The following is a 57,671-nucleotide window of genomic DNA, read 5'->3' as shown; positions in this document are numbered from 1 at the left end:
GAAATTATTGATAAAGACCTTTTGACATCGAATCCTGATGAAGTAATAGATAATCCAGATATTGATATTATTGTGGAAGTAATGGGGGGCACAGGTCTTGCCAAAGAATATGTTCTTAGAGCTCTGAATAAAAAAAAGAACATTGTAACGGCGAATAAAGACCTAATGGCCATGGCTGGAGAAGAACTTTTTGAAAGCGCTGCGAAAAATGATGTGGATTTGATGTTCGAGGCTAGTGTTGCAGGTGGGATTCCGATTATTTATCCATTGAAGAATGCACTGGCAAGTAATAAAATTAGCAAAGTGATGGGAATCATAAATGGTACAACCAATTTCATTTTAACTAAGATGTATGAAGATGGAAGCGATTTTTCGGATGTACTTACGTTAGCGCAGGAAAAGGGATACGCTGAGGCAGATCCTACAGCAGATATCGAGGGTCTGGATGCAGCGCGTAAAATTGCCATCTTAGCATCTATCGCTTTTAATACCAGGGTTACCTTGGATGATGTATATGTTGAAGGGATAACAAAAATTTCTTCAAGGGATATAGAATATGCTAAAGAACTAAACTGTACCATCAAGTTAGTGGGGTTAGCCCAAGAAACAAATGGAAAAGTTGAGGCTCGGGTACATCCTGTCCTACTGCCCCTTTATCATCCTTTGGCGAAAGTTAACGACGTCTACAACGCAGTTTATGTAGAGGGGGATGCCGTTGGGGATGTGATGTTCCAAGGACTTGGGGCTGGAGAAATGCCTACGGCCAGTGCTGTGGTTGGAGATATCCTTCAAGTAGGTAAAAATATTGTTAAACATGTAACGCCAAGAGATAATTGCTCTTGCTATCAAAAAAAGGAAATTCTGGGTATTGAAGATACCTTTGATCGGTATTTTATCCGCATGACCGTAGCCGACAAACCGGGAGTCTTGGCAAAAATTGCTGGCCTCTTTGGTGAAAATGGTGTTTCGATCGATTCTGTAATTCAGAAGAAGTACTGTGAAGGAAAAGCAGATCTAGTCCTGATTACTGAAAAAGTACAGGACTGTAATTTAAAAAAAGCGATTGAACAAATAAAGGGCTTGGAACCAGTTCACGCTCTTGAGAACTTAATCAGAGTAGAGAAGGAGAATTGACGGGGGGACTTATGGGTATTGTTGTCCAAAAATTCGGGGGTACTTCGGTAGCCAATCCCGAATGTATCAAAAGAGTAGCTAAAAAGGCGATTCGCTGTAAAGAAGAGGGTAACCAAGTTGTGTTAGTCGTATCAGCGATGGGTAGAAGCACGAATCAAATGGTGGCGCTAGCGAGGGAAATTAGTGACAATCCTTCTCCGCGGGAGATGGATATGCTCCTATCGACTGGAGAGCAAGTGACAATTTCCTTAATGACGATGGCGATAGAGGAAATGGGACACAAGGCAATCTCCTTTACAGGAGGACAAGCAGGTATTGAAACTGACGAGTTCTTTGGCAAAGGTAAAATAAAGAACATTGATACTAAAAACATGAAACAAAGACTCGATGAAGGCAATATCTTGGTTGTTGCTGGCTTCCAAGGCATGACGCATAGCGGTGAAATAATTACCTTGGGTCGAGGTGGCTCCGATACTACTGCTGTAGCTTTGGCTGCAGCGCTACATGCCGATGTCTGTGAGATATATACAGATGTGGATGGAGTATTTACGACGGATCCACGCGTGGTGCCCAATGCTCGCAAATTGGAGTATATTTCATATGACGAAATGTTAGAAATGGCGAGCTTAGGTGCGGCTGTGCTTCAGCCTCGTTCCGTAGAATATGCCAAGCAGTATAATGTGAAGATTCATGTGCGTTCGAGTTTTAACGATAGTGTGGGAACCATTGTTAGGGAGGTTTCAGAAATGGAAAAAAGTGTAATTGTTAATGGAGTAGCATTTGATACTAGAGTAGCCAAAATTACCATCGTTGGTGTACCTGATATCCCTGGTGTTGCTATGAATATATTCAATCGTTTGGCTAAGGAAAATATTAATGTGGATATGATTGTTCAGAGCAACCATAAGGATGATACTAACGATATTTCGTTCACTGTTTCAACTAGTGAATCGAAGGCTGCACTGGCGGTTATGGAAGACCTGAATACAGAGCTGAAGGCTCATGGGATAGCGTTTGATGATACCGTATCGAAGGTGAGCATTGTAGGTGCTGGCATGCAGTCCAATCCAGGTGTTGCGGCGCGTATGTTTGAGGCTTTAGCAGACGTTGATATTAATATCCAGATGATTTCAACATCAGAAATCAAGGTATCATGCATTGTTGCTAGAGAAGAGGTACAAGAAGCCGTCAAGTCTTTACACGATAAGTTCGGCCTTGAAAGGAAATAATCATGAAGCGAATCATTGTCGGTATTACTGGTGCAAGTGGCTCTTGCTATGCTAAAAAGCTGATAGAATATCTGCTTAAATCAGGTATTGAGGTCCATTTGGTCATCACGAATGCAGGCAGAGAAGTAGCCAACTATGAGTTGGGCTGGTCGCTGAGTGGAAACCCAAAGCAAGACCAGCAATATCTAGATGATTTGTTTCAAACAACTGCCATTCACTTGTATGACGAAGCTCATATCGGAGCTAGTATTGCTAGTGGCTCTGTTCGTATGGATGGTATGGTGGTTATACCGGCCAGCATGGGCACGGTAAGTGGTATTGCAACTGGTAGAAGTATAAACCTTCTTGAACGAAGTGCTGATGTGATACTTAAGGAAAAAAGAAATTTGATTATGGTTCCTCGAGAGACACCATTTAGTGAAATACATTTGAATAACCTTTTGACACTTGCAAGGATGGGTGTTGATATCATTCCTGCTATGCCGGCCTTCTATAATCATCCGGAGAGTATTGATGATTTGGTAGATAATCTGGTTGGAAGAGTTTTGGACCATTTGGGGGTTGAACAAGATGTATACCGACGATGGGAGGGATAATATGATAAGAAAAGCAATTATACCTGCGGCCGGACTGGGGACAAGATTTCTACCTGCTACTAAGGCAGTGCCCAAAGAAATGATTCCTGTAGTTGATAAACCATCGATTCAATATATCGTAGAAGAGGCAGCCGCGTCGGGTATTCAGGATATTCTAATTATTACCGGAAGAAATAAGCAGAGCATTGAAGATCATTTTGATAAAGCGTATGAGTTAGAAGATATACTGGAAAAGCGCAACAAAAAAGATGAATTGGATACAGTGTGTAAACCGGCAGGACTGTGTAATGTTCATTTCATTCGTCAACAAGAAGCCAAAGGTCTTGGACATGCTGTTTTGTGTGCCAAGAGCTTTGTTGGTGATGAGCCATTTGCCATCTTGCTGGGTGATGATTTAATTACAGGAAGCAAACCCTGTCTAAAACAAATGATAGATGAAAAAAATAAATTGGGTGGTAATATTCTAGCTACGATGAAGGTAAGTGATGCTGATGTTGAAAAGTATGGAATAGTAGATGGAAAACGCTACCACGATCGCATTATAAAAGTAAGTGATATGGTTGAAAAACCGAGCTTTGAAGAAGCGCCTAGTAATCAGGCAATTATCGGGCGGTATATTTTGGATTCGGAGATATTTTCAATTTTGGAGAAGACTGTGCCTGGGAAGGGCGGAGAAATCCAACTGACTGATGCCATAAAGGTACTGATGGAAACGCAAGATGTATATGCGTATGAATTTATTGGCAAGAGATATGACACGGGTGACAAACTGGGATATCTGAAAGCGACCGTTGAGTTTGCCTTAAATCGCGAGGAATTCCGTGACGAATTTTACAACTATTTAGAGCAGCTTATGGGTGAAACACCATAGGAGGATATGTAATTGAATAAGAATAGTCATGAGGTTATAAACACGAATATTTTCTGGAAGATAGCATTCATTTTAATCATGGGAACCGTGGCAATTGCCCCTTATTTTAGAGGCTTATTTTTTGTAAGCGAACAGATGGTTGCTTTGATGGTATTAAGTGCGGCTTTCTTTGTTACGTGGTTATGGAAGACGACACAAAGAGAGTATAGTGTTCTACCAACCTGGATGAATCGCCTGGTACTGCTATTTCTATTGTCGTATATTGTTCCCTTTCTACTAGGGGCGGCAGACCATGAATTAGCATTTATAGAGTTTTCAAAGACGATTATGTTTTTTATTGTATTTTGGTCTGTCAGCAATCTTTCTTTTAATAAAAAGAAGGTAGACATAGTAATCCGAAGTCTTTATTTTTCGGGCGCATTGGTAGGAATAATTGCCCTGGCTGGAGCGATGGGCTTTATAACAATAAAAGATGGATTTAGTGGATACAGGCTATTTACATCGTTACAGTACCCCAATACTGCGGCGGCATTGTTTTTGGCTATTTTTGTATTGGGACTTTATCTATTAGAAAAAGACAGATTGCCATATCTATATGTTCTGGTGCAAATGTTTACCATGCTAGCTTTTTTCGCGACCTTATCAAGGGGCGCATTTTTGGTCTGGCTAGTTGTAATTGCCCTATTTTATCTATTTGTTCCAGCTTCAAAACGTATGTCTTTCTTGACTACCATGCTGATTTCTTCTGTGCCGGCCTATCTGATTCATGGAAAATTTCTGTTGGCTTGTGCGGATAAGAATTCAGACATAGCCTTTCTTTTGATCCTTATAGCTGTTGCCATAACGCTAGCACTTACCTGGTTTCGAAATAAGGTTATTGAAACCGATTGGTTCAAAAAAAGAAACAGGAAAGTCATTATTGCAATTGAAACAGTGCTAGTAGTGCTATTTATGTTCCAAGCTGTTTTTGGATTTTCAGTGATTGGTGATAAGCAAGAAAATACTGAAGTTGCCGAACCAAGCGTGACTTCGGAAACGATAGCGTCAACAGATAAAAATGATATTTCAACCATAAACCGGGATATCTCCCTTGACACGTATAGTGCATGGAGCCGTTTGTTTTGGATGCGGGAAGCGATTGAGGGAATTTTCATGGAGCACCCCATTTTTGGACATGGGGGAGGTGCCTGGGAAGCGTCATATAAGTCATTTCAGACTTATGATTATAGTACTACTCAAGTACACAGTAGTTGGATTCAAATTTTGGTAGAAACAGGATTAATAGGTTTCCTATCTTTTGCAGGAATATGGGTCTTACTCATTCTGTATGGATTTAGCATTTGGCGAAAGGGAAACGATGAACAGAAATTGCTTCAGGCCTCTTTAGTTATTTCAGCATTGGCCTTGGGTGGTCATGCTCTTATTGATTTTGACTTTTCCTTATCCTGTACGTTACTGTTTTTGTTTGCATTATTTGGTGTGAGTAATAGTCTGCATCAAATTGATCAGAAAAGTCTAGGTCGTGTTCTTTCACCCAAGCAAGCAAGCAAGTGGAGAATACCGATAATTGCCCTAACTTTGGTGGTAACTTTGGGTATTGGCTATATAGGTTTATCCTACAAGCTTTCAAGAAGTGAAGAAATTAAAGCAATTGAAGCCATTCGGGAAGAAAAGTACGATGAAGGACTTGAGCACTTTTTATCGAGTACTAGATATTGGCCTTTAAATAAAGATGCGTTGATCGATATCTCAACATTTTATCTGCAACAAAAGGATTATGATGGTGCATTAGAGTATTTGAAAAAAGCGCAGAAGGTATCGCCGTATGATTCCAAGGTATATGAAGAAGAGGTAAAAATTTCATGGCAGATGAAAGACTATACTGGTGCGATGGAAAATGCAAATCGAGCAGTTGAGCTTGCTCCCTGGAACAATAAATATAGGACGGTTCAATCTGACTTATTTCTCATGACCAGTTTGCGAATTCTGCAAAGTAGTGCTACTGCGGATGAAGTGAATGATTCTGTGGTCAAAGAATATTTAGAAGCGGCCATAGAGTATCCAAAGCAATATGAAGAGATGCGGACTATTCGGCGCAATTTGATGGATACGACCGTGCTCAAGATTGACCCGGTGATAGAATCACCGAATATCCTCAGTAATGCTGGAGCAGCAGCCTATATTTTGGGAGATTTTGAAAAAGCTACTAGAATTCTAGAAAGTGCAATCGATAGGGATTTAACGGCAATGTCAACATACTTTTGGCTAGCCTTAGCCAATGATAAGTTGGGTAACCTAGACGAGGTTCAGAAGTATTTAGACTTGATGGATGAGGAAGAATGGGATAATAACTTTAACAAGAAAACATTTTCACAGTTTCGAAAAGTTCCGGAATTATGGGAATTAGCGCAGAACGAATAGTTCTGCGCTTTAGAAATTGAAAAATCAGGTATTTATTGTATTGACAGCGCTATCTTATATTCGTATAATGTTAGATGTGTCAAAACGAAGGGGAGTAGCTCAATTGGTAGAGTGGCGGACTCCAAATCCGTAGGTTGCGGGTTCAATTCCTGTCTCCCCTGCCAAACCTAGAATCTTGTTATCAAGGTTTTAGGTTTTTTTTATGTAATTATTTGATTAGAAGCGCAAAATCATGTAGGAACCATGCTTTCAACTATTTGTGGGAACTGAGAAATAAAAGCCTATTATCTTAGCCTTTTTTTTAGTACAATGGTATAGAAGATAGTTTTGATTAAAGGAGGGTCTTATGTTCGATCAGAATAATTATAGAGAAAATATTTCCTGGGGAATTATGGAATGTCTAAAACAAAGAAATTTGATAGGGCACCTCACTGCTCCTTTGATATTTGGCATTTCTGGAGGAATCGGAATCGGTTACAACTTGTGTGATCCTAGAGAAACGGATGTGGTTCTAACCGTTGGCTTTCGAAATGGATGGAACCATAAGAGCCTGTTTATCGATAAAGCGACAGAAAGGTTGGGCATCGAGGCAGATATTCTTTCAACGAGTAGTACTTCAAAAGCGGAACTATGGCTGGATGAAGCTTTGAAACAAGGACCCTGCTTGATTTGGATTGATGCTTATTATATTAACTATCTAAAAGTGAAACAGATTTGCGCTGGTTGCTATGGTAGAGTGGTTCAGGTTGTAGCTAAAAAAGATGGAAACTATATTCTAAACGACAGTGGATTTCAATTTTCTTTAACTCCTGAACAACTGAGCATGGCACGCATGGCCATAAAGAATTTAAAAAATAGAATTTGGGTTTTGGATAACAGGCAGCCGGTTGATGTTGGCAAAGCAATACGGACGGGCATCAAGGACTGTGTTGAGAACATGGGCTCTAATTCTAGAAGCTATGCGATTCCAACTTTAAAAAAATGGTCCAAGAGTTTAATTGATAATAAATCTGATACAGGTTGGATTACTATGTTTAGCAATCGAGACAAGCATTATCTTCTAGATTGTCTGATTCAATGTTTTCTAAATATTAATATTTTTAGCGATGGTGGAGGATATAGATATATATATTCAAAATTCTTGTCTGAGTCGTCACAGATACTCAACAACAGACATTTGGAGCAGATCAGCAAAGACTATTTTCGATTAGGAGGTCTATGGGCTGAGTTTTCATACTTGGCACTAAGCGACCAATACGACAGTCTTGCAAATCTGAGAAAACTGATGAAGACTAGACTGACAGATATCGGCAAGAAAGGAATCCATATCGACGATGCAATTGATTTTAATCAGAAGTTTCGTTTGGTAATGAATGATGCCAAAAAAGAACTGGAAGCAGTTAATTTAGATACTATTTTAGGTCAAATGAGTGAAAGTATGTATGTTATCTATGAGCGTGAGAAGGAAGCTATGGAAATGCTTGAGACGGTTTATCAGGATGAATTGACTAGTTTGTGATTGACAATCTAAGGATTTTGCCGTATTCTGACATTAGTATATACGACTATACTGAATTAGGGGGTAAAGATATGGAGAAAATTGCAATCGTAACGGGAGCTGGTAATGGCATTGGAGCAGCTACCGCTAAGAAATTTGCTAGTGAGGGCATTAAAGTAGCTGTCGTGGATATCGCAGAAGCGCAAGCTCAGAAAGTAGCAGATGAGATTAAGAAGGCTGGTGGGGAGGCTATCGCAGTTCGTTGTGATGTATCCAAAAAGGCTGATGTAGAATCTTGTATTGAACAGGTAGAAAAGGAATTTGGCGTACCTACGATTCTTATTAATAATGCAGGTATCGGCGGCCCGTTCCATCGCGTGGATGAAGTCACTGAAGAAGAATTTGATCTTGTTTTTGGTGTAAATATTAAGAGCGTATATTTGTTTACACATAATCTGCTTCCCAAAATGAAAGAATTAGGGTTTGGTAGAATTGTGAACACAGCCTCTATTCAAGGAATGTATGGATCACCGGGCTCATCATCTTACGTTGCTACGAAACACGCTGTTATTGGCTATACGAGGACAATCGCTGCTGAATGGGGTAAATATGGTATAACCTGTAATGCTGTATGTCCAGGCTATGTACAAACGGCCATGGGTGCACAGGATGATGCGGTAGATGATTACACCAAGAAAGTTATGAGTATGACTCCAACCCATACCATAGCAAAACCAGAAGAATTGGCTGAAATGATGTTCTTTTTAATCGAACAAGCTTATATGAACGGGTCAGTCAATGTGATGGATGGTGGTATAACTTGTCATGTTGGAATTATGGATGTATAGATAATTATTTGCTAAAGTTGCCTACGTTCACTAGTAGGTTGCTCTTAGAAGAATATTTTAAAAAAATGATATCGCCATTCATGGCTGTATCATTTTTTTTATATGGCTGAGTGTACAGTATCCCTTGGAAAATCTAAATAGTATATAATACTTATTGATATTTTGTAAAATAGATTTATGTTATAATTATTCTATTATGGTGATTTGCTTCATTGTTGTGATTTAACGAAGCCGTTGGTAGTTAGACTGTTGAATAGAAATGGCTGAATCAATTTTAGCAGATAAAGAGTTATCCGAGTGCGCAGGGTAGCCATAGCCAAACTGTATTGGAAATACAGATAAACGATACTAGGAAAAGGTGGAATATACTATGACCAGAATGGGCAAACATAAGGGCTTTACACTGATAGAATTAATTGTTGTTATCGTTATAGTGGGCATACTAGCTTCCGTTACAGTTCCAAGGCTATTTGGATTTACTGAACGTGCTAAAATCTCTGTTGACCAGTCTACTGTTGGGCTTTTAAATACCCTGACACCAATATATCGGATTAGTAATGAATCATCGGATCCTTTTGAGGATGAAACCAAAAGCAACACAGAATTGATAAACATATTGGTAGAAGATGGTTATTTGAGTTCCTTTGTAGAACCACAAAGTAAAGATGCTACCTTTGCCTGGATGCTTGATGACGAAAGGTGGTATTTACTGTTTCCGGATTCATTTTATGTTATTTCTTCAGAGGACGGGTTAAGTGTATCGAATGGCCTTCTTGGTGCTTGGAATGGAAGCCAAACGTATTCTGGGAGTTCAAAGGATATCGTTATTCCTAATTCACTAGATGGGGTTGTCTTAAAAATGATCGGGCAAAATGCTTTTAAAGACAAAGGACTTGTGGCAGTATCTTTTCAGGAAGGAAGTCAGGTTGTCCAAATTCACGCCCATGCCTTCCAAGATAATAATATCGCGAGTGTTACGATTCCTGATTCGGTAGAGAGGATCGATTTGTGGTCATTTAAGGATAATAATTTGACCGAGATTAAACTTCCATCGAGTCTTCAAAAGATAGAGCAAAAGGCGTTTGCTGGGAATGACTTAAATAAAATTACGATTGGTTCAGAAGTAAGTGATATTGGGACAGAAGCATTAGGTGAGCATACGGATGAATTCAAGCAAGTGTATTCCTCGCAAGGTGCTGGAACGTATATTTGGAATGGAGAGAGTTGGATTAAGCAAGGAAACTGATGGTATTTTTGTAGAAAGGAATACATGATTTATTGATTACAATAAATCTGATGGAAGACATATTTTGTGATAATTAGATGAGTTAAAAAAAGTGGTGAACAGAATTCTGTTCACCACTTTTTAGGTTTGGAAATTAGTGATTGGATGCTTCTTCATCGAGGTGCTTTTTATCTTCCACGATTTTCGAAACCAAATTATTGGGTACAATATCGTAGCTATCAAAATCCATGGTGAAAGCTCCCTTACCTTGTGTTAGAGATTTAAGATCGATTGCATATTTACACATTTCAGAAAGAGGGGCTAACGCCGAGATAGTTTGTTTGCTACCTTTGGCTTCCATACCTAGTATTTTACCACGCTTGGTGTTGAGGTCCCCCATGATATCTCCCATGTATGTTTCTGGAACTGTTACTGCAACCTTAACGATAGGTTCTAATAGTACGGGGGAAGCCTTGGCGACTGCTGCTCTAAGGGCCAGAGAACCAGCCATTTTAAAAGCCATCTCCGAAGAATCCACTGAGTGGTATGAACCATCTGTTAAAGTAACTTTGATTCTGGTCATAGGATATCCAGCTAAGACGCCATGCTCCATAGCTTCACGGACACCTTTTTCAACAGCAGGGATATAGTTTCGGGGAACAGAACCACCAAATATGGTTTCTTCAAATTCAAAATCGCCATCAAAGAGGGGCTCAATATTGATGTATACATGTCCATATTGGCCATGACCACCCGATTGTTTTTTATGTTTCCCTTCCACTTTTTGAACTGATTGAGTGATGGTCTCGCGATAAGGAATGATTGGATCGCTTAAAACAACTTCGACACCAAACTTTCTTTCCAGCCGAGAAACCATTACATCGATATGCATGTTTCCCATACCATTTACAGTAGTTTCATGGGTTTCTTTGTTTCGGATGATAGCAAGAGAGGGATCTTCTTCTAGCAACTTTTCAAAAGCATTTCCCAATTTATCTTCATCATCTTTACTTTTAGGCTGAATTGCTTTGGCATAATTTGGTGATGGGAAGGCGATTTTCTCAAGATTTACAATATTATCTTTAGTGCAAAGAGTGTCTCCTGTTACGGTGCTAGTTAGTTTAGTTAGGCAGACAATATCGCCAGCTCTAGCTTCGTCAATTTCCTGCAGGTCTTTGCCAAGAGCAGTATAGAGATGAGGAACTTTTTCTTCATTCTCCTTATCAGAATTGTATAGTAGCATATCTTTTTTTAGGGTTCCGGATACGATTCGAATGAATGAAATTTTACCGATGAAGTTATCAGAAATGGTTTTGAATACAATGCCTGCAAATCCATCTGTTGATAGTCCATATTCAACGGATGTAGTTTTAGCTGATTCAACAGGTGAGGGGAAATAGTCCACAATTTTATTCAGTAGAGGAGCAGTTGCAATATTCTGTGTTGCAGAACCACATAGAATAGGAACAACTTCACCTTTTTTGGAAGCTTTTTGCAATCCTTCCAATAGGTCCTCCGTAGACAGTTCTTCACCGTCTAGATAGCGCATCAAAAGCTCATCGTCTCCTTCGGCAGCTGCCTCAACTAGCTCCAGATGATGCTTTTTAATACTTTCTTGGTATTCCAAGGGGATATCCAATTCTTTCCAGCTATGACTTGGACGATCCCATTTAACTGCCCTCATAGTAAGCAGGTCGACAATGCCTTCAAAATCGTCACCACTTCCGATGGGGAATTGTAGGGGCACAAGTCTTCTTTTGGTAAATTTATGCCTCAAGTCCGCTAAGGTTCTATAGAAGTCCGCGTTATCTCTGTCCATTTTGTTGATATATACTATACGAGGTAGATTATAATTATCTGCCTCTTCCCAAATCATCTCAGTTCGAATTTCGACACCGGAAACGGCACATACATTGAAAATTAGAGCATCAACTGCTCGCAAAGCACATTGGATTTCTCCAGCAAAATCGGCATACCCTGGTGTGTCAATTAAATTAATTTTGCATTCTTTCCATTCTATGGGAGCCATGGCAAGAAATACAGTCATATTCCTCTTAGTCTCTTCCGGAAGGTAATCAAGCACGGTATTGCCTTCATCTACCTTTCCCAGTCGATTGGTCATCTCAACGTTGTAAAGGAGTGCTTCGGCCAGGGATGTCTTACCCGCCCCGCCATGGGAAACTAAGCCTACATTTCTAATTTTTTCTGATTGAAATACTTTCATGTGCATCCTCCTTGGACTTTTGGAATTTATAGTTCGTAATACTGCATAGTTCACTCTTTATATAAATTAAATATTCGTTGTCAAAATCCTCTAATAAATTTGGATTGAGTTCTAAAATATAATAGAAATGTATCTTATGAAGTGCAAGAAATTACTAATTAATAATGGACCATAAATAATGGAAAAAGTACTAGACATAGAACCAAGCCTGTACTAAGATGTACGTGGAGATTGTATTCAAGGAGGTAGAGTATGAAGGAGTATAACCCTTATGACCAGATGCTACACACTTTAGATGTAGCTGCTGAACTTTTGGGGATTGAAGAAAGTGACTATAACTTCCTTCGTTATCCAGAACGCGAACTGAAAGTATCCATACCAATTACTATGGATAATGGAACGGTAAAAGTCTTTGAAGGATTCCGTGTACAACATTCTAGTGTACGTGGACCTTGTAAAGGTGGTATCCGCTATCATCAGAACGTCGACTTGGATGAAGTGAAGGCCTTAGCTGCTTGGATGTCCCTGAAATGTGCAGTTGTAAATATCCCTTATGGTGGTGGTAAAGGCGGAGTTCAAGTTGACCCCAGCACTTTATCAGAGAATGAGCTGAGACGCTTAACAAGAAGATACACTGCAGGCATTTTGCCTTTGATTGGACCAGAAAAAGATATCCCAGCTCCAGACGTAAATACCAATGGACAAATTATGGCTTGGATAATGGACACATACAGCATGTTCAAGGGCTATTCAGTTCCCGGTGTTGTAACTGGTAAGCCGTTAGCTGTAGGAGGATCATTAGGAAGACCTGAAGCTACGGGCCGTGGTGTTATGTTTGCAGCTAGAGAGATTCTTAAGAAGCAAGGTAAAGAGCTAAAAGGTACGAGAGTAGCTGTTCAAGGTTATGGAAATGTTGGCCGGACTGCTGCACGTCTGATGTGCGACGAAGGTTGTAAAATTGTTGCAATTGGCGATGTATCTGCTTCTTTTTACTGTGCAGATGGATTCGACATTGATGCAGTAAATGATTACTGGAATGCCCATGATTGCCTATTGAAAGGCTATGAAGCACCAGGTGTTGTAGAAATCAAGCATAATGAACTGCTAACTTGTGACTGTGAAGTCCTTGTTCCAGCAGCATTAGAGAATCAGATTACTGCAGAAGTTGCTAAAAACATGAAAGCAACGATTATTGTAGAAGGTGCTAATGGACCGACTGCAAGTGAAGCCGATACGATATTGGAAGAAAAGAATATCACCGTAGTTCCAGATATTCTTGCCAATGCAGGTGGCGTGGTTGTTTCCTATTTTGAGTGGGTTCAAAACATCCAGTCTTTAATGTGGGACGAAGATGAAGTAAACCGCAATCTTGAGAAGATTATGATTCGCAGCTTTAATGAAGTTTGGGAATCTGCGAAACAAAAAAATTGCACTTTGAGAACGGGTGCCTATATGGTAGCCATGAATCGTCTAGTTGAAGCAAGACGCATCCGTGGAGTATTCCCGTAAAGAGATCAAGCTAGAAGAATAAGGTTGCCTGTAGTATAATGAATTGCTACAGGCAATTTTTTTTTGGAGGAAACATGAAAGTAGAGGATTTCGACTACGAACTGCCACACGATAGGATTGCACAGACTCCGGTTGAACCCCGGGATTCATCGCGGCTTATGGTAATCAATAAAGAAAATAAAAGTATTGAACATAAGGTCTTTCGAGATATTGAAGACTATTTACACCAGGGTGATGTATTGGTTTTAAACAATACCAAAGTTATTCCAGCCCGCATTTTTGGCAAGAAAAGTACCGGTGCGAACATAGAGATCATGTTATTAAAAAATTTGGGCAATGATGAGTGGGAAGCGTTAGCAAGACCTGGGAAGAGAGTGAAAAAGGGCGTAGAACTGACCTTTGGAGATCGTCTTAGCTGTGTATGTACTGGGATTGATGAGGCTAGTGGGTCCCGCTTTATAAAATTCAAATATGATGGTGTTTTTGAAGAAATTTTGGATGAAATTGGTTTGATGCCACTGCCACCATATATTACGGAGAAACTTGAAAATAAGGAACGGTATCAGACCGTTTATGCGAAATACGATGGCTCTGCCGCGGCACCAACAGCAGGACTACATTTTACAAAAAGCCTAATGAAACGTTTACAAGATAAGGGCGTGATACTGTGTGAAGTAGTTTTGCACGTAGGTTTAGGTACTTTTAGACCTGTAAAAGTAGATACCATCGAGGACCATAAGATGCATACTGAATATTATGAGGTTCCTCAGAAAACGGCAGATATTTTGCAAAAAGCAAAAGACGAAAAGAGACGAGTTATTGCGGTCGGAACGACTAGTGTTCGAACCCTAGAGTCTCTAATGCGTGATGAAGGGAAGATTAAAGCTCATAAAGGAGATACAGATATATTTATCTATCCAGGTTATGAGTATAAATTGGTAGATGCGATAATTACAAATTTCCATTTACCAAAATCTACCTTGATTATGTTGGTTAGTGCTTTTGCGGGACGTGAATTGGTAATGAAAGCATACCAGGAAGCTGTCGAGAAAGAGTACCGCTTTTTTAGTTTTGGCGATGCGATGTTTATTGAATAATGGAGGAAAGAAAGTGAGTTTTGGCTATAAGGTAGAAAAGAAAAGCAAAAATACTCGGGCTCGTTTGGGTAAAATAAGCACTGTACATGGTGAGATTGAAACACCCGTATTTATGCCAGTGGGGACGCAGGCAACAGTGAAAACCATGACTCCAAAAGATTTGGAGGAGGTAAATGCGTCAATCATACTATCCAATACCTACCATCTTTATCTTCGCCCTGGCAATCAACTGATTAAGCAAGCTGGGGGGTTACATACGTTTATGCATTGGGATAAACCAATTCTGACGGATTCTGGTGGCTTTCAAGTATTCAGCTTAAATGCTATTAATAAAGTTGAAGAGGATGGAGTTCATTTCCGCTCCCATATCGACGGCTCCAAGCATTTCATCGACCCAGAGAAGTCCATGCAAATCCAAATGGATTTGGGCTCAGATATTGCAATGGCATTCGACCAGTGTGCTCCTTATCCATGCAGTTATGAAGAGACAAAGGGAGCTTTGGACCGTACAACCCGTTGGGCTAAGCGTTGCTTAGACTTTCACAGTCATGAATACCAAGCTCTTTTTGGTATCGTCCAAGGTGGTATGTATAAGGATTTGCGCACCCAAAGTGCCCATGAAATATGTTCCATGGATTTTCCTGGCTTTGCCATTGGTGGATTAAGCGTAGGAGAACCAAAGGAAATGTATTTTGATTTGTTGGATCACACAATTGACCTTTTACCTGAAGACAAACCTAGATATGTGATGGGCGTGGGGACACCAGACTATCTTCTTAGAGGTGCCTTGATGGGTGTGGACATGTGTGATTGTGTTTTACCAACGCGCATAGCCAGAAATGGTGGCGCAATGACTAGTGAAGGCTATTTTTCTATTCGCAAAGCCAAATTTAGAGATGATTTTTCACCTCTTGACCACGAATGCGATTGTTATACTTGCCGTAATTTTAGTCGGGCCTATTTGAGACATTTAGTGAAAGCGGAGGAAATAACGGGATTCCACTTGTTGAGCATTCATAATTTGCATTTCCTAATCAATATGATGAAAGGTTTACGGGAATCTATCAAGGAAGAACGGGAAATAGAGTACACAGAAAACTTCTTGCGAAAGTATTATAAGGAAGACATAAAAAAATAGCGGGCTATACAAGTTGAAGAAAAAGTAACATGAATGGATATTTTGTGTTAAAATAGTCTAGAAAGTAACCTTGAAAGGTGGTGGGACAATGGATCAAACAATGGGATTGGTAGTGTACATCGCGTTCTTTATAGGATTAATCTATCTGATGATCATCAGACCTCAGAAAAAAGAGAAAGCTAGAAAAGAAGCATTGATGACTTCCTTGCAGAAGGGTGCAGATATTGTAACTTATTCGGGGATACACGGAACGGTTACCAGTATCGACAGCAATAAAGGAATAATTGTAGTTAATGTTGCCAAAGGCGTAGAGATTACAATGGAAAAAGCTGCTGTAGCACGAGTATTGGAAACGAAAGAAGCTGAATAATCAAAGCTCTTCCCATCGGGGAAGAGTTTTATTCTGAAAAAGCAATAACTAAGGAGAAAAGAATGTCAAATAACAGAAGTGCCGTATCAGTTGCTCTGATTACGACTATTATTATCCTCTGTGGCATCTTCTTGACCAAACCATTACTTCAACATATCGGTTTGGGATTGGACCTTCAAGGTGGAGTACACGTAGTATTGGAAGCGGTACCTGATGAAGGTGAAGAAGTAAGCACGGATGAAATGAAACAGCTGCAAGCTGTTATGCGGGAGCGTATTGATGAACTTGGCGTTAGTGAGCCAATCATTCAGCTGTCCGGTAATGACCGCTTGGTAGTAGAGTTGGCAGGTATTGATAATCCTGAAAAGGCAGTTGAAATTATTGGTAAAACTGCAAAATTGGAATTTGTAACCATTGATGGTGATGTTATCGTAACGGGTGACATGCTTAAAGAGGCGAAAGCCGTCATCAACAGCAAAAGTCAACCTGAGATAAATATTGAATTTGATAGCGAAGGAGCAGCCCTATTCGCTGAGGCAACTAGTCAGTTAGTGTCTCTATACCCTAGTAATGACGAGAGACGTGTGATTGCTATTGTATTAGATGATGAGGTGCTTACCGTACCACATGTCAATACGGCAATTACCAATGGGGTAGCTTCAATTAGTGGAGGCTTTGCAGAATTTGAAGATGCAGCAGATTTGGCTTCATTACTTCGTGCAGGTGCACTACCTGTGGGCACACAAATCGTAGAGAAAAGAACAGTAGGACCTTCTTTGGGATCTGATTCACTGGAAAGCTCTACAACGGCCATTATTATTGGTTTATCCTTGTTGGCTTTGTTTATGCTAGTTGTGTATCGTTTACCAGGACTCATGGCTGACATAACCTTGATTGTTTTTGGCTTGCTACTACTGTTAGGTTTGGTAGCAGTGGGGGCAGTTCTAACCTTACCTGGACTAGCCGGTATACTGTTGACGGTAGCGATGGCAGCTGATGCTAATATCATTATCTTTGAAAGAATCAAGGATGAAATCCGCAATGGTAAAAGTCTTCGGGCTTCAGTTGAAGCTGGTTTCCGTAGAGCCTTTTGGACAATCTTTGACTCTAACTTAACTACGATTATTGGAGCGGCAGTATTGTTCCAGTTCGGAACAGGCTCAATTCGTGGCTTTGCGCTGACTCTGACCTTGGGTATTGTTGCCAATATGATTACAGCACTTCTGCTGACACGGTTTGTATTGCGCTTGGTCGTAAAGATTCCTTCCTTGCAGAATATCGCCTATTATGGTGTAAGTAGGAAAGGAGTTGAGAAAATTGACTAATATCAAATTTATTGAGAACAGAAAGAAATGGTATATTTTCTCAGCCGTAATCATCATAGTTGGACTTATTTCAATGATGATTCAAGGACTGAATTATGGTATTGATTTCACTGGTGGTAACATGCTGGATTTGTCTTTTAACGAGACAACCAATGTTGACGATCTCAGATCCTATTTGGATACTCAGGGATTTCGTTATAATATCCAAGAAGCTGGAGAAAATAAATACATATTGCGAACGGAAGAACTTGATGAAACCGCTTCTATTGATTTGATTGATAATCTCACAGAAGAATTTGGCGAAGTTACAGTAGACAGAAATGAAAAGGTAAGTGCGAGCATTGGTGAAGAACTCACAAGGAATGCCTTGCTGGCTTTGGGAATAGCGGCAATACTGATGATTATATATATCACCATTCGGTTTGAGTTTTTCTTTGGCATCGCAGCAGTGTTGGCCTTAGTCCACGATGTTCTAATCACTGTAGGTATTTTTTCCATTCTACAAATTGAAGTGAATAGTGCCTTTGTAGCGGCCCTATTGACGATTATTGGTTATTCAATCAACGATAGTATTGTAATCTTTGACAGAATTCGAGAGAATTTGAATAAGAGAATGAAGAGAACAGATGAGCAGATTGTAGATCTAAGTATCAACCAAACACTGTTCCGTTCAATCAGTACGTCTGTTGCGGTAATCATAGTGTTGCTTAGCCTATTCTTGGTGGGTGGTTCAACCATTCATGATTTCGTATTAGCGATGTTAATTGGCACGGTATTTGGAGGTTATTCATCTATCTTCATTGCAAGTCCATTGTGGATTGATATGGCTGGCCATAAAAAGATAAGAAAATAGTGTTATTCGGTAGTTTCAGGCAGGTGCTAATGCACTTGCCTGTTTTTTTTGTGGACAGTACATAAGTAATTGACATATACCCAAAATAGTCTATACTAATAAGTAGATAAGGGTATATACCCATAAAAAGGAGATGAGATTATGCCAGCTAGAGATGGAAGTGGTCCTAGAGGGATGGGCAGTATGACTGGACGAGGTTTGGGTTATTGTAATACTGCAAGACCTACTTACGGTGTAGGCCGAGGCCAAAGAATGGGATTTGGACGTGGTTATCGCCAAAGCGGTTATAGCGCTCTGAGTTTGGAAGAAGAAAGGTCTTGGTTGAAGAGCCGTTTGGATGCAATTGACAATGAAGTAGGCGAAAGTGAAGAGAAATAACAAAAAAGGGGTGGAAATCCACTCCTTTTTTGTTACTATGGTTAAAGACAAGTAAAAGGAGGAGACCATGTCGAGACCACCGAAACCAAGGAGAGTATGTGAACTGCCGGAGAATCTAACGTATGGACCGAGTAATTTGACCTTAGAGGAAACTGATTCGGATACCATTATTATGAGCATTGTAGAATATGAATGTATGCGATTGATGGATTTTGAAGGTATGAATCAAACAGAAGCAGCCGAGGCTATGGGTGTAGCTAGGTCTTCAATTCAACGCACCTATGAAAGTTTGCGAAAGAAGATTGCCTGTTGTCTAGTAGAGGGAAGACACTTGCGTATTGAAGGAGGCGATTTCATGCTTTGTAATGAGATGGAAGATTTGCCTGTATGTAAAAATTGCCCTCCTGGTAGACGTAGAAGAGGCAGAAGATGATGGAAATTTCACCGGACTGTGTTCTTTGTACGATTAAGAAAATTGATAATTTGTATGATCAGCTATCAGAGATATCTTCTGACAAATTGCATTTTATGAAAAAGATTTATCATCTAGCAGCCGAAGCTGAGCAGAATGATACGGCACCGCACTTAAGTGCTAAGATGATGCGTGTTTTATTGAAAGATATGAATCTGGAAGATCCGTATAAAAAGCAGAAGGTTGCTTACAACAAATTATTGCTGACAAAAGAATTTGGTATAGAAAGCCTTATTAGGGAATCAAAAAAACCCGTCATAGCTGCTTTGAAATATGCTATGGTTGGCAATTTAATTGATTTTGGGGCAATGGATGATGTGCCTGAAGAAGAACTTGAAAAACTTTTAGCGAGTGCTATAAATATTGAGTTGGATAATGAAATATTAGACGAATTCTTTTTGCAATTAGAATCGGCAAACAAGTTGGTTTATATAGGGGATAATGCTGGTGAGATTGTCCTAGACAAAATTTTTGTGAAGATATTAACAGAAAAATTTCCCAATCTTAAGATTGCATTTATAGTGAGAGGTAAGCCGATATTCAATGATGCAACGATGGAAGATGCTGCACAGATTGGTCTGAATGAATTGGTCACAGTGTACGCCAATGGGTCGGATATACCTGGTACGCAGCTAGATTATATTTCAAAGGACGCATTATCTCTAATTGAAGATGCTGATTTGGTACTAGCCAAAGGGCAAGGAAATTTCGAGACCCTAGTAGGTTGTGGAAAAAACATTTTCTATTTATTTTTATGTAAATGCGATTTATTTACAAAACGCTTTAATATGAATAAATTTGATGGAGTGTTTACGCACGAATCAAGACTTTAATAAGTAGCGAATTATTTCAATAATTATGCAACAGCTTGTTGGAGGGAATAAAAATTGGATTGAAAGTAACAAAGCGTATTTACCATATCAAAACAACTTCAATTCGGTGCTAAATATGTTAATAATGTGGTGAAATAATAAAGGTTAAGTCTGTTGATAATGCAGTCTTGACCTTTTTTGACCAAATTCCCTATTTTTCTTGACAAAAGAAAACACGCGTGATACTTTATCTTTAGCACTCATCTTAATAGAGTGCTAAAAGGAGTAAGATATGGACGATCGAAAGCAGCTCATTTTAAGGGCAATCATTCGTGAATATATTGGAAAGATTGAGCCTGTAAGCTCAAAAAATATAACCAATAAATATGGTCTGGATGTTAGCTCAGCCACTGTTCGAAATGAGATGGCTCATCTTGAAAAACTCGGCTATATTGAACAACCTCATACTTCTGCGGGAAGAATTCCATCTGAACTTGGTTATCGCTATTATGTAGACTATTTGATGGAGAAATACCGTCTAGCTCTTTCTGAAAAGAAAGCGATTGATAATCAGTTGGATGAGCGTGTAGATAAGCTTGATTCTTTGCTTGAACGCGCGGGGAAAATTCTTTCTGAGTTAACCAGCTATCCTTCCATCGTCAGTGAACCAAATTTTACTCAAAAAAAGTATAGACACATAAAATTGGTTGGTATAGATGATAAGCTAGCTTTGTTGGTCATTGTGCTAGATGATGGTGAGATTAAGAATTATCAGGTTAATGTAGTGGGTCATATGGAAGATGAGGATTATCTTCATATCAGTAAAGTCCTGAATGAGCAATTAAAAGGAAAAGAAGTAAATGAGCTAAGTGGTGATCTGGTAGATAAATTGGCTTTTCAATCAGTGGCCGATAAATTGATACTAGAAGATGTGCTACATGCTCTAACAGAGATTGCGACCAACAATAACGTAAGGAATATACATATATCCGGTACGCTAAATATTTTTAATCAACCGGAGTTCAAGGACGTTGAAAAGGTGCGGGACTTATTGAGCTTTTTTGAACAGCAAAAAGCCTTGCAGCGCTTGGTTGAAAGTGGACCAGAAGGAATCCGTATTAAGATTGGGGAGGAAGTACCTCTAGATAATCTTGAAGGCTTGTCGGTCATAACCAGTACCTATTGTATTAATGGAAAGCCGGTCGGAACCATCGGAGTGATTGGGCCGACGAGGATGACGTATTCAAAAAGTTCTACCTTACTAGAGAAGGTCTCAGAAGGATTAAGTGTATCTTTGATACGATTATTAAGATGATTATAGCTAGGGAGACCTAGTCCTATAGATTAATGGAAGCAACGACAAGGTGGTGAAACAATGACAAAGGAAAAGGAAAATATGGATACAACAAAACAGGATGAAAACCTGAAGGAAGAGAAAGAAGAGGTTGCTAACGATACAGATGTGACCGTAGACGATGGTATGGGTGAAACCAGTCCAGAAGAAGAGATGATTGAATTGAGTAAATTCCAGCGATTGCAGGCTGATTTTGACAATTACAAGCGCAGGAGCAGACAAGAAATGAGCAACATGACCTGTCTGGGTAGAGAACAAGTCATCGAAGAACTTCTAGTTGTAGTGGATAATTTTTCCAGAGCACTGAAAGTGGAAGAAAATGAAAGTGGCTTTGCAGAACTGAAAAAAGGAATGGAACTTATATACCGTCAGTTTGAAGAAGTCCTAACCAAACATGGGTTAGCACCCATTGATGCAGAAGGCAATCCTTTTGATCCGGAATTCCACCAGGCAATTATGCAGGTAGAGGCAGATTCAGAGGATCAAGACGATTTAGTAATTGAAGACTTGCAACGAGGATACACCATTAATGGAAAAGTAATACGTCCTAGTATGGTAAAGGTTGGCAAATATTGCACAAATAATAAGGAGGAGCAATGAGTAAAATATTAGGTATTGACTTAGGAACAACAAATTCATGTATGTCCGTCATGGAAGGCGGAGAAGCAGTGGTAATTCCCAATGCGGAAGGTAACCGCACAACCCCATCTGTGGTTGCTTTTACCAAGGACGGAGAACGTCTAGTAGGTCAGGTAGCCAAAAGACAGGCAATTACCAATCCTGACAACACGGTGATGTCAATTAAAAGACATATGGGAACAAGTTATACGAAAGAACTACAAGGAAAAAAATATACGCCACAGGAAATTTCTGCACTGATTATTCAAAAGTTGAAAACGGATGCAGAAGCCTATTTGGGTGAACCAATAAAAGAGGCTGTGATTACTGTGCCGGCTTATTTTTCAGATAGCCAGAGACAAGCAACAAAAGATGCCGGTAAAATTGCTGGCCTAGATGTAAAACGGATTGTGAATGAGCCTACTGCTGCTTCACTTTCTTATGGCTTGGATAAAAACGATCACGAACAGACCATTCTTGTTTTTGACCTTGGTGGTGGTACCTTCGACGTATCGATTTTGGACCTTGGTGATGGTGTGTTTGAAGTAAAAGCTACTAGTGGTAATAACCATTTGGGTGGTGACGACTTTGATGAAAAAGTTATGGAATGGATGATTGCTGAGTTTAAGAAAAGTCATGGTATTGATCTAAAAGGTGATAAGATGGCCTTGCAACGTTTGAAGGAAGCCGCTGAAAAAGCGAAATGTGAGCTTTCTACCGTGACGACCACGAACATAAATCTTCCGTTTATCACAGCCAATGAGCAAGGCCCACAGCACTTAGACTTAAATCTATCTCGTGCTAAATTCGACGAATTAACGGGAAGCTTGGTTGAAGCGACAGTTGGACCAACAAAACAAGCTCTTAAGGATGCAGGTATCAGCGCTTCTGAAATTGACAAGGTAATACTAGTTGGTGGTTCCACCAGAATTCCTGCAGTGCAAGAAGCAATTAAGAAAATTACCGGTAAAGATGCTTATAAAGGTATTAACCCGGATGAATGTGTAGCATTGGGAGCAGCCATTCAAGGTGGTGTGCTTACTGGTGAAGTAAATGACGTCTTACTGTTGGATGTAACACCATTGTCTTTGGGAATTGAAACACTAGGTGGAGTATCTACTGTGCTCATCGAGCGCAATACTACGATTCCTAGTTCTAAGAGCCAGGTGTTTTCCACTGCATCAGATTCTCAGCCAAGTGTTGAGATTCATGTTGTGCAAGGCGAGAGAAAAATGGCTGCTGACAATAAAACGTTGGGCAACTTTGTATTGGATGGAATTCCACCAGCTCCAAGAGGTGTGCCTCAAATTGAGGTAACTTTTGATATCGATGCAAATGGTATCTTGAAGGTTTCAGCCAAAGACAAAGGAACAGGCAAATCACAACATATTACCATTCAGGCTTCTTCTGGTTTATCAGATGACGATATTGAGAAAATGGTCAATGATGCAGAAAAATACGCAGAAGAAGATGCTAAGAAAAAAGAAGAAATTGACACTAAAAATGAAGCGGATGCATTGTATTACCAGTCTGACAAGGCAATTACTGAACTAGGTGATAAGGTAAGCGCTGAAGACAAGCAAAAAGTTGAAGCAGCTCGTGAAGAACTGAAAAAAGCTATCGATAGCGGAGATGTTTCCGATATGAAGGAAAAAACAGCTTCTTTGACTGCTGCCTTAAATGAGGTAACGACTAAGGTATATCAGGCTGCAAGTGAAGCAGATGCTGAAGCAAGTGGTTCAGGTGATGATGATGCTATGGATGCGGACTATGAGGTTGTTGACGACAACGAATAAGGAACGCATATTTTAAAATATATTAAGGCGCACTCCGGTGCGCCTTAGTTTAGGTGTTGGTTTCTTGCTAACAAACAAGTATAATAGCAGAAGACGATAGACAAAGGATTGGGTATTTATGGAGACGAAAAGAGATTATTACGAAGTGTTGGGCTTAGAAAAAAATGCAGACCCAGCAGATATCAAGAAGGCGTACAGGAAGCTAGCTAGACAGTATCATCCTGACGTCAATAAAGATGAAAAAGCGGAAGACCAATTCAAAGAGGTGCAGGAGGCATATTCTGTGCTATCAGATGAGGATAAGCGGTATCAGTATGATACGTATGGCCATGCTGGTATGAATGGTCAGGGCTTTGACTTCAGTGGAATGGAATTCAACGGATTTGGAGATATTTTTGATATGTTCTTCGGCGGTCGTTCTGCAGCCGGTGGAAAACAAGGACCAATCCGTGGTGAAGATCTTCGCTACGATATAAGAATCTCTTTTGAGGAGGCATGCTTCGGCACGGAAAAAGACATTGAGGTTGTACGAGTGGAAGAATGCGAGGCCTGTAGTGGAACCGGTGCAAAAGAAGGTACAGATGTTAAGACCTGTAGCAACTGCGGCGGAAGTGGGCAAGAGACTGTGATACAACAGACTCCACTTGGACGTTTTCAAACCTCAAGGACTTGTCATGCTTGTCAGGGGACAGGAAAGATTATTGAGGAACCTTGCGAAGAATGTGGTGGTCAAGGCAGAAAACGAAACAAGAAGAAGATTCATTTAAACATACCTGGAGGTGTGCAGAAGGGTGCAAGGCTTCGGGTAAGCGGTGAAGGGGATGCTGGGTATTATGGGGGCCCAAACGGCAACTTGTATGTGTTCATAGATGTTAAGCAACACAAACAGTTTACACGTGATGGCAACCATGTCCATAGTTCAGTGCAAATCGATTTTGTACAGGCTGCTTTGGGTGATGATATTACAGTAGACACCCTAGACGGTAAGGTGACCTTGGAAATTCCTGCTGAGACTCAATATGCAGACACGATTCAACTTAAAGGTCATGGTGCTAAGAAACTTAGAAGCGAAGGCAGAGGAGATCATATATTCCATATTGAAATTATGACGCCGAAAAATCTTACTGAGGAGCAGAAGGACCAGCTCAAGACCTTCAGAGAAAGTCTTACGAGTAAACAATTGAAGCCACACGCTAAAAGCAAAGGTTTTTTTGAAAAAGTCAAAGACGTTTTCGAGTAAAGGAGCCAAGATATGAAATGGGAAGAAATCACTGTTAATGTGGGAGAAGAAGCCAAAGATGCCGTTATAAATTTGTTTTATGAAGCGGGAGCGAATGGCGTAGTCATCGAGGATACCAAAACGTGGGAAACCTATGAAGAAGAGGGCTTGTGGGATGTATTTGAGTCTCCACAAGAAGTTTTGGATGCTGAAAATGTGCTTGTAAAAGGTTATCTTCCCGACGATGAATTCCTGAGAGAACGGCTTCGAGATTTTCGTTTGAAACTGGAACTACTTTCTGACTATTTTACGGACTATAACGCAGATTTAAGTCTTAAAAAAATTGAAGATGAAGATTGGGAAACCAATTGGAAGGGATATTATAAGACAGAAAAAATTGGCGAAAGGATTGTTATTTCTCCTAGTTGGGAAAACTATGAAGCGAAAGAGGAAGAACTGGTTATTAAGCTGGATCCAGGTATGGCGTTTGGTACAGGTAAACATCCGACGACGGAACATACATTGCGTTTCATGGAAAAATATATCAAGCCGGGTGATAAGATTATTGACGCCGGTTGTGGCTCGGGCATATTGAGTATTGCTGCCACAAAACTAGGGGCTTCCAAAGTCCTTGCTGTCGATAATGATCCCACAGCCATTAAGATTGCTAAACGCAATGTTTTGGAAAATGGAGCAGATGGCGAGGTAGAGGTTTGCGTAAATGACTTGCTTACTGCGATACAAGGAACGTTTGATGTTATCGTAGGCAATCTGATTGCTGATTTAATTGTAGTCCTTTTACCCCAAGCTAAAAATATACTAAGAACCGGTGGATTGGTAATCGTTTCTGGAATTTTAGATAAAAAAATAAAACGGGTTGAAGATTCCATGTCGGAAAATGGATTTGAAATTATTGACCAAAAACTTGATTCTGAATGGTATACGTTGGTTGGGAGAAAAATCTAATGGCCAACCGCTATTATCTAGAATCCATGCTGGATGAAAAGACAGCCTTGCTATCACAAGAAGAAACCCACCACATTACTAAGGTTATGCGTAAAAAGATTGGTGACCAAATTGAATTATTAGATGGAGAAAATCATTTGTTCCAAGCCGAAATATTGGCTATTGAGGAACAAAAAATTCGAGCGGGTATTTTGGAAGTCAGGACCATCAACCGGGAAATAGCAAAAAAAGTATTTTTGGTTCAAGGACTTTGTAAGGGTGATAAGATGGACTTCATCGTTCAAAAGGCGACGGAACTGGGTGTGTCTGGGATATATCCAGTAAGCACCTTGAGATCAGACATTCGTCTGAATGAAGAAAAAGCCAGAAAAAAACAAGAACGTTGGCAGAAGATTGCGAAAGAAGCCACTAAACAATGCCGCAGGGGAGTAATTCCTGCAGTAAATCCTGTAAGTAGTTTGAAGGATTTCTTAGCGGAACAAAATGTAGCGGACGGTGTGGTGCTGGCTCTATATGAAGATGAGAAAATGACCTCTATCCGAGATATTTTGCCTAAAATTACCGAGGAATACTTATATCTAATTGTAGGACCCGAGGGTGGTTTTGATTTGAAGGAAATTGAGTGGATGAAATCGATTGGCGTTCATTCAGTAAGTTTAGGGAATCGCACCCTACGCACGGAAACTGCCGGTATTTTAGGCATTAGCTGTGTATACTATGAATTTGGGGATCAGTTATGAGTAAAAAATATGCCATACAAAGCTTTGGCTGCCGCGTTAATCTGACAGAAGCGGACAGCTATCGGGAAATACTGAATGAAGCTGGTTATTGCGAAGTGCCCTTTGGGGAGCCGGCGGACGTAGTCATAGTACATACCTGCACAGTGACCAACATGGCAGATTCAAAGTCTAGACAGGCCATGCATAAAGCGAGAAGAGATAATCCGGAGGCCATACTAGTAGTTAGTGGATGTTATGCCCAAGTCAGTGAACACGATATTGCTGCTGAGGAAAAACCAGATATCCTAATTGGTACCAAAAAGAGACATGAATTGCTGAAATTACTGCAAGAATTAGAAGTTGATTCTGATTCTCAACAGATTGATGTCGTCGAAGATATACTAAAAGAAAGAACGTATGAAGACTTGCCTACATCTCATACTGGAAGAACGAGGGCCTTTATAAAGATTGAGGAAGGGTGCCAACAGTTTTGTACTTACTGTATTATTCCCTTTGCAAGGGGACCGGTTCGATCAAGAAACCCTCAAGATGTCATAGCATCGGTGAGGCACTTGGTGAATGAAGGACTTCGAGAAATTGTTTTTACTGGAATTCATACTGGTGCATACGGACAAGATATCGAAGGATATGATCTTGGCCGGTTGTTACGGGAAGTTATTCCCAGTGGAATTGAAAGAATTAGACTTGGAAGCTTAGATCCGAAAGAATTTACAGATTCATTAAAAAATGTATTATTTAGTGGGGCTCCTATTTTAAATCATTTTCATATTTCGTTACAAAGTGGAGATGATACTGTGCTGAACCGCATGAAGCGAGGCTATACTGCGCAAGAATATCGGAAACTAATTTATTCCATTAGAGAAAATATTGATAACGTGTCCATTACTACGGATGTCATGGTGGGATTTCCAGGGGAGACAGAGGAACAGCATAACACCTCGTTAGAATTTGTGAAAGAAATGGGATTTTCGGATATACATATATTTAAGTATTCTCCTAGGAATAATACCAAGGCTGCGAGCTTTCCAGATCAAATAAAAGACGCGGTGAAAGAGCGGAGAATGCAAGAGATGCTTTCTTTAAAAAAGCAACTCAATCGAGATTTCTTCGATTCCCAGATGGGCATAAGAACCAAAGTACTTGTTGAAAAAGTTAACGTTGAGAACAACCAAATTGTTTTCGCGGGATATGGGGAAAACTATCAATGGATTCGTTGCGAAGATGAAAATAACGGGCAATGGAATACTGTTGGCAAGAATAGTGTTATTGAAGTAGAAGTTAAGGACTATGATCAGCATGGACTGATAGCGAAACTGCTGGAGAGGAGTTAAATGATGGATTGTATTTTTTGTAAAATTGCTCAAGACGAATTGCCTAGCACTAAGGTATTTGAGGATGATGAAATATTGGCTTTTAAAGACATCAATCCTGTGGCACCGGTACATATCCTGGTAATTCCCAAGAAACATATTGCGTCTTTAGCAACCATTGAACCAGAAGATGCGGCGATGTTAGGCCGTATGATGATTGCGATTCGTGATATTGCTACTGAACAAGGGCTCGATGAAAAAGGATACAGGGTATTAAGCAACCATGGTGTGGATTCTGGTCAACTTGTAGATCATTTGCATTTTCATATTATTGGGGGAAGAAAATTGGGAACAATTGGATAGTTGACTTGCAATCAATGCTTATGTATAATGTTAGAAGATGTTAGGGGATATATTTATGCCCCTGCGCTAACGAAAGCTGCTAGCGGAGGGAGGGAGATGATACAGTGAGTGAAATCAAAGTCGGTAAGAATGAGTCTCTTGATTCCGCATTGAGAAGATTCAAAAGATCTTGTCAAAAAGCGGGCGTACTTTCCGAAGTACGTAAGAGAGAGCACTACGAGAAGCCCAGCGTTAAGAAAAAGAAAAAATCTGAAGCTGCTCGTAAACGCAAATGGAAATAGTTTAAAAAAAGTCTGGTATATTATGTACCAGACTTTTAACTCTTTATGGGAGTATTATTCAGGCAGAGTCGGTTGGTAAACTCTCAAAATTGCAATCATTGCCTTATATTTTTGCATTGATGTAAAATAGTTATTATCCTATATTTGAGGCTATGAAATGAAGAGGAGGAAAAATGAGAATTGTTCGGACTATTCTAACATTGCTCCTGCTGTTGATGCTTCCGATGCAAGCTGCACTTGCAGCGGATGTATGGGAAGTGGAATTTGAAGGCGAGGTTACACCCAGCCAAGCTCATTGGATTGCTGGAGTATATGAAGAGGCGCTTGACCAAAATGTCGAAGGCATATTAATGGTATTGGATACACCGGGTGGAAGAATTGATTCTGCCCTAGAAATCGGCCAAACCATGGGTAGCCTTCCGACCATAGTATTGGTTGATGGCGGCGCTATTTCAGCAGGAAGCTTTATTGCTTTGGCGGCCGACGAATACTATATGTTAGAAGGCTCAACCATTGGTGCAGCAGAACCTAGAATCGGTTCTGAAAAAGCCAATGAAAAGACGGTTTCTTATTGGTCGGCCCAACTAGCTGCAATGTCTGAAAAAAATGGCCGGAATGCTCTGATTGCCAGAGCGATGTCAGACGAAGACATTGCCATTGATGAACTTGTGGAATCTGGTAAACTACTGACCATGACTGCTCAGGAAGCACAAGCATACGAGATGACGGATGGTGTGTACCAGAATAAAGCAGCTTTTTTAGCAGACAATGACATATCGGTCGTGCGTACTGTCGAGAAAAATCCATCTGAAAAACTTGCTGATTTGCTTACTTCAACTGCCATTAGTACCATACTGTTGATGATTGGACTAGCTGGAATCTTTATTGAAGTATTTACCCCAGGTTTTGGTGTTCCCGGTGCAATTGGCGTTATTTCTTTGGGATTCTATTTCGGTGGAAGTATGCTCGCTGGACTTAGTGGATGGGAAGCAGTATTCCTTTTCTTGCTGGGACTAGTTTTGATTATCGCTGAGGTGTTTTTCATACCGGGTTTTGGAGTGGCAGGAATAGGTGGATTTATTGCTATATTCGCCAGCATATTCTTTGCAGCACCAGATGCCACGACTGCTGTTCAGTCAATCGTGATTGCATTGATTGGAGCCATTGTTATTTTTGTTTTACTGATACGGGTATTGCCGACAAAACATGCTTTTTCCAAACTGATTCTTCGCAAAGAAACAGATACGAACAGCGGTTATGTGGCAGTAGATATGGAACTCAAACAGCTTGAAGGTAAAACAGGTGTGGCCATTAGCCATTTGAGACCAGCCGGTATGGTACGTATAGATGGGAAACTAGTGGATGTCCTAACACAGGGTGGTTATATTACGGCTGATACACCAGTACGGGTGTTGAAGGTCGTAGGTGGAAACGTATTTGTAGAAAAAATTGAAAAGGAGAATGAATAATGCCAGCAACACTTTTTGGATCACTATTTATTTTATTGATTTTTATAATTCTGTTTGCTTTGCTTCTTACATTTATCCCAGTCGCGCTTTGGATTAGTGCACTGGCTGCCGGTGTAAAGGTGAGTATTTTTGATTTAATTGGAATGCGTCTTAGAAGAGTGCCGCCAGCTAGAATTGTTAGTCCTTGGATTAAGGCTGATAAGGCTGGTCTAGAGGTTAACGGGGATAGTCTGGAAGCGCATTACTTGGCAGGTGGTAACGTTGACAAGGTAGTGGATGCACTTATCGCTGCTGAAAGAGCGCAGATACCATTGAAATTTGAAAGAGCTGCTGCTATTGATTTAGCAGGTAGAGATGTATTACAAGCAGTACAGATGAGCGTTAATCCAATTGTCATCGAGACACCAATCGTTGCAGCCGTGGCGAAAGATGGTATTGAAGTTAGGGCAAAGGCAAAGGTTACTGTAAGAGCAAACATTGACCGTTTGGTCGGTGGTGCAGGCCAGGAAACCATTATTGCACGTGTTGGAGAAGGTATCGTTACTACTGTCGGTTCAGCAATTAAACACAAGGCTGTTTTAGAAAATCCAGATAGTATTTCCGAAACTGTACTTAAAAAAGGATTAGATGCAGGTACTGCTTTTGAAATCTTATCCATTGATATTGCGGACGTTGATGTTGGTAGAAATATTGGCGCTCAACTACAAACTGACCAAGCAGAAGCAGATAAACGTATTGCTCAAGCTAAGGCTGAGGAAAGAAGAGCCATGGCAGTAGCCCAAGAACAAGAAATGAAGGCTAGGGTGCAGGAAATGAGAGCACTAGTAGTTGAATCAGAAGCAGAAGTTCCAAGGGCATTGGCTGAAGCTCTTAGAAATGGCAACTTAGGTGCTATGGATTATTATAATTTAAGAAATATTATGGCTGATACTGGTATGAGAGAAGCTATTTCAAAAGACGCTAGTGAAGAAATGAAGATAGATGATGAGAATAACTAGATAGGAGGTTCTCATGGAGGGAATTTGGATAATATTCTTGATTATCGGTATTATTTCCAAAATTATGGAAGCAAGTAAGAAAAAGGGGTTATCTGATACGACTAAGCCCAAAATTCTAAATTCAGATATGGATGTGAGCGCCAAAAAATTCTTGAAACAATTGAACGAAAATTTCGAGGAGATGGCTCGAGGACCGAAACAACTGAATCAATCTACAATCCCCGATGCGGAACCACAATTTTCAGCTATTCAAGGCATTGAAGGCGAGTGCTTGCAAGAAATCCATTTGGATTCATCCCAGGAGGGCGAACCAATTGGATTTGAAGGGATTTCGACGGAAGGAGCTTTCAACAAGGGCTCCATGGTATATGAGGATACTCGTGCTACGTTGATGGAAGGGTCAGCCCATCCATTGGCTAAAGAAGTTGATTTTAATTTACCAAGTAAAAAGCAAGAAGTGAAAGTAGCTTCTTGCCTTCCTAGTACGAAGAGAAATACTCGAAGTGTTTGGGCGGAACGGATTATTTGGAAAGAAATACTTTCAGAGCCAGTTGCATTGAGGAAAAGACATGGATAGTGCGAATTGGTTGATTATGGGCGGCGGGATACCGCCGTCCATATCTTTGAAAGAAAAAGTTGATTGGCAGGCTAGAACGATTATTTGTGCTGATTCCGGGGCGAACCATGCTTATTTATGGAAAATAGTACCAGATATTATATGTGGCGACTTGGATTCCATTGACGCAAAGATACGTGGTTACTATGAACGACAGGATGTAGAATTTCTTACATATCCTAGGGATAAGGATTGGACAGATACAGAACTAGCCATAAGTATTGCTTTGAGTAGAGGGGCCAAAGACTTAGTCTTTGTAGGCCTTGATGGAGGTAGGACAGATCACTTTTTTACCAATTATCTTTTAATTGCCAGCCTAAGTAGCAAGGCAAGAATGAGAATTTTAAATGAGCAAGGCTGTACCTACTTCCTCAATGAAAGATTTCATTCTCTTCGGCTAGAAGGAATTCAGGGAAAAAATATATCAGCAATCCCCCTTACATCTTGCCAGGGAATATTTTATGAAGGAATGAAGTATCCACTTGAAGATGAAACGCTTGCCTTGGGCTCAAGTCGAGGGATGAGTAATGTGGCACTTGAAGAGACTGTTTCCATTCGTTTTGCAAGTGGACTGCTAATGATTAATGTAAATGAATAGATAATAGGCGGTTTGCTTGTCAAACTGCCTATTTTGCTTTACCAAGTTAGGTATTTTAGAGGCTGAATCTATGGTAAAATAGACATGCGTAAGGAGGATGTATGCAAAAGAGCAGTTTATTAAAAATAGACCTGTTGACCAATGAGGAAGCCCAAACGCTTTTTGGACATGAAGATGTTTTTTTGAACATCATCGAAGAGCAAATGGATGTATCCCTATTGGCACGAGGCAATGAAATCACGATTCAGGGAGAAGAACAAAATGTCCGCTCTACCCAAAAAGTCATCCACAATTTGATTGATTTATATCGAACAAAAAAACAATTGCTGGTTACGGATGTCAATTACTATATTGAAGACGAAAAAAATGGAGTAGAGAATTCTGCAGAAAAATTAAAAAAAATAGTTTATACAACCCCCACAAAAAAGAATATTAGAGCTAGAACACTAGGACAAAAGAACTATATAGAGACCATAGAGAACAATGATATTGTATTTGGAATTGGACCGGCTGGAACAGGCAAGACTTTTTTAGCGGTTGTTATGGCAATCCGAGATTTGAAAAGAAAGAAGATTGAACGTATCATTCTAGTAAGACCAGCGGTGGAAGCTGGTGAAAGTCTTGGCTTTTTACCAGGAGACTTAAAGGAAAAGATAGACCCTTATTTAAGACCCTTGTACGATGCTTTGAATTTCATCTTAGGACCAGAAACATCAGACAAATTGATAGAACGTAATGTAATTGAAATTGCACCGCTAGCCTATATGAGGGGAAGAACCTTGGAAAATGCCTTTATAATTCTAGATGAGGCGCAGAATACTACTGAAGAACAGATGAAAATGTTTCTAACAAGGATTGGTTTTAATTCTAAGGCTGTCGTTACTGGAGATTTAACACAAGTCGATTTACCTAGAGGCAAGAAATCTGGTTTGCAGCAGTGTCAACGAATTATGAAGAACATACCTGGCATCGAGTTTTATTCTTTGACAGAAACCGATGTAGTGCGACATCCACTAGTGAAGAGAATTATTCAAGCTTACGAGCAGGATAAACTAACAACTAGTTAAATCAGGAGGAATCTGAAATGGGTATCTTTGAGCGCAGAATAAAGAAAGAATCCTCGAAGACAAGAAAAAAAAGAAAAAATCAGAAGAAACGCCACCAACTGCTTAAAACGAGACGTGCAAGAAGAAGGGCGTTATTTGTAGTTCTGTATATTGTTAGTTTAATTATTATGGGAAGTGGATATTTAAGCCGGAGCCAAAGTATATTTGAAGGGTATCCTAGTCCCACTACCATCACGGCGTCTAACGATGTGAGTTATGAATCAGAAATTTTGACAACGCAAGCTAAAGAGGATGCCATTGGATCTATTTCACCGGTTATGGTGGTAGACCAGCAGGCTCTTGACAGTATTTCTGAAGAAATCCAAGCTGTTTTTGTAGATATAATGAACCTGCGGGAAGATTATAAGCAAAAAATGGATGTGACAGAATCAGAATCTGAAGTTTCACTTGACTATGAAATCCTTGACCTAGATCAGGATACCGTTGACTTTGTAATTACGACAGATACTATCGAAATTGAGATGATTCGTGATTATGCTGTGGGTCTAGTTCGTAAATATATGGAAGCTGGAGTTCAGTTTTCCGGGGTGGAAATTGCACGTCAGAATATGCTAGAAGAGGTCATGAGCTCTATGCTACCCATGGAGTCCAAAACCCTAATAGTAGCTATTCTAAACAATATAACGTTGATTGAAACATTACACTACGATGATGCAGCGACTAGTAGACGTATTGAGGAAGTTACTGAAGCAGTGGACCCAGTTATTGTAAACATCACGCAAAATGAGGTGCTTGTTGAAGAGGGAGAATTGGTCACTCCTTTGCTATATGAAATGATTACCTCAACCAATACATCTATCCGGGAAGAGACCTATTTGGGCTTACTGTCTATTGCCATTATGTTGGCGATTATGTTTGGTATCATAGCCTGGTTTCTTTTCCATTATAGGCCAGAAGTACCAGAGCATGAAAGTTATCTCAGCTTGCTTGAAATCTTGATTGTTCTCGGACTTTTGATGAATGAAATATTTGCTCGTATTTCCATGGCATCAGGCTATGAAAGTTTGTTCTTTTACATGACGCCGGTTGCTGCCATTGGTATGCTGACGACAATTTTACTAGATAATGAAACGGGTTTAATGTTATCTACGATTATTGCACTATTGCTAGGCGTCGTCGCAGATTTCCATTATGAGTTTGCGCTTGTGGCTATTCTTTCAGCCTATATTGGTGTGTTTTCCGTAGCGCGTGTAGGGCATCGGGGGGATTTGATGAAATCTTCTCTTTATATCGGGCTAACCAATACGCTTAGCATATTGGCTATGGGATGGTTTTTGAATTATTCAGGAAAGACTCTAGCAATCGCCATCGGTATTGGTCTGGGAGGTGCTTTTTTATCTTCTGTATTGGCGATCGGAACATTGCCCTACTTTGAAACGATTTTCAAGATTACGACACCAGTCAAACTATTGGAATTTTCAGATCCCAATCAGCCTTTGCTAAGAAGACTGCTTTTAGAAGCGCCAGGAACCTATCACCACAGTATTGTAGTTAGCAACTTGGCAGAAGCAGCTGCAGAAGCAGTAGATGCAGATAGGTTATTGGCTCGCGTTGGAGCATTCTATCACGACATAGGAAAACTAAAGCGTCCTTATTTCTTTATTGAAAATCAACAAGGACTAGATGATAATCCACACGATAAGCTTAGCCCTAGACTGTCCACCTTGGTTATTACATCTCATGTAAAGGATGGACTAGAATTGGCGGAAGAATATGGACTGCCTCCATCCCTGCAACAGTTTATTGCTACTCACCATGGAGATTCTTTGGTTCGTTATTTTTACAGTAAGGCCCAAGAGGTGGAAGGCTCGGATATCAAGGAAGAAGAATTCCGCTATGACGGGAAACGTCCAGTAAGCAAGGAAGCGGCAATCGTGATGTTAGCCGATACGGTGGAAGCGAGTGTACGATCTCTTAAAAATCCTAGCTTAGGGCGTGTAGAAGGATTTGTGCGCAAAATTATCAAGGAAAAATTTGATGATAATCAGCTCTCGGAATCCAAATTAACCTTTAGAGAGCTAGAAGTCATTGCCAAAGCCTTTATCCGGATTCTTTCTGGTATATATCATCAGAGGGTGGAATATCCGGAGAAATTGGCCAAAGAAGTGGAGAGGAGACAAGATCAGAATGAATCTAATATTGACGAATCAGCAAAATAACCCCATTCCTGATGGCTTGGAAGAAACCCTTACGTCTCTGCTGGAACATACCTTAGAAGTTGAAAAATTAGAGGGAGACTTTGAGGTAGGTATCACTTTTGTAGATGATGATGAAATTCAACGGTTGAATCGAGATTACCGAAACAAGGATCAGGTTACGGATGTTCTTTCTTTTGCGATGAGTGAGTCTTTAGAGGATGAGCCGGAAATCATAAATGAGGATATGAGCCTTTTGGGAGATATCGTTATAGATTATCAGCAGGCACTTAAGCAAGCAAAAGAGTATGAACATAGTACTTTAAGAGAACTTTGCTATTTGGCCTTGCATGGTATGCTGCATTTACTGGGATACGACCACGAAAAAGAAGAAGATAAGAAGCGAATGCGAAAGCAAGAGGAAGCCGTGCTTGATGCGTTCAAAATCAAGAGGGAATTATGAGGAGACCGTTCAAAAAAAGTCTTCGTGACAGTGTGCGGGGCGTAAAACATGCCTGCACGACAGAGCGAAATATGAAAATTCATCTGTTTTTGTTTAGTCTAGCAATTTTGTTTTTTTTGGCAATCGGGGCCAATAAGTTAGAGATGGCCTTGGTGCTTTTAGCGAGTGGTCTAGTTCTAGTTGCTGAGATGTTCAATACAGCAGTAGAGGACTTAATAGATGTTAAGGTAGGCCAGGATTATCATCCTTTGGCTTGGATTGCAAAGGATGTAGCGGCAGGTGGCGTTTTATTGGCCGCCTTATTCTCAATTGCGATTGGTCTTATCGTATTGTGGAGTATTTTGGAACGAACAGTTGCTTAAGGGGGCATTTTGATGACAAGAGAGATAGAAAAGATGTTGTTGCTAAAAGCAAAAGACACGTTGAAATATGCCTATGCTAAGTATTCCAAGGTGCGCGTTGCAGCAGCGCTTTTGGCTGAAGACGGTAGCGTTTATACTGGGGTTAACGTAGAAAATGCGAGCTTTGGTCTTACCGTTTGCGCAGAGAGAAATGCCATATTCAATGCTGTTGGAGAAGGCCGGCAAAATTTTAAGGCTATGGCCATAGTATCCGATTCAGAGTACATTAATAGTCCTTGCGGTTCTTGCCGTCAGGTAATGACTGAATTTTCCCCGGAAATGGAGATTGTCTTAGATTCACCTGCCGGTTTGTTTCGTTATACGGCAGCGCAATTACTACCAGGAGCATTTAGTATGAAAGAGAGAGAGGAATAAATTTGGGAAATTTTAAATCTGGTTTTGTTGCCATCGTTGGCAGACCCAACGTCGGCAAATCAACTTTGATGAATCAAATATTAAAGCAGAAAATCGCTATTATGAGTGAAAAGCCACATACGACAAGGAATAGGATAACCGGAGTGCATACTACGTCTAGTATGCAAGCTATTTTTCTAGATACACCAGGTATCCACAAACCCAAGAATAAACTGGGCGAGTACATGGTTGATACTGCACTAAATACCCTGCAGGGGGTAGATGTGGTCGTATATGTCATAGATGCTACCATGAAACTGGGTGCTGGAGAAGAATTCATCATGGCCCAACTTAAGAAATCTGGCACCAAGACATTGCTTGCAATCAATAAGACAGACTTGGTTACGAGAGAAGCCTTATTACCAATCATAGCCCTGTATAGTCAAAAGATGGAATTCACGGGTGTGGTCCCATTGTCGGCTAAAAATGGAGACAATGTAGTAGGGCTGTTAGAGGAAATTGAAAATATATTACCGGAAGGCCCAAAATATTATCCTGAAGAAATGGTGACGGACCAACCAGAACGGCTGATTGTGGCTGAAATGATCAGAGAAAAGGTTTTGATGGCTACGCGTGAAGAAGTACCGCACTCCGTGGCAGTACAGACTGATTTAATAAAAGAACGTTCTGAACAGATGATTTATGTAGCTGCGACGATTTTTGTTGAGCGTAAATCTCAAAAAGGGATTATTATTGGTAAAAATGGAGCGAATTTGAAGGAAATTGGTCGCTTGGCTAGACAAGATATCCAAGTGCTTCTGGGAAGTAAAATTTATTTAGAACTATGGGTAAAAGTGAAGGAACAGTGGCGAAGAAGTGAAATGGATATCAAAAATTTCGGATTTACTAGGGACTAGCCATGAGAAAACACTATACGACCAAGGCAATCATATTACAAGGAAGAAACTTTGGAGAATCCGATAAAATTATGGTTGCCTTTACCAAAGAGCGTGGTAGGGTTGATTTCTATGCTCGAGGTGTACGCAAGATGAAGAGTAAGAACCGTGCCTTGGTTCAGCCTTTTACATATAGTGATTTGGACTTGAGTGAAGGCAAGAATATGGATTATTTAAACCAAGGTGTTCTCATAGAGAGCTTTGCAAATATTCGAAGTGATTTTGACAAGATTATTGAATGTAGCTACCTTGCTGAATATCTAATCCAAGTTCTTCATCCACAAGACCCTTATGTGGAACTTTGCTATCAATTTTTGCTTACCTTAAACTATATGGATAAAAGAAAACCGGAGACGAACATTGCAACCATGTCCTTTTTAATTAAGAGCTTTGGCATATTGGGATATGCACCATTGCTAGATGGTTGTGCAAGATGTGGTAAACCGGTGGAAAAATTACATTCATATAGTTATGTGGCTTCTGAGGGGAGTCTGGTCTGTGGTGATTGCGGGATTCAAGACGGATTTAAGCTAGACAATCAGTTGTTAGAGTATTATCGAAAACTGGAATATTTGGATCTTAAGGAGGACAACAACCAGCTACAAGATAAGGTGTTACTCATGAAGCTGGAAGCACTGATCGAGTTGATGATGACACAAATTTTAGAAAGAGAGCACAAATCCAGTGCTTTCTTGAAGAAAATAAAGAAGATGCGTATTTAAGTAAAACGTGTTTTGTTGTAAACTAGATAAAGATTTCTTAATAAGTTTTTTTATACAGGAGTGTGAATATGAATTTTCAAGATATGATTCTAACCTTGAACAAATATTGGGGAGATGCCGGATGCATCATCCAGCAACCGTATGACATTGAGAAAGGTGCCGGGACGATGAATCCGGCAACATTCCTCAAAGCCTTGGGTCCAGAACCCTGGAATACGGCTTATGTTGAACCTTGCAGGAGACCGACGGATGGTCGCTATGGAGAGAATCCCAATAGGTTGCAGCACTATTACCAGTATCAGGTAATAATGAAACCATCCCCCGATAATATCCAAGAAATGTACCTAGGCAGTTTGGAAGCGTTGGGAATTGACTTACTTCGTCATGATGTTCGCTTTGTCGAGGATAACTGGGAATCACCAACGATGGGTGCATGGGGGCTAGGTTGGGAAGTATGGCTAGATGGTATGGAAATTACGCAGTTTACCTATTTCCAGCAATGTGGCGGTATTGACTGCAAACCTATACCAGTAGAAATAACCTATGGCTTGGAGAGGATTGCCATGTATATCCAAGAAGTAGACTCCTGCTATGATATTACTTGGATGGAAGGCGTTACCTATGGGGATATCTTCCATCAAAATGAGGTGGATTATTCAACGTATAATTTTCAGCATGCAGATATAGATATGCTGTTTTCGCTTTTTGACCAGTATGAGAATGAAGCAATGCGACTCATACCAGAGGGATTGGTCTTGCCTGCTTACGATTATGCTTTGAAATGCTCTCATACCTTCAATTTGTTGGATGCTAGAGGTGCTATTAGCGTGACCGAACGGACTGGCTATATCACTAGAATCAGAAACCTTTCAAAGAGTTGCGCAAAGGCCTATGTAGAACAACGAGAAGCCCTGGGTTACCCATTGATGAAGGAGAATTAGCATGAGTGAAATAGTATTGGAAATTGGTACCGAGGAAATTCCAGCGAGGTTTATGCCGGATATTACGCAGCAAATGAAGGAAAAGGCAACGGCCTTGTTGATGGAGGAACGCATTCCTTGTAAAGTGGTTCGGATAATGGGAACCCCACGTCGTTTAACCCTTTATTTAGAAGAGTGTTCCGAGCAACAAGACGATTTAGTCAAGATGGTAAAGGGACCTGCAAAAAAAATTGCTTTTGATGCTGAAGGAAACCCAACCAAGGCAGCACAAGGTTTTGCCAGAGGCCAAGGGGTGGAAGTTTCTCATTTGATTTTGAAGCAGCTAGATAGAGTTGATTATGTCTATGCTTCTATCAAGAAAGCTGGAAAAGAAACGAAGGAAGTATTACCTGGAATTTTGCAGCAGTTTGTAGAAGCGTTGAGCTTTCCCAAAAATATGTTGTGGGGAAAAGGAGAGACCTCTTTTGTTCGGCCCATCCGTTGGATTGTGGCATTACAAGACGATGAGGTTATCCCTGTTACCATCGCTGGTATACAAGCAGATAGATACTCTAGAGGTCATCGCTTTCTGTCACCAGGACAAATAGAGATTAAGAGTGCACAACACTATGTTGAAACACTCGAGAATGCCTATGTTATGGTAGATATAGAAAAAAGGCGCAGACGCATTCTAAAAGAAATAGAAGAAACAGCAAGAGAGAACAAAGGCTACCTTGAAAAGGATTTAGATCTTTTAGAGGAAGTTGTGTGGCTAGTTGAGTACCCAACGGCATTTTGTGGATCCTTCAATCCAGACTATCTTGGTATTCCTAGGGAGGCCATCATTACGCCGATGAAGGAGCATCAACGTTATTTTCCAGTAGTAGATATGAATAACCAGCTAAAACCCTTGTTCATCGGTGTTCGAAATGGTGCTGAAAAATATATTGGCACTGTGACGCGAGGAAATGAGAAAGTGCTAGTAGCACGATTGGAAGATGCTAAATTTTTCTACGAGGAAGACTTGAAGATTCCGTTCAAGGATATGGGAAAGAAGCTTTCCAAAATTGTATTTCAGGAGAAGTTAGGCAGTTACCAAGATAAGGTTGAACGAGTAGAAGCACTTTCTGAATTTATTGCAGATAAGCTAGGTATTAAGGACGAAAAAATTCAAATTTGTGCAAACTTGTGTAAAAATGATTTGAATAGCCATATGGTTAAGGAGTTTACCGAACTGCAGGGCATTATGGGCGAATATTATGCAAACCATGCGGGTTACGATAAGATAGTCGCTCAAGGTATTCGCGAGCATTATATGCCACGTTTCCAAGGTGATGCTGTACCGAGTAGTTTACCTGGACAGATTGTGGCGATGGCTGACAAACTTGATTCCATTGTAGGTGTGATGGGTGTAGGACTGATCCCAACAGGATCGCAAGATCCATATGCACTGCGTAGAGCTGCTCAGGGTATACTGCAGATTGTTTTGAAGCATGCATTGGACTTGGATTTTAGTGAGATTATTGATTATGCTAAGTCACTTTACAAGGATCGTATTTCTTTTGATAATGAAGAAATTGTTGAAGAATTCTTTTTACAACGTGTCAAAAAAGACTTGCAGGATAAAGGAATTTCCTATGATCAGGTAGATGCTGTCACGCGTGTTCGTTCCTTACGTTTTCACGATACCTTACTCCGGGCTCGCGCAATTGAGCGTTTTTCAGACGAAGATGCTTTCAGTATTTTGTTGCAGGGTATTAAACGGGCAAATAACCTTAGCCAAAAATCAAAAGGAATTGAATTTGCTGCCAATTTGATGAAAGAAGTGCCAGAACAACGCTTAGCTAGTGCCCTAGATAAGATTGAAGCAAATATTATTGAGAAAAAGCAATCTCAAGATTATTACCAAGCTTTATTGTTCGTGGCGGAATTGAAGGATGATATAGATTATTTTCTAGAGAATACCATGGTTATGGTTGATGATGAGTCCATAAGGGAAAACAGACTGGCTTTGCTGGATAAAGTTGTTTCTTTAACTAGGGATATTGCTGATTTTTCCCAAATAGTGGAGAAGGAATAACACGAAACAACAACATATGGAATAAGAGTGGGGTTTGTGTTATACTTCAAAGGGTTTTAAACAGTTAATAAGCCGGATTGACCGGAAAAATAAATATTGGGAGGATAATGATGGCAATGAAATTTGTGTACATGTTTAGTGAAGGCGATGCTTCTATGAAGAATCTTCTAGGGGGAAAAGGGGCCAATTTGGCAGAGATGACCAAAATGGGTATGCCAATCCCACAGGGCTTTACCGTAACGACAGAAGCTTGCACTGATTACTATGAAAAAGGAAAGAAAATCGATGCAGATATAAAAGGACAGATCACAGAGTCTTTAAAACAGCTTGAGAAAATTTCAGGTAAGACTTTCGGTGATGAATCCGCTCCATTATTGGTATCCGTACGGTCTGGAGCTAGAGCTTCCATGCCTGGTATGATGGATACTGTTTTGAATCTTGGACTTACGGATATATCTGTAGAAGGCTTTGCAAAAGCAACTGGTAATCCTCGTTTTGCATACGATTCCTATAGACGTTTCATTCAGATGTTCTCAGATGTAGTAAAAGAGATTCCTAAATCTCATTTTGAAAGAGTACTTGATAGCATCAAAGAAGCTAAGAATATTGAGTTTGATACCGATTTAACGGCTGAAGATATGAAAGAGGTAGTGGAGAGATTCAAAGCTATCTATAAAGAACACCTGAACGAAGATTTCCCACAAGACCCCAAAGACCAGCTAATGGAAGCCATTACTGCTGTATTTAGATCTTGGGATAATCAAAGGGCAATCGTGTACAGAAGAATGAATGATATTCCATCAAGCTGGGGTACTGCAGTGAATGTACAGCAGATGGTATTTGGTAACATGGGTGATACTTCTGGAACAGGCGTTGCCTTTACTAGAAACCCTGCTACTGGCGAAAAAATGATTTATGGTGAGTACTTAATCAATGCACAAGGTGAGGACGTTGTGGCTGGTATACGTACCCCTAAACCGATTTCTACCTTGGAAGAAGATATGCCAGAAGTATACAAACAGTTTATGACTATTGCCGGCAACCTAGAAAACCATTACAGAGACATGCAGGACATGGAGTTCACGATTGAAGACGGTGTATTGTACTTCTTGCAGACTAGAAATGGTAAAAGAACAGCAGCTGCGGCTTTGCAGATTGCTGTAGATTTGGTTAAAGAAGGTATGCTGACACCAGAAGAAGCAATAATGAAGGTTGAACCTAAACAACTGGATCAATTGTTGCACCCAGCGTTTGATGAAGATGCTTTGGCTGCTGGCGAGGTAATTGCTACTGGTTTGGCAGCATCTCCTGGAGCTGCATGCGGTAAGGTTTACTTTACTGCTGAAGATGCTAAAAATGCAAAAGAAGCTGGCGAAAAAGTTATTCTAGTTCGTTTAGAAACATCACCAGAGGATATTGAAGGAATGGCAGCAGCAGAAGGTATTCTTACCGTTCGCGGTGGCATGACTTCCCACGCAGCAGTAGTTGCTCGTGGTATGGGAACGTGTTGTGTTTCCGGCTGTGGAGAAATTTCTGTAGACGAAGAAAATAAGGTATTTACAGTATCTGGTAAGACATATAACGAAGGTGACTACATATCTCTTGATGGTTCTACTGGTAAAGTTTATGGTTCTGCAATCAAGACGGTTGAACCGGAGATTTCCGGAAACTTTGCAACCTTCATGGCTTGGGCCGATGAAGTACGGACGATGAAGGTACGTACCAATGCTGATACACCTCAAGATGCTTTAAATGCAGTTGGATTTGGTGCTGAAGGTATTGGCTTATGCCGGACCGAGCATATGTTCTTTGAAGAAGAACGAATTGCAAGTGTTAGAAAGATGATTCTTTCATCTGATGAAAAAGAAAGAAGAGTTGCTCTAGCCAAATTACTTCCGATGCAAAGAGGCGATTTTGAAGGAATCTATGAAGCTATGGAAGGAAGACCTGTGACGGTACGTCTACTGGATCCTCCATTGCATGAATTCTTACCTCACGATGCTGAAGCCATTGCTGAATTGGCGAAAGATATGGGTCTTACAGCAGATGAATTACAAGCAAAAGTTGATTTGTTGCATGAATTTAATCCAATGATGGGACACCGTGGCTGTCGTCTGGCAGTAACCTATCCTGAAATTGCTGAAATGCAAGCCAGAGCAATAATTGAAGCTGCCATCGCTGTGAAAGCACGCAAAGGTTATGATATTGTTCCAGAAATCATGATTCCACTTGTTGGAGAAGTTAAGGAACTGAAATACGTAAAAGATATCGTAGTTGCTACAGCAGATGCTATCATCGCTGAAAAAGGCTCTGACTTGAAATACATGGTTGGAACTATGATTGAGATTCCAAGAGCTGCATTGACTGCAGATGAAATTGCGAAAGAAGCTGAATTCTTCTCCTTTGGAACCAATGATTTGACTCAAATGACATTTGGATTCTCAAGGGATGATGCTGGTAATTTCTTAGATGATTACTACGACAAAAAGATTTTTGAAGCTGATCCTTTTGCAAGACTTGACCAGACCGGCGTAGGACAACTCGTTGAAATGGCATGTGAAAAAGGTAAAAAGACTAGACCTAATATCAAGTTGGGTATTTGTGGAGAACATGGTGGAGATCCTTCTTCCATTGATTTCTGCTACAGAGCTGGCCTAAATTACGTATCTTGCTCACCGTTTAGAGTACCTATTGCAAGATTAGCAGCAGCACAAGCGGTTATAAACAACAAATAGACATATGATTTTGTCTGATAATGGTGATACAATGAGGGTGGAATTTTCCATCCTCATTTTTTATTTTGAGGTCAATACAGATTAAAGGAGCTACCATGCTATATAGAGAACGTTGGGAAGAAATTGAACAACAAATATTGAGTGAAAAAGCCTGCCTTAGCAAACGGAGCAAGGGCAGAGATCGAGCAGAGGAACCTTGTGATATTCGTACAGCCTTCCAGAGGGACAGGGACCGTATTGTACATGCTAAATCGTTCCGGAGATTGAAACACAAGACGCAGGTTTTCATTTCACCTGGTGGAGACCATTTTCGCACTAGGTTAACCCACACCTTGGAAGTCTCCCAGATATCTAGAACGATTGCCCGAGGCCTTCGCTTAAATGAAGACCTGGTGGAAGCAATTGCTTTGGGACATGATTTAGGGCATACACCATTTGGCCATGCCGGAGAGTCAATGCTGTCTGAACTGCTACCCCAAGGTTTCAAACACAATGAGCAAAGTTTAAGAATAGTCGAGGTCCTTGAGAATAACCGAAAAGGGCTGAATCTCACCCAGGAAGTGAAGGACGGCATCCTTAACCACACGGGTCCAGGGATTCCCATTACGTTGGAAGGTCAAATTGTAAAGATCGCTGACCGGATTGCTTATGTTAACCATGATATAGACGATGCATTAAGAGCAAACATCATCTCAACCAAAGATATTCCGAAGGAGTGTTTAAGAATATTGGGCAATTCACATAGTGAAAGAATAGATGTGATGGTGCGCGATATGATTAATACGAGTGAAGGTTTAGATAAAATACAGATGGGTGAAACAGTTGGTGGAGCTATGAGTGAACTGCGTGATTACCTCTTCAGTCATGTATATGTCGGTTCATCTGCAAAGACCGAGGATAAAAAGGTACGGAGGTTATTGACAGAATTATTCGAATATTATATGAATAATCCCCATGAATTGCCCAAGGAATATTTGCAGGTTGACGATGCAATTAGTCGAAAGGTAGCAGACTATATCTCAGGCATGACGGATTCCTATGCCACACAGATTTATGTGTCTCTTTTTATACCGACCGGCTATCCCCTAAAAAAATCATGATGAAAATACTTCTAACAACATTTAATGCAAAATATGTACATAGTTCCTTAGCCCTGTATTCCCTAAGTGCCAACGTCCCAGCAAAGTACAAGGTACAACAGCTGGAAATGACTATCAATATGTCGTTTATGTCTTGTTTAGCAGAAGTTGCAAACAAAAAGCCGGATATATTGTTGTTCTCAGTATATATATGGAACTCTGAACGCACCTTGCGTTTTATTACAGAAATAAGAAAAATAATGCCTGAAATTCGAATCTTTCTAGGAGGACCGGAGGCTACTGGACGATGCAAGCAGATATTCGAGAGTCAACCAGAGGTTGAAGGCATATTTATTGGTGAAGGCGAGGAAACGTTTAAGGAGTTCTGCGATAGGTTATATGAGGGAAAGCCATTGGTAAATTTAGCAGGTTTAATGCTTCGAGATTGTGAATTCATACCTAGACCGTATCTAGATATGAATAGCTTGCGTTTCCCTTATACAGAGTTAGATCTTGAAGAGAATCGAGACAAGCTTATCTACTATGAGTCCAGCAGAGGCTGCCCCTTTTCTTGTGCTTATTGTCTTTCCTCTTTGGAAAAAAGGACTAGATACAAGAATTTGTCTACGGTATATGAAGAGATTACTCAACTGCTACAATTTGAACCACAAACGATCAAATTTGTAGACCGCACGTTTAATTTAGATGGTGTGCGTACAAAATCCATCTTAAAATATATTCGCTCATTAGCGCCTCAAAAAACATGTTTTCATTTTGAGGTTAGCGCAGATCTATTTGATGAGGAAACAATGGATATACTTATGGATATGCCGGACAATCTTGTACAACTAGAGATTGGCTTGCAGAGTACAAACCAAGAAACGCTAAAATTGTGTGGACGCAAGACGGATGTAGAAAAGATTAGAAAAAATATATTGCGCTTGGTAAGGCAGGAGAATATGCATATTCATCTTGATCTAATAGCAGGGTTACCGGCTGAAGATTTTTATTCCTTTAAAAAGTCTTTTGAAGATGCCCTGGCCATGCACCCACATATGTTACAGTTGGGTTTTTTGAAACTCCTACCTGGTTCATCCTTAGATGTCAGAAAAGAAGAATATGGGATTGTATCCCAAGATTTACCCCCATATGAAGTATTGAAAACAGGGGTTCTCGATTTCGAAGAGCTATGTTTTTTAAAACAAGCAGAAAATGCAGTAGATGGATTTTACAATAGCAGTATCATGCGCAATATTATGCAGATTATGCCATTCATTTACCCAGGGGGTGCCTTGCAGTTTTTCTACGATTTAGATGCCTGCTATCACAACCAGGAGGGTGGACGCTATAAGGGCTTGAATAGAAAATTCTATGCTGTTTACCGCTTGATTGACGAAACAGGTCTATGCGCAGACAAGGAACTTCTTAGAGAACTTATATTCTTGGATTATCTATTCCTTTCGGATAAGAAATTTATCCCAGAATTTTTATTGAGCGGACAAAAGGGGCAAGAACAAATAATCGAAAAGCTGTCCATAAATCGGTCATATATAGATCTTATTTCGCAGCTAACAGACTGCAAGAGTTCGAGAGATATTTATAAGTACACTAGATTGCTGAGTGTGTCGAGACAATGCTATTTGATGATGCAGAAACTCCCAATGTTAGCAGTCGAAAAGGGAATTGTTGATGAGAAAACGATAGCTGGTCTTCAGGAGGTACTTTCTTCTATTGAAGGCTGGGATGAAACTAGATATATTCTCCTATTTGATTACAGGTATGAAAGAGGAATTTTTTCCGTTCCTCGAATACTGAATTTGCAGTAATACAGAGGTTGACAAGCTTGAGATAGGGTGTTATTATTTCTATACCCAAGTAAAACAGTTGGAAATGAGGGCTGCATATGAAGATTACAACTAAAGGAAGATATGGGCTAAGAGCGATGGTGGAATTGGGTCGCGCCTTTGAGGACCAAGAGTACATTTCTCTTAAAAGCGTATCCCAAAATCAGAATATACCGGAAAATTACTTAGAACGTTTACTTGCCAAAATGCGTAAGGCAGATTTAGTGGCAACACGTCGTGGAACCCAAGGGGGTTATCGCTTGACGAAAAGTCCAAAAGAAATTAGTGTGCTGGAAATACTGCAGGCAGTAGACGAATCGCTGTATTTAGTCGAATGTACCGAAGATACGACAAGTTGTCCTCAATATGAAAGCTGTCCTAGCCATAGGATTTGGGCAAAGATGGCCAAGCAGATGCAACTTGTAGCCCAGGAAACAAATCTAGAAGAATTGCTATAGAGAGGGAGAAATGATATGAAAGAGATATATATGGATAATGCTGCCACTACTAGAACTTCTGAACGAGTCATTAAAGTGGCCAATACAGTTCTTGAAAATACCTACTATAATCCATCTAGTATTTATGATGGCGCTCAGCAGACAAAAGCAGAAATTGAAAATGTCCGCAAAGAGGTAGCTGCGAGTTTAAAGGCAGATGCAAAGGAAATATATTTTACTTCCGGTGGAACGGAAAGTGATAATTGGGCTATAAAAGGTGTGGCGGCTAAGATGAAATCCGGTCATATCATTACTAGTGCAATTGAACATCATGCGGTGCTGCATACTTGTGAATACTTGGAGAAACAAGGTTTTAGTGTAAGTTATATACCCGTGGATGAAAAGGGACTAGTCAGTGTAGAGGATATTAAAAAGGAAATTCGACAAGACACAATTTTGATTAGTGTAATGTATGCGAATAATGAAATCGGGACGATTCAGCCAATCTCAGAAATAGGGCAGTTGGCTAGGGAAAAAGGTATTCTTTTCCACACAGATGCGGTACAGGCATATGGAAAACTAGATATTGATGTTCAAGAAGAAAATATTGATATGCTATCTCTATCGGCACACAAGTTGCATGGCTTGAAAGGTACTGGAGCGCTCTATATAAGAAAAGGTATCAAGCTAGATAATCTGATTCATGGCGGAGCGCAAGAGAAGAAAAAAAGGGCTGGTACGGAGAATGTATTAGGAATTCTTGCACTAGGTGAAGCGCTGAGAGAAAGTTATGAGGAACGTGAACGAAAAAATCAGGTTGTAACTGGATGGCGTAATCACCTAATCGAAACAGTATTGGCTACGGTTCCACATAGTCGGTTGAACGGTGATTTAACGAATAGACTTCCTGGAAATGTGAATATTTCTTTCCGCTTTATTGAAGGAGAATCACTTTTGATGCTATTGGAAAAACAAGGAATTATGGCGTCTAGTGGTTCAGCCTGCACATCAGGTTCATTGGACCCAAGTCATGTGTTGCTTGCTATTGGTTTGCCACATGAAATAGCACATGGATCTTTAAGAATAAGTTTAGACTATATGGAAAATAACGAGGAACAAATAGAACATCTTATTAAGGTGCTACCAGGAATTGTTGAAAGGCTTAGAGATTTATCGCCTTTGTATGAGGATTATCTAAAGGAGGAAAATTAAATGTATAGCGATAAAGTGATGGATCATTTTGATCATCCTAGGAATGTAGGGATTTTGGAGGATGCCGATGCAGTAGGTACGGTTGGCAATGCGAAGTGCGGAGATATTATGAGGATTTACCTCAATATAGAAGATGATATTATACAGGATGTGAGTTTCAAGACATTTGGGTGTGGGGCGGCGGTAGCTACGAGCAGTATGGCCACAGAATTGGTTAAGGGTAAAAGGATAGAAGAAGCTCTGAAAATTACCAATAAAGCCGTTATGGATGCCTTGGACGGACTTCCTCCCAATAAGGTACATTGTAGTTTGTTGGCAGAGGAAGCAATCAATGCAGCGATTTATGATTACGCAAAAAAGCATGGTAAAACCTACGAAGGTTTACATGAACCAGTGGAAGATATTCATGAAGATGAGTAATTTTTGGTCCCGGAGAATTTTCTCCGGGACTTTTATTGACCTTTATGTTTGAAATCTCTAAACTGATAGAGGGAAATGAGTTTTTGTCACGAATCTATGAGGATAGACTTAAGGAAGGGAAAATTATGCCATATTACGGACAGGATGCAATCGAAGAAATTCGGGAGTCAGTAGATATAGTGGATTTAATTGGAGAATATGTATCTCTTAAGAAAAAAGGGAAACATTTTGTCGCCTTATGTCCTTTTCATTCAGAGAAGACACCATCGTTTACAGTGAACCGGGAAAAACAAATTTACTATTGTTTCGGTTGTCAGAATGGTGGCGACATTTACAATTTCCTGATGGAATATGAACACCTGGACTTTACAGAAGCAATGGAAAGACTAGCGGAACGGGCTGGTATTGAACTGGTCCCAGAAAAAGGTTCCAGCAGGGAGAATAAGAAAGACCACACGTTGCTAGAAATCAATCTTGAAGCAGCCCGCTATTTTTATGCTTGTTTTTCTGAAACAGGTGGCAAGGAAGCATTAGCCTATCTCATCGAGAGGGAGGTAACTGCTGAAACCAGGAAACGATTTAAAATTGGTTATGCACCAGCTGGTTGGGATGACCTCATTAACCACTTGATGCAAAAGAAATTCTTACCCAAGGATATGGAGAGAGCAGGCATTGCAAACAGCAAGGATGACCATAAGTACTATACAAGATTCCGTAACCGTTTGATGTTTCCAATTGAGAATATAAAAGGGGAAATCATTGGTTTTGGTGGCAGAATCCTGGGGGCAGGTGAGCCAAAGTACTTGAATAGTCCTGAAACGCCGATGTTCCAAAAGAAGCATAACTTGTATGCGATTAATTTGGCCTTGCCTGAGATGAAAAGAACATCTACGGCGCTTCTTATGGAGGGCTATATGGATGTGGCCATGAGCCATCAAAATGGCTTCACCAATGCTGTGGCCTCACTCGGTACGGCTTTCACGAAGGAGCAGGCTGCGCTTTTATCACGCTATGTGCAAGAAGTGGTCTTGGTGTATGATTCAGATAACGCTGGACGAAAAGCGACTATTCGAGCTGCAGAGGCTTTTGCTGAATCGGATATACTGGTAAGAGTGGCGGACCTTGGCGAAGAAAAAGATCCGGATGATTTTATTAAGAAAAATGGCAGGGAAGCCTTTGAGCATGTCCTTAACCGAGCACTTCCATTTTATGAGTATTTGCTTTCAGTGGGTATACGTCATAGCAATTTAGATGATATTGAACAAAAGGTTGCTTTAAGCAAGAAGCTGGTTCCGTATCTTGGCAGAATACGCAATGCAGTCAAAATGTCAGAGTATATTAAACTGACTGCTAAAAAGTTAGATATTAGTGAAGAAAGTCTTCGGTTTGAAATTAAAAAGTCAAAGAGCAACGACCGATTAGAGGAACGCAAAGAACAATGTCGAATAGAAAGAAGAGAAGAGAGAGCAGAAAAGAAAGCGAAGTCGATAGACCAAATCGGAGCTAGGGAAGAAACTGAGTTGCTAAATCTTTGTATGCGTGATTTGTCTATTTACCAGAAACTTCAAAATGAGATTTCGACGATTGAATACAATGGTACTTTGACCAAGAGGTGCTTTGGTCTTCTGCAGGAACTAGAATGCGAGGGTAAGCTGAGTTTCCACGAGGTTTTAGAAAAACTGACTGAGGAAGAGAAAAAGAAAGTGCTTTCTATAACTATGGATGAAATGAATCCTTTAAATGTAGAAACTGCCAAGGCTTGGATAGGAGCACTTAAGAAAGAATCTCTTAAGAAGGAAATGGAAGAAATAAAAACAAAAATGGATTTTCTAGAAAAAGAAGGAAATAGCAGTGGCTTGCTAGAATTAAAAAAGAAGTTCAAATCTTTACAGGAACAACGAAATAGAATATAATGTAAAATTGTACGGGATAAAGGGGGGATAATATGGCAGCTAAAAAAGAAGAGGTTGTACTTGAAGAGAAGAAAGCCCCTATCGTGGAAGAAATTGACGAGAGAATTAAAGTGCTGGAGGATGAAGGCAAGGAAAATGGAAAAGTCACTTATGCAATGGTAGGCGAGATTTTCAATGATTTCAAGCTGGAACCAACACACATGAAATACATTATGGAAGAACTGGAAAAGGTGAAAATCGCGATTGTCAAGGACGAGACTGAGGTCGAAGTCGTTGAGGAAGACGAGCCTGTGGAAAAACCAGAGATCGATTTATCCATTCCGGAGGGTGTCGGTATCGACGACCCTGTTCGTATGTATCTGAAAGAAATCGGCAGGGTGCCACTACTGACTGCTGGAGAAGAAGTTACTCTTGCTAAGCGTATGGAAGCAGGGGGAGCAGACGGCGAGTTGGCTAAAAAAGAATTGGCAGAAGCCAATTTGCGTTTGGTCGTTAGTATTGCCAAGCGATATGTAGGTCGTGGCATGTTGTTTTTAGATTTAATTCAGGAAGGTAATCTCGGATTAATCAAAGCGGTAGAAAAGTTTGATTACACAAAAGGGTATAAATTTAGTACCTATGCTACTTGGTGGATACGCCAAGCCATAACAAGGGCCATTGCCGACCAGGCAAGAACTATTCGTATACCGGTCCATATGGTTGAAACCATCAATAAGCTGATTCGAGTGCAGCGCCAACTGTTGCAAGAACTCGGTCGTGAACCGACCCATGAAGAAGTAGCGGATGAAATGGACTTGACTGTAGAGAAGGTACGTGAGATCACTAAGATTTCCCAAGAACCTGTTTCGCTAGAAACACCGATTGGTGAAGAAGAGGATAGCCACTTAGGCGATTTCATACCTGATGAAGATGCTCCTGCTCCACCGGATGCGGCTAGTTTTCTACTTTTGAAGGAACAACTTGAAGAAGTACTATATTCTTTGACTCCACGTGAGGAAAAAGTTCTTCGTTTGCGTTTTGGTCTAGACGATGGTAGACAGAGCACTTTAGAAGAAGTGGGACAAAAATTTGGCGTTACGAGAGAGAGAATTCGTCAGATTGAAGCAAAAGCGCTTAGAAAACTGAGACATCCAAGTCGCTCGAAAAAGTTGAAAGATTATTTAGAATAGCTAATATGGAAAGGGACTTCGGTCCCTTTTTTAGGCTTGAATATCCAATAATACAAGGATATTTTTGCACGATGGATGTGTAGTTGTAAAAAATGAATTTTTTTAAAAATAATGTTGACATGGCATAGCACACTGAGTATAATAAGTCTTGTCGTTAGGGGCAACAACATTCCTCGATAGCTCAATGGTAGAGCAATCGGCTGTTAACCGATAGGTTGTAAGTTCGAGTCTTACTCGGGGAGCCACTTTTTTGGGCCCATAGCTCAGTTGGTTAGAGCTACCGGCTCATAACCGGTAGGTCCCAGGTTCGAGTCCTGGTGGGCCCACCAAAACGATTTTTAGGCCCGTTGGTCAAGCGGTTAAGACACCGCCCTTTCACGGCGGTATCAGGGGTTCGATTCCCCTACGGGTCACCATTAAATTGGGCGATTAGCTCAGCTGGGAGAGCGCCTGCCTTACAAGCAGGATGTCGGCGGTTCGATCCCGTCATCGCCCACCAACCCCGTTTATACGGGGTTTTTTTGTATAGAAATGGAGGAGCAGAATGTTGAAAATAAGCCATAGATTGAAGGCCATTGCAAACTTGTTAACGGATGGTCAAACCATAGTAGACATTGGGACTGATCATGCATATCTGCTCATACATTTGATAGAGGAAAAAAAATATGCACAAGCGGTGGGTGTGGACATTCATAAAGGTCCTTATAAGGCAGCCATTGAAAATGTTGCGGCACATGGTCTTCAGGATTCAATTGAGATTCGATTGGGAGATGGTTTAGGCCCAGTATCTGTTGATGAGATGGACCGAGTTGCCATTGCCGGCATGGGTGGGCACACTATTTGTAAAATTCTTACGGAGTATCCGGAAAAAACGGATAAGATCAAACAGTTGGTTCTCCAGCCCCAAAGTTCGCCTGAAAGAGTACGAAAACTGTTGCTGGAATTGGGCTTCGGGATCACCAACGAGTGCCTAATAAAAGAAGATAAAAGATTGTATCTTGTCTTGTCTGCCTCCCGAGAAACAAGTATCCAAGAACTATCCTGGGAAAATCTGCAAATTGGGCCTGTTTTACTTGAAAACGGGTCTCTTTATTTAGTAGAATATATGGGAGATATGTTACACCACAAACAGTTCATTCTTAATTCATTACGCCAAGCGAAAACAAATGAGCAAGAAAAGATGAAAGCCTTGGAAGATGAAATCGAGAAACTGGGAAGGTTGATAGAACGATATGAAGATTAAAAGTATTGTTCAAACAATTGAAGAAATAGCACCAACGCATTTAAAAGAATCTTGGGATCATGTAGGCCTGATGGTAGGTGAGCTAGAACAAGAGGTTGAAAGTGCGTTATTTGCGATGGATATAACAGATGAAATTATTGATGAAGCTATTTCCAAACGACACTCTTTGATTGTAACGCATCACCCCTTTCTTTTTAAGGCTCTTCAAAATATTGATTATGGAACATCCAAGGGCAGAATGATTCGAAAATTGATTAAGCATGATATAGCGGTTTATAGCGCTCATACAAATTTTGATGCAGCCGCAAAAGGTGTTAGCGAAGTGTTGGCTGACCTATTGGGTCTTGCTGATCGAAAAAGACTGGATGCTAGCCCTTTATTTGCTTACAAGTTGGTCTTTTTTATCCCGGTATCGAAAAGAGAAAAAGTACTAGAAAGTTTATTTGAAGCAGGCGCTGGTACATTTGACAAATATGACCACGCTTCCTTTTGTTCGCAGGGCCTAGGCTCTTTCCAACCGCAAGAAACGGCCAATCCTACTTTAGGGAAGATTGGTGAGTTGACGACAGTTGAAGAATGCCGAGTTGAACTTTTGGTGCCCAAGAACAGATTAGAACCGGTTTTATCGGCACTCATATTGAACCACCCATATGAGGAAGTTGCCTATGACGTGTATGAATTACGTAATCAAAGCTTGAATACTGGGATTGGGGTCATTGGTTCTTTAGAAGATAGTATGACATTGATATCTCTGGCAGGCGTCGTCAAAGAACGACTCCGTCTAAAATATATCCGCATCGCGGGCGATGCAAAACAAATGATAACAAAGGTGGCAGTCTGTGGAGGTGCAGGTAAACAGTACTATAAGAATGCTCTTAGTATGGGAGCCCAAGTACTCATTACAGGTGATGTAGATTACCATACAGCCTTAGATTGCCAAGAAGCCGGAATTTGCCTAATAGATGCAACGCATTTTGCTACAGAACGACCTGCCATGGAATGGCTATGTTGGTATGTAGGGGAACAAGTATCAATTCCTTGTGCTTTTTCGGATTTCAGCCAAGATGTGATCAAGATCTTAGAGTAGGGATGTCCTACTCTTTCGTTTTCAAGCGGGGTGAGAATATGAATTATAATCAATTGTACGAGCTTCAATGTATGCGCATTCGTAGAGAGGCCATGGAAAAAAGTTATCCTAGGGAAAGGGAATTGAAACTTCGCAGACGCAAAAAAGAATTATTGTTGGAAAAAAAGGACCTTATTCTTTTGGAAGAAAAATTGCGATGCCAGATGAAGGACATCCATAGACTACAGGATGAAAAGCAGACCATTGTAGAAGAAATTAGTAAAATTAATGAAGATCTATATTCCAACCGCTTTACGCCTAAGGAATTGACTAGCCTGCAAAATAGGCTGGAGAATCTTGAATCTACACTCGCCAACCGCAATACTAGAATTGATAAAGAAAATACTTTGTTAATGACTAAAAAAGCAGACTTGAAGGATAAAAAGAATTCTTTAGTTGATCGTATGAAGGATTATGAGGGCAAAGTGGAGGAGTACCTCCAGGAAAGAAACCGCTTGTTGGAAAAATTAAAGTTACTAGATGAACAGATTACAGAGTTCATTTCAGAACTTGATGAGACAGACCGAGCGTTTTATGACAAAGAAAATACCAAGTATGGTATTAGAATGCTGAGTGTACTTAAAAAGGGTAGATTTTGTTCAAACTGTAGTATGCTTCTTGAGTCGGATACTATTCATGCAGTTAAATCTAACCAAGAAGGTGTGCGCTGCCAGAGCTGCGATAGAGTGCTCTATAATTTTGAAGAATAGTCACGGAAGCGTTTCGCGGATGTGCTATACTATATACATGCTATGAGGAGATATATATGCTGATAAAACTGCGCCTATTGGGATTTTTCCAAATGATGCTGGGCACGATGTATCTAGATATGGAATTGCCGGAAGGAAGTACTGCGCACGACCTTTGGCAAAATCTGGTCAATCGGTATGTACAGTTACAAAAGGAAGATATGAGTAGAATTGCTGGTATGTCCTTGAACGGAGAATATAAGTATGTTCAAGATTGGCCCGGTGTTCTGCTGCACGACGGAGATGAGGTGGATCTCCTAACCCAAATGGGTGGTGGCTAAAAGGGGGAAGAACTATGGCAAAAACTGCTTGGATCGATTTGACAGATAAATCTGTAACTGTAAAGGAAACCGATCCTCAATTATTTCATGATTATGTTGGTAGCCGAGGGATTGCGGCTAAAATCTTGTATGACAACGTCGGACCCGACGTAAAACCATACGACCCGGAAAATTTGTTGATATTCTCTACCGGTCCGTTTACAGGTACGCCGTGGCCATCTGCTGCACGCTATACAGTAACGTCGAAATCACCGGCAACCGGTGCGTATGGATACTCCAATAGTTCAGGATTTTTTGGACCGGAGTTGAAGCATGCAGGCTATGATTTACTCATTTTTAAGGGCAAGTCTTCCAGTCCTGTTTATTTGAAAGTGGAAGATGACCAGATTGAGATTCTTGATGCTAGCGATTTTTGGGGGATGGAAACCGGAGCAGTAGAAAAAGAACTTCGGGAAACATATGCCGGAAGCAGGGTAGCCTCCATTGGACCTGCCGGAGAGAATTTAGTTTCTTGTGCCTCGATTATCAATGATTACGGCCGTGCTGCTGGAAGAACCGGCATGGGTGCAGTCATGGGAGATAAGAAGCTCAAGGCGATTGTAGTTAAATCCAACGCAAAAAAAGTGATAGATAGAAACTTTATGAATGTAGTTCGACGGGTAACGCCCTTGGTCAAAAATCATCCAGGTGCACGCGACTATACGGAATGGGGAACGGTTATCCTGCTGAACTACAAAAATAAGAGTGGTGATAACCCAACTAAAAACCATGCTTATGGACAATTTCCCTATGGGGATGAACTGAATGCACAAGCAATCAAGAAGTATACAAAAAAATCGGGTGGTTGCTATGCTTGTTCCATAAAGTGTGCTCGCTTTACTGAAGTGAAAGATGGACCCTATAAAACACCTCTACAGGAAGGCCCTGAATATGAAACAGCCAATGCGCTGGGGCCAAATGTATGGAATAAAAATCCAGAACTGCTAATATACTGCAATAAGCTATGCAACGAGATGGGAATAGATACCATATCGGTGGGCGTATTAATTGCTTTTGCGATGGAAGCACATCAAAAAGGTTTGCTCGTTGACGATAAATATAATCTAGAATGGGGCGATCCAGATACAATCAAGGGATTGATTGAAGATATCGCGAAAAGAGAAGGTAAGGTCGGACAGCTTTTGGCAGACGGCGTTAAAAATGCAGGTGAAACCGTAGGTGGTGGTGCAGAAGATTTTGCGCTACAATGCAAAAATGTGGAGATTCCTAGACAGGATGGACGTGTTCTCAAGGGTATGGCTTTAGGACATGCTACCTCTAATAGAGGGGCAGATCATTTGTATGCTCTTGCAACGATTGATTTGACGGGTAACATGGATGTTGTGGGAAAAGTTCCTGAGTTAGCAGCATGTGGTCCTGAACTGATGGATACTACCAAGGAAGATTACAAAGCTGTTATGGTGCGTTGGACGGAAGTATGCAATGCCTTGGCTGATGCACTTGGTATCTGCAAGTTTGCATTCACTGAGACCTATGCGATAATGCCAGAGGACTTAGCAGAAGGACTACGCGCTATGGGCATAGACATTTCGAATGAAGATTTGTTTAAAGCTGGGCAGAGAATTATCAATATAGAACGTATGTACAATGTGAGACATGGTTTTAGAAAGAAAGACGATATGCTGCCCAAGAGATTCTTAGAAGAACCATTGGATGTTTACGTACATCCGGAAGATATTGAGAAGATACCAAAGGAAGACGCAGAGTTGGTTCACAAAGGTCTGATGGTGAATTTGGAGCCTATGCTTGATGAATACTATCAACTGGGCAAATGGAACGAGGAAGGTATACCGCGTGAAGAGCGGTTGCGTGAACTTGGACTGGACGAATGCCTGAAGGACTTGCCGCAAGGTGAGTAATATGTAACTGAGTGAATGGCTATCTTCGGATAGCCATTTTATTTTGACTGTATATTAT

53 protein-coding genes and 5 tRNA genes (1 of these 58 only partly in view) are annotated in these 57,671 nt (G+C 40.5%); 57 read left to right on the top strand and 1 reads right to left on the bottom strand.

The window, feature by feature from the left end; genetic code table 11:
• The 9 genes from JR334_04580 to JR334_04540 form a co-directional block, all read left to right on the top strand.
• Positions 1-1,134: the 3' portion of a homoserine dehydrogenase gene (locus JR334_04580; GenBank protein ID QRN86501.1), read on the top strand. 156 nt of this gene lie to the left of the window's left edge; only the last 1,134 of its 1,290 coding nucleotides appear in the window; its start codon lies off the left edge, out of view; it ends in the stop codon at positions 1,132-1,134.
• An 11-nt stretch (positions 1,135-1,145) separates the two neighbouring features.
• Positions 1,146-2,363: an aspartate kinase gene (locus tag JR334_04575; protein ID QRN86500.1), complete on the top strand. Its 1,218-nt coding sequence runs from the start codon at positions 1,146-1,148 to the stop codon at positions 2,361-2,363.
• A 2-nt stretch (positions 2,364-2,365) separates the two neighbouring features.
• Positions 2,366-2,959 carry a UbiX family flavin prenyltransferase gene (locus JR334_04570; GenBank protein ID QRN86499.1) on the top strand — a complete coding sequence of 198 codons (594 nt, stop codon included), beginning with the start codon at positions 2,366-2,368 and terminating at the stop codon, positions 2,957-2,959.
• 1 nt (position 2,960) lies between these two features.
• Complete coding sequence (galU, locus tag JR334_04565) at positions 2,961-3,830, top strand: UTP--glucose-1-phosphate uridylyltransferase GalU (GenBank protein ID QRN86498.1); 870 nt, start codon at positions 2,961-2,963, stop codon at positions 3,828-3,830.
• A gap of 12 nt (positions 3,831-3,842) precedes the next feature.
• Complete coding sequence (locus JR334_04560; protein QRN86497.1) at positions 3,843-6,251, top strand: O-antigen ligase family protein; 2,409 nt, start codon at positions 3,843-3,845, stop codon at positions 6,249-6,251.
• Between the two features lie 88 nt (positions 6,252-6,339).
• A tRNA-Trp gene (locus JR334_04555) sits at positions 6,340-6,415 on the top strand.
• Between the two features lie 182 nt (positions 6,416-6,597).
• Entirely contained in the window at positions 6,598-7,770 is a 1,173-nt protein-coding gene (locus tag JR334_04550) for a DUF4872 domain-containing protein (protein ID QRN86496.1), read from the top strand.
• A gap of 71 nt (positions 7,771-7,841) precedes the next feature.
• Positions 7,842-8,597 (top strand): SDR family oxidoreductase, encoded by a 756-nt coding sequence (locus JR334_04545; GenBank protein QRN86495.1) that lies wholly within the window; start codon positions 7,842-7,844, stop codon positions 8,595-8,597.
• 370 nt (positions 8,598-8,967) lie between these two features.
• Complete coding sequence (locus tag JR334_04540) at positions 8,968-9,843, top strand: leucine-rich repeat domain-containing protein (protein QRN86494.1); 876 nt, start codon at positions 8,968-8,970, stop codon at positions 9,841-9,843.
• A 133-nt stretch (positions 9,844-9,976) separates the two neighbouring features.
• Here JR334_04540 and fusA read toward each other — a convergent pair whose 3' ends face one another.
• Positions 9,977-12,046 carry an elongation factor G gene (gene fusA / locus JR334_04535; GenBank protein QRN86493.1) on the bottom strand — a complete coding sequence of 690 codons (2,070 nt, stop codon included), beginning with the start codon at positions 12,044-12,046 and terminating at the stop codon, positions 9,977-9,979.
• Positions 12,047-12,298: 252 nt separating this feature from the next.
• On the opposite strand from fusA, the gene JR334_04530 reads away from it, so the two are divergent.
• The 48 genes from JR334_04530 to JR334_04295 all read left to right on the top strand — a co-directional run bounded on the left by JR334_04530 (position 12,299) and on the right by JR334_04295 (position 57,613).
• On the top strand, positions 12,299-13,555 hold the full coding sequence (locus JR334_04530) for a Glu/Leu/Phe/Val dehydrogenase (GenBank protein QRN86492.1): 1,257 nt from the start codon (positions 12,299-12,301) through the stop codon (positions 13,553-13,555).
• Between the two features lie 74 nt (positions 13,556-13,629).
• Positions 13,630-14,652 (top strand): tRNA preQ1(34) S-adenosylmethionine ribosyltransferase-isomerase QueA, encoded by a 1,023-nt coding sequence (gene queA, locus JR334_04525; GenBank protein QRN86491.1) that lies wholly within the window; start codon positions 13,630-13,632, stop codon positions 14,650-14,652.
• The gene (gene tgt / locus JR334_04520) at positions 14,633-15,790 is read left to right on the top strand and encodes a tRNA guanosine(34) transglycosylase Tgt (GenBank protein QRN86490.1); all 1,158 of its coding nucleotides are present in this window, start codon (positions 14,633-14,635) and stop codon (positions 15,788-15,790) included. Before queA ends, tgt begins: the two co-directional genes overlap by 20 nt.
• Before the next feature lie 88 nt (positions 15,791-15,878).
• Positions 15,879-16,160 (top strand): preprotein translocase subunit YajC, encoded by a 282-nt coding sequence (yajC, locus tag JR334_04515; GenBank protein ID QRN86489.1) that lies wholly within the window; start codon positions 15,879-15,881, stop codon positions 16,158-16,160.
• A 62-nt stretch (positions 16,161-16,222) separates the two neighbouring features.
• Positions 16,223-17,485, top strand: coding sequence for a protein translocase subunit SecD (gene secD, locus JR334_04510; GenBank protein ID QRN86488.1), 1,263 nt, complete (start codon positions 16,223-16,225; stop codon positions 17,483-17,485).
• Between the two features lies 1 nt (position 17,486).
• Positions 17,487-18,338, top strand: a complete 852-nt coding sequence (secF, locus tag JR334_04505) for a protein translocase subunit SecF (GenBank protein QRN86856.1) — start codon at positions 17,487-17,489, stop codon at positions 18,336-18,338.
• 141 nt (positions 18,339-18,479) lie between these two features.
• The gene (locus JR334_04500) at positions 18,480-18,716 is read left to right on the top strand and encodes a DUF5320 domain-containing protein (protein ID QRN86487.1); all 237 of its coding nucleotides are present in this window, start codon (positions 18,480-18,482) and stop codon (positions 18,714-18,716) included.
• Between the two features lie 67 nt (positions 18,717-18,783).
• The gene (locus tag JR334_04495) at positions 18,784-19,149 is read left to right on the top strand and encodes a DUF134 domain-containing protein (protein QRN86486.1); all 366 of its coding nucleotides are present in this window, start codon (positions 18,784-18,786) and stop codon (positions 19,147-19,149) included.
• Positions 19,146-20,021 carry a DUF89 family protein gene (locus JR334_04490; protein QRN86485.1) on the top strand — a complete coding sequence of 292 codons (876 nt, stop codon included), beginning with the start codon at positions 19,146-19,148 and terminating at the stop codon, positions 20,019-20,021. Before JR334_04495 ends, JR334_04490 begins: the two co-directional genes overlap by 4 nt.
• Before the next feature lie 271 nt (positions 20,022-20,292).
• Positions 20,293-21,315 carry a heat-inducible transcription repressor HrcA gene (gene hrcA / locus JR334_04485; protein QRN86484.1) on the top strand — a complete coding sequence of 341 codons (1,023 nt, stop codon included), beginning with the start codon at positions 20,293-20,295 and terminating at the stop codon, positions 21,313-21,315.
• 60 nt (positions 21,316-21,375) lie between these two features.
• A complete protein-coding gene (grpE, locus tag JR334_04480) occupies positions 21,376-21,954 on the top strand; it encodes a nucleotide exchange factor GrpE (GenBank protein QRN86483.1) in 579 nt (192 codons plus the stop codon).
• Positions 21,951-23,768: a molecular chaperone DnaK gene (gene dnaK, locus JR334_04475; protein ID QRN86482.1), complete on the top strand. Its 1,818-nt coding sequence runs from the start codon at positions 21,951-21,953 to the stop codon at positions 23,766-23,768. The genes grpE and dnaK overlap by 4 nt, the downstream gene beginning before the upstream one ends.
• A 118-nt stretch (positions 23,769-23,886) precedes the next feature.
• Entirely contained in the window at positions 23,887-25,008 is a 1,122-nt protein-coding gene (gene dnaJ / locus JR334_04470; protein QRN86481.1) for a molecular chaperone DnaJ, read from the top strand.
• Positions 25,009-25,020: 12 nt separating this feature from the next.
• Positions 25,021-25,953 (top strand): 50S ribosomal protein L11 methyltransferase, encoded by a 933-nt coding sequence (prmA, locus tag JR334_04465; protein QRN86480.1) that lies wholly within the window; start codon positions 25,021-25,023, stop codon positions 25,951-25,953.
• A complete protein-coding gene (locus tag JR334_04460; protein ID QRN86479.1) occupies positions 25,953-26,693 on the top strand; it encodes a 16S rRNA (uracil(1498)-N(3))-methyltransferase in 741 nt (246 codons plus the stop codon). Before prmA ends, JR334_04460 begins: the two co-directional genes overlap by 1 nt.
• Positions 26,690-28,024 (top strand): tRNA (N(6)-L-threonylcarbamoyladenosine(37)-C(2))-methylthiotransferase MtaB, encoded by a 1,335-nt coding sequence (gene mtaB / locus JR334_04455; protein ID QRN86478.1) that lies wholly within the window; start codon positions 26,690-26,692, stop codon positions 28,022-28,024. Before JR334_04460 ends, mtaB begins: the two co-directional genes overlap by 4 nt.
• On the top strand, positions 28,025-28,366 hold the full coding sequence (locus JR334_04450; protein QRN86477.1) for a histidine triad nucleotide-binding protein: 342 nt from the start codon (positions 28,025-28,027) through the stop codon (positions 28,364-28,366). It abuts the gene before it with no gap.
• A gap of 104 nt (positions 28,367-28,470) precedes the next feature.
• Positions 28,471-28,647 carry a 30S ribosomal protein S21 gene (locus tag JR334_04445; GenBank protein ID QRN86476.1) on the top strand — a complete coding sequence of 59 codons (177 nt, stop codon included), beginning with the start codon at positions 28,471-28,473 and terminating at the stop codon, positions 28,645-28,647.
• A gap of 173 nt (positions 28,648-28,820) precedes the next feature.
• Positions 28,821-30,116 carry an ATP-dependent Clp protease proteolytic subunit gene (locus JR334_04440; GenBank protein ID QRN86475.1) on the top strand — a complete coding sequence of 432 codons (1,296 nt, stop codon included), beginning with the start codon at positions 28,821-28,823 and terminating at the stop codon, positions 30,114-30,116.
• Entirely contained in the window at positions 30,116-31,114 is a 999-nt protein-coding gene (floA, locus tag JR334_04435; GenBank protein ID QRN86474.1) for a flotillin-like protein FloA, read from the top strand. The genes JR334_04440 and floA overlap by 1 nt, the downstream gene beginning before the upstream one ends.
• A 13-nt stretch (positions 31,115-31,127) precedes the next feature.
• On the top strand, positions 31,128-31,691 hold the full coding sequence (locus tag JR334_04430) for a hypothetical protein (protein ID QRN86473.1): 564 nt from the start codon (positions 31,128-31,130) through the stop codon (positions 31,689-31,691).
• Positions 31,684-32,328, top strand: a complete 645-nt coding sequence (locus tag JR334_04425) for a thiamine diphosphokinase (GenBank protein QRN86472.1) — start codon at positions 31,684-31,686, stop codon at positions 32,326-32,328. Before JR334_04430 ends, JR334_04425 begins: the two co-directional genes overlap by 8 nt.
• A gap of 101 nt (positions 32,329-32,429) precedes the next feature.
• On the top strand, positions 32,430-33,395 hold the full coding sequence (locus tag JR334_04420) for a PhoH family protein (GenBank protein ID QRN86471.1): 966 nt from the start codon (positions 32,430-32,432) through the stop codon (positions 33,393-33,395).
• Positions 33,396-33,412: 17 nt separating this feature from the next.
• Positions 33,413-35,614, top strand: a complete 2,202-nt coding sequence (locus JR334_04415; GenBank protein ID QRN86470.1) for an HDIG domain-containing protein — start codon at positions 33,413-33,415, stop codon at positions 35,612-35,614.
• Positions 35,583-36,053, top strand: coding sequence for an rRNA maturation RNase YbeY (gene ybeY / locus JR334_04410; GenBank protein ID QRN86469.1), 471 nt, complete (start codon positions 35,583-35,585; stop codon positions 36,051-36,053). The genes JR334_04415 and ybeY overlap by 32 nt, the downstream gene beginning before the upstream one ends.
• Positions 36,050-36,415, top strand: coding sequence for a diacylglycerol kinase family protein (locus JR334_04405; protein ID QRN86468.1), 366 nt, complete (start codon positions 36,050-36,052; stop codon positions 36,413-36,415). The genes ybeY and JR334_04405 overlap by 4 nt, the downstream gene beginning before the upstream one ends.
• A 12-nt stretch (positions 36,416-36,427) precedes the next feature.
• On the top strand, positions 36,428-36,829 hold the full coding sequence (locus JR334_04400) for a cytidine deaminase (protein ID QRN86467.1): 402 nt from the start codon (positions 36,428-36,430) through the stop codon (positions 36,827-36,829).
• Complete coding sequence (gene era, locus JR334_04395) at positions 36,826-37,725, top strand: GTPase Era (protein ID QRN86855.1); 900 nt, start codon at positions 36,826-36,828, stop codon at positions 37,723-37,725. Before JR334_04400 ends, era begins: the two co-directional genes overlap by 4 nt.
• Before the next feature lie 2 nt (positions 37,726-37,727).
• Entirely contained in the window at positions 37,728-38,486 is a 759-nt protein-coding gene (gene recO, locus JR334_04390) for a DNA repair protein RecO (GenBank protein QRN86466.1), read from the top strand.
• Between the two features lie 68 nt (positions 38,487-38,554).
• Complete coding sequence (glyQ, locus tag JR334_04385; protein QRN86465.1) at positions 38,555-39,427, top strand: glycine--tRNA ligase subunit alpha; 873 nt, start codon at positions 38,555-38,557, stop codon at positions 39,425-39,427.
• A gap of 1 nt (position 39,428) precedes the next feature.
• Positions 39,429-41,486 carry a glycine--tRNA ligase subunit beta gene (locus JR334_04380; GenBank protein QRN86464.1) on the top strand — a complete coding sequence of 686 codons (2,058 nt, stop codon included), beginning with the start codon at positions 39,429-39,431 and terminating at the stop codon, positions 41,484-41,486.
• A 107-nt stretch (positions 41,487-41,593) separates the two neighbouring features.
• Positions 41,594-44,221, top strand: a complete 2,628-nt coding sequence (locus tag JR334_04375) for a pyruvate, phosphate dikinase (protein ID QRN86463.1) — start codon at positions 41,594-41,596, stop codon at positions 44,219-44,221.
• Positions 44,222-44,316: 95 nt separating this feature from the next.
• The gene (locus tag JR334_04370) at positions 44,317-45,321 is read left to right on the top strand and encodes a deoxyguanosinetriphosphate triphosphohydrolase (protein QRN86462.1); all 1,005 of its coding nucleotides are present in this window, start codon (positions 44,317-44,319) and stop codon (positions 45,319-45,321) included.
• Complete coding sequence (locus JR334_04365; protein QRN86461.1) at positions 45,318-47,126, top strand: DUF4080 domain-containing protein; 1,809 nt, start codon at positions 45,318-45,320, stop codon at positions 47,124-47,126. The genes JR334_04370 and JR334_04365 overlap by 4 nt, the downstream gene beginning before the upstream one ends.
• 77 nt (positions 47,127-47,203) lie before the next feature.
• Positions 47,204-47,602, top strand: a complete 399-nt coding sequence (locus tag JR334_04360; GenBank protein QRN86460.1) for an Rrf2 family transcriptional regulator — start codon at positions 47,204-47,206, stop codon at positions 47,600-47,602.
• A gap of 15 nt (positions 47,603-47,617) precedes the next feature.
• Entirely contained in the window at positions 47,618-48,793 is a 1,176-nt protein-coding gene (gene nifS / locus JR334_04355; protein ID QRN86459.1) for a cysteine desulfurase NifS, read from the top strand.
• The gene (nifU, locus tag JR334_04350; protein ID QRN86458.1) at positions 48,794-49,213 is read left to right on the top strand and encodes a Fe-S cluster assembly scaffold protein NifU; all 420 of its coding nucleotides are present in this window, start codon (positions 48,794-48,796) and stop codon (positions 49,211-49,213) included.
• An 83-nt stretch (positions 49,214-49,296) separates the two neighbouring features.
• Entirely contained in the window at positions 49,297-51,126 is a 1,830-nt protein-coding gene (locus JR334_04345; protein ID QRN86457.1) for a DNA primase, read from the top strand.
• A 32-nt stretch (positions 51,127-51,158) separates the two neighbouring features.
• Complete coding sequence (gene rpoD / locus JR334_04340) at positions 51,159-52,295, top strand: RNA polymerase sigma factor RpoD (protein ID QRN86456.1); 1,137 nt, start codon at positions 51,159-51,161, stop codon at positions 52,293-52,295.
• A 170-nt stretch (positions 52,296-52,465) separates the two neighbouring features.
• Positions 52,466-52,540, top strand: a tRNA-Asn gene (locus JR334_04335).
• A gap of 7 nt (positions 52,541-52,547) precedes the next feature.
• A tRNA-Ile gene (locus JR334_04330) sits at positions 52,548-52,624 on the top strand.
• 12 nt (positions 52,625-52,636) lie between these two features.
• A tRNA-Glu gene (locus tag JR334_04325) sits at positions 52,637-52,711 on the top strand.
• A gap of 7 nt (positions 52,712-52,718) precedes the next feature.
• Positions 52,719-52,794, top strand: a tRNA-Val gene (locus JR334_04320).
• A 45-nt stretch (positions 52,795-52,839) separates the two neighbouring features.
• Positions 52,840-53,538 carry an SAM-dependent methyltransferase gene (locus JR334_04315; GenBank protein QRN86455.1) on the top strand — a complete coding sequence of 233 codons (699 nt, stop codon included), beginning with the start codon at positions 52,840-52,842 and terminating at the stop codon, positions 53,536-53,538.
• Positions 53,528-54,625, top strand: a complete 1,098-nt coding sequence (locus JR334_04310; GenBank protein ID QRN86454.1) for a Nif3-like dinuclear metal center hexameric protein — start codon at positions 53,528-53,530, stop codon at positions 54,623-54,625. The genes JR334_04315 and JR334_04310 overlap by 11 nt, the downstream gene beginning before the upstream one ends.
• Positions 54,626-54,663: 38 nt before the next feature.
• On the top strand, positions 54,664-55,374 hold the full coding sequence (locus tag JR334_04305) for a hypothetical protein (GenBank protein QRN86453.1): 711 nt from the start codon (positions 54,664-54,666) through the stop codon (positions 55,372-55,374).
• A gap of 56 nt (positions 55,375-55,430) precedes the next feature.
• On the top strand, positions 55,431-55,694 hold the full coding sequence (locus JR334_04300) for a MoaD/ThiS family protein (GenBank protein QRN86452.1): 264 nt from the start codon (positions 55,431-55,433) through the stop codon (positions 55,692-55,694).
• A 14-nt stretch (positions 55,695-55,708) separates the two neighbouring features.
• Positions 55,709-57,613, top strand: a complete 1,905-nt coding sequence (locus JR334_04295) for an aldehyde ferredoxin oxidoreductase family protein (protein ID QRN86451.1) — start codon at positions 55,709-55,711, stop codon at positions 57,611-57,613.
• The last annotated feature ends 58 nt before the right edge of the window (positions 57,614-57,671 follow it).

This window comes from Clostridia bacterium (genome assembly GCA_016887505.1).
Taxonomy (GTDB): domain Bacteria; phylum Bacillota; class TC1; order TC1; family UBA5767; genus UBA5767.
Note: the sequence above shows the minus strand (reverse complement) of the source record. Positions and strands in the feature narration are given on the sequence as shown.

Bases quoted from the DNA above. Each gene is read 5' to 3' on its own strand.
- secD (QRN86488.1), top strand. From the start codon at position 16,223: ATGTCAAATAACAGAAGTGCCGTATCAGTTGCTCTGATTACGACTATT.
- JR334_04450 (QRN86477.1), top strand. From the start codon at position 28,025: ATGATGGATTGTATTTTTTGTAAAATTGCTCAAGACGAATTGCCTAGC.
- ybeY (QRN86469.1), top strand. From the start codon at position 35,583: ATGAATCTAATATTGACGAATCAGCAAAATAACCCCATTCCTGATGGC.
- JR334_04315 (QRN86455.1), top strand. From the start codon at position 52,840: ATGTTGAAAATAAGCCATAGATTGAAGGCCATTGCAAACTTGTTAACG.
- rpoD (QRN86456.1), top strand. From the start codon at position 51,159: ATGGCAGCTAAAAAAGAAGAGGTTGTACTTGAAGAGAAGAAAGCCCCT.
- fusA (QRN86493.1), bottom strand. From the start codon at position 12,046: ATGAAAGTATTTCAATCAGAAAAAATTAGAAATGTAGGCTTAGTTTCC.
- JR334_04360 (QRN86460.1), top strand. From the start codon at position 47,204: ATGAAGATTACAACTAAAGGAAGATATGGGCTAAGAGCGATGGTGGAA.
- JR334_04530 (QRN86492.1), top strand. From the start codon at position 12,299: ATGAAGGAGTATAACCCTTATGACCAGATGCTACACACTTTAGATGTA.
- JR334_04500 (QRN86487.1), top strand. From the start codon at position 18,480: ATGCCAGCTAGAGATGGAAGTGGTCCTAGAGGGATGGGCAGTATGACT.
- recO (QRN86466.1), top strand. From the start codon at position 37,728: ATGAGAAAACACTATACGACCAAGGCAATCATATTACAAGGAAGAAAC.
- JR334_04540 (QRN86494.1), top strand. From the start codon at position 8,968: ATGACCAGAATGGGCAAACATAAGGGCTTTACACTGATAGAATTAATT.
- JR334_04400 (QRN86467.1), top strand. From the start codon at position 36,428: ATGACAAGAGAGATAGAAAAGATGTTGTTGCTAAAAGCAAAAGACACG.
- JR334_04375 (QRN86463.1), top strand. From the start codon at position 41,594: ATGATGGCAATGAAATTTGTGTACATGTTTAGTGAAGGCGATGCTTCT.
- JR334_04440 (QRN86475.1), top strand. From the start codon at position 28,821: ATGAGAATTGTTCGGACTATTCTAACATTGCTCCTGCTGTTGATGCTT.
- JR334_04305 (QRN86453.1), top strand. From the start codon at position 54,664: ATGAATTATAATCAATTGTACGAGCTTCAATGTATGCGCATTCGTAGA.
- mtaB (QRN86478.1), top strand. From the start codon at position 26,690: ATGAGTAAAAAATATGCCATACAAAGCTTTGGCTGCCGCGTTAATCTG.
- hrcA (QRN86484.1), top strand. From the start codon at position 20,293: ATGGACGATCGAAAGCAGCTCATTTTAAGGGCAATCATTCGTGAATAT.
- JR334_04495 (QRN86486.1), top strand. From the start codon at position 18,784: ATGTCGAGACCACCGAAACCAAGGAGAGTATGTGAACTGCCGGAGAAT.
- JR334_04420 (QRN86471.1), top strand. From the start codon at position 32,430: ATGCAAAAGAGCAGTTTATTAAAAATAGACCTGTTGACCAATGAGGAA.
- yajC (QRN86489.1), top strand. From the start codon at position 15,879: ATGGATCAAACAATGGGATTGGTAGTGTACATCGCGTTCTTTATAGGA.
- JR334_04430 (QRN86473.1), top strand. From the start codon at position 31,128: ATGGAGGGAATTTGGATAATATTCTTGATTATCGGTATTATTTCCAAA.
- JR334_04425 (QRN86472.1), top strand. From the start codon at position 31,684: ATGGATAGTGCGAATTGGTTGATTATGGGCGGCGGGATACCGCCGTCC.
- JR334_04550 (QRN86496.1), top strand. From the start codon at position 6,598: ATGTTCGATCAGAATAATTATAGAGAAAATATTTCCTGGGGAATTATG.
- JR334_04405 (QRN86468.1), top strand. From the start codon at position 36,050: ATGAGGAGACCGTTCAAAAAAAGTCTTCGTGACAGTGTGCGGGGCGTA.
- prmA (QRN86480.1), top strand. From the start codon at position 25,021: ATGAAATGGGAAGAAATCACTGTTAATGTGGGAGAAGAAGCCAAAGAT.
- grpE (QRN86483.1), top strand. From the start codon at position 21,376: ATGACAAAGGAAAAGGAAAATATGGATACAACAAAACAGGATGAAAAC.
- tgt (QRN86490.1), top strand. From the start codon at position 14,633: ATGCGATGTTTATTGAATAATGGAGGAAAGAAAGTGAGTTTTGGCTAT.
- JR334_04545 (QRN86495.1), top strand. From the start codon at position 7,842: ATGGAGAAAATTGCAATCGTAACGGGAGCTGGTAATGGCATTGGAGCA.
- JR334_04380 (QRN86464.1), top strand. From the start codon at position 39,429: ATGAGTGAAATAGTATTGGAAATTGGTACCGAGGAAATTCCAGCGAGG.
- queA (QRN86491.1), top strand. From the start codon at position 13,630: ATGAAAGTAGAGGATTTCGACTACGAACTGCCACACGATAGGATTGCA.
- JR334_04300 (QRN86452.1), top strand. From the start codon at position 55,431: ATGCTGATAAAACTGCGCCTATTGGGATTTTTCCAAATGATGCTGGGC.
- nifU (QRN86458.1), top strand. From the start codon at position 48,794: ATGTATAGCGATAAAGTGATGGATCATTTTGATCATCCTAGGAATGTA.
- JR334_04310 (QRN86454.1), top strand. From the start codon at position 53,528: ATGAAGATTAAAAGTATTGTTCAAACAATTGAAGAAATAGCACCAACG.
- nifS (QRN86459.1), top strand. From the start codon at position 47,618: ATGAAAGAGATATATATGGATAATGCTGCCACTACTAGAACTTCTGAA.
- glyQ (QRN86465.1), top strand. From the start codon at position 38,555: ATGAATTTTCAAGATATGATTCTAACCTTGAACAAATATTGGGGAGAT.
- JR334_04295 (QRN86451.1), top strand. From the start codon at position 55,709: ATGGCAAAAACTGCTTGGATCGATTTGACAGATAAATCTGTAACTGTA.
- JR334_04365 (QRN86461.1), top strand. From the start codon at position 45,318: ATGATGAAAATACTTCTAACAACATTTAATGCAAAATATGTACATAGT.
- galU (QRN86498.1), top strand. From the start codon at position 2,961: ATGATAAGAAAAGCAATTATACCTGCGGCCGGACTGGGGACAAGATTT.
- JR334_04490 (QRN86485.1), top strand. From the start codon at position 19,146: ATGATGGAAATTTCACCGGACTGTGTTCTTTGTACGATTAAGAAAATT.
- dnaJ (QRN86481.1), top strand. From the start codon at position 23,887: ATGGAGACGAAAAGAGATTATTACGAAGTGTTGGGCTTAGAAAAAAAT.
- JR334_04370 (QRN86462.1), top strand. From the start codon at position 44,317: ATGCTATATAGAGAACGTTGGGAAGAAATTGAACAACAAATATTGAGT.
- floA (QRN86474.1), top strand. From the start codon at position 30,116: ATGCCAGCAACACTTTTTGGATCACTATTTATTTTATTGATTTTTATA.
- JR334_04460 (QRN86479.1), top strand. From the start codon at position 25,953: ATGGCCAACCGCTATTATCTAGAATCCATGCTGGATGAAAAGACAGCC.
- dnaK (QRN86482.1), top strand. From the start codon at position 21,951: ATGAGTAAAATATTAGGTATTGACTTAGGAACAACAAATTCATGTATG.
- JR334_04575 (QRN86500.1), top strand. From the start codon at position 1,146: ATGGGTATTGTTGTCCAAAAATTCGGGGGTACTTCGGTAGCCAATCCC.
- JR334_04570 (QRN86499.1), top strand. From the start codon at position 2,366: ATGAAGCGAATCATTGTCGGTATTACTGGTGCAAGTGGCTCTTGCTAT.
- JR334_04415 (QRN86470.1), top strand. From the start codon at position 33,413: ATGGGTATCTTTGAGCGCAGAATAAAGAAAGAATCCTCGAAGACAAGA.